Source organism: Polyangium jinanense, assembly GCF_028435265.1.
Lineage (GTDB): Bacteria > Myxococcota_A > Polyangia > Polyangiales > Polyangiaceae > Polyangium > Polyangium jinanense.
The window spans coordinates 1-57,671 of the sequence record NZ_JAGTJK010000025.1 but is presented as its reverse complement, the minus strand read 5'-3'; the positions used below and the strand labels follow the sequence as shown (position 1 = coordinate 57,671).

The 57,671-nt window shown below is 68.0% G+C and carries 48 protein-coding genes (1 of these 48 running past the window's edge); 30 read left to right on the top strand and 18 right to left on the bottom strand.

Annotated features, from left to right (window positions below; all coding sequences use genetic code 11):
• Window positions 1–258 carry the beginning of a hypothetical protein gene (locus KEG38_RS33805; RefSeq protein WP_272424292.1) on the bottom strand. It extends 744 nt beyond the left edge of the window, so 258 of the gene's 1,002 nt are visible here — the first part of the coding sequence; the start codon lies at window positions 256–258; its stop codon lies beyond the left edge, outside the window.
• Between KEG38_RS33805 and KEG38_RS33800 the strand changes: the two genes are divergently transcribed.
• Window positions 257–421, top strand: a complete 165-nt coding sequence (locus KEG38_RS33800) for a hypothetical protein (RefSeq protein ID WP_272424290.1) — start codon at window positions 257–259, stop codon at window positions 419–421. The genes KEG38_RS33805 and KEG38_RS33800 overlap by 2 nt on opposite strands.
• 105 nt (window positions 422–526) lie before the next feature.
• On the top strand, window positions 527–1,090 hold the full coding sequence (locus KEG38_RS33795) for a hypothetical protein (RefSeq protein ID WP_272424287.1): 564 nt from the start codon (window positions 527–529) through the stop codon (window positions 1,088–1,090).
• Between the two features lie 60 nt (window positions 1,091–1,150).
• Here KEG38_RS33795 and KEG38_RS33790 read toward each other — a convergent pair whose 3' ends face one another.
• The 4 genes from KEG38_RS33790 to KEG38_RS33775 form a co-directional block, all read right to left on the bottom strand.
• Entirely contained in the window at window positions 1,151–1,936 is a 786-nt protein-coding gene (locus KEG38_RS33790) for an SIMPL domain-containing protein (RefSeq protein ID WP_272424286.1), read from the bottom strand.
• Window positions 1,937–2,029: 93 nt separating this feature from the next.
• On the bottom strand, window positions 2,030–3,334 hold the full coding sequence (locus KEG38_RS33785) for a hypothetical protein (protein ID WP_272424284.1): 1,305 nt from the start codon (window positions 3,332–3,334) through the stop codon (window positions 2,030–2,032).
• A gap of 364 nt (window positions 3,335–3,698) precedes the next feature.
• On the bottom strand, window positions 3,699–4,202 hold the full coding sequence (locus KEG38_RS33780) for an SET domain-containing protein (RefSeq protein ID WP_272424283.1): 504 nt from the start codon (window positions 4,200–4,202) through the stop codon (window positions 3,699–3,701).
• A gap of 56 nt (window positions 4,203–4,258) precedes the next feature.
• Window positions 4,259–5,542 (bottom strand): hypothetical protein, encoded by a 1,284-nt coding sequence (locus KEG38_RS33775; protein ID WP_272424282.1) that lies wholly within the window; start codon window positions 5,540–5,542, stop codon window positions 4,259–4,261.
• Window positions 5,543–5,716: 174 nt separating this feature from the next.
• Between KEG38_RS33775 and KEG38_RS33770 the strand changes: the two genes are divergently transcribed.
• The 4 genes from KEG38_RS33770 to KEG38_RS33755 all read left to right on the top strand — a co-directional run bounded on the left by KEG38_RS33770 (window position 5,717) and on the right by KEG38_RS33755 (window position 9,958).
• Window positions 5,717–6,757 (top strand): ornithine cyclodeaminase family protein, encoded by a 1,041-nt coding sequence (locus tag KEG38_RS33770; RefSeq protein ID WP_272424280.1) that lies wholly within the window; start codon window positions 5,717–5,719, stop codon window positions 6,755–6,757.
• Window positions 6,748–8,154 (top strand): hypothetical protein, encoded by a 1,407-nt coding sequence (locus KEG38_RS33765; protein WP_272424278.1) that lies wholly within the window; start codon window positions 6,748–6,750, stop codon window positions 8,152–8,154. Before KEG38_RS33770 ends, KEG38_RS33765 begins: the two co-directional genes overlap by 10 nt.
• A gap of 293 nt (window positions 8,155–8,447) precedes the next feature.
• Window positions 8,448–9,566, top strand: coding sequence for an anthranilate phosphoribosyltransferase (locus KEG38_RS33760; protein ID WP_272424276.1), 1,119 nt, complete (start codon window positions 8,448–8,450; stop codon window positions 9,564–9,566).
• Between the two features lie 86 nt (window positions 9,567–9,652).
• Window positions 9,653–9,958, top strand: coding sequence for an NHLP leader peptide family RiPP precursor (locus KEG38_RS33755; RefSeq protein WP_272424275.1), 306 nt, complete (start codon window positions 9,653–9,655; stop codon window positions 9,956–9,958).
• 132 nt (window positions 9,959–10,090) lie between these two features.
• On the opposite strand, the gene KEG38_RS33750 is transcribed toward KEG38_RS33755, so the two are convergent.
• Complete coding sequence (locus tag KEG38_RS33750; RefSeq protein ID WP_272424274.1) at window positions 10,091–11,875, bottom strand: S53 family peptidase; 1,785 nt, start codon at window positions 11,873–11,875, stop codon at window positions 10,091–10,093.
• On the bottom strand, window positions 11,872–13,716 hold the full coding sequence (locus KEG38_RS33745; protein WP_272424273.1) for an NAD(P)/FAD-dependent oxidoreductase: 1,845 nt from the start codon (window positions 13,714–13,716) through the stop codon (window positions 11,872–11,874). The genes KEG38_RS33750 and KEG38_RS33745 overlap by 4 nt, the downstream gene beginning before the upstream one ends.
• 96 nt (window positions 13,717–13,812) lie before the next feature.
• Here KEG38_RS33745 and KEG38_RS33740 point away from each other — a divergent pair, with 96 nt between their 5' ends.
• The 16 genes from KEG38_RS33740 (at window position 13,813) to KEG38_RS33665 (ending at window position 30,577) form a co-directional block, all read left to right on the top strand.
• Window positions 13,813–14,646 (top strand): iron-containing redox enzyme family protein, encoded by an 834-nt coding sequence (locus tag KEG38_RS33740; RefSeq protein WP_272424272.1) that lies wholly within the window; start codon window positions 13,813–13,815, stop codon window positions 14,644–14,646.
• 53 nt (window positions 14,647–14,699) lie between these two features.
• Window positions 14,700–15,404 carry an aspartyl/asparaginyl beta-hydroxylase domain-containing protein gene (locus KEG38_RS33735; protein ID WP_272424271.1) on the top strand — a complete coding sequence of 235 codons (705 nt, stop codon included), beginning with the start codon at window positions 14,700–14,702 and terminating at the stop codon, window positions 15,402–15,404.
• Window positions 15,405–15,665: 261 nt separating this feature from the next.
• Window positions 15,666–16,319 (top strand): cytochrome c3 family protein, encoded by a 654-nt coding sequence (locus KEG38_RS33730; protein ID WP_272424269.1) that lies wholly within the window; start codon window positions 15,666–15,668, stop codon window positions 16,317–16,319.
• Window positions 16,316–19,300 carry a TAT-variant-translocated molybdopterin oxidoreductase gene (locus KEG38_RS33725; protein WP_272424267.1) on the top strand — a complete coding sequence of 995 codons (2,985 nt, stop codon included), beginning with the start codon at window positions 16,316–16,318 and terminating at the stop codon, window positions 19,298–19,300. The genes KEG38_RS33730 and KEG38_RS33725 overlap by 4 nt, the downstream gene beginning before the upstream one ends.
• On the top strand, window positions 19,297–20,814 hold the full coding sequence (nrfD, locus tag KEG38_RS33720) for an NrfD/PsrC family molybdoenzyme membrane anchor subunit (protein ID WP_272424265.1): 1,518 nt from the start codon (window positions 19,297–19,299) through the stop codon (window positions 20,812–20,814). The genes KEG38_RS33725 and nrfD overlap by 4 nt, the downstream gene beginning before the upstream one ends.
• Window positions 20,807–21,373, top strand: coding sequence for a DUF3341 domain-containing protein (locus tag KEG38_RS33715; protein WP_272424264.1), 567 nt, complete (start codon window positions 20,807–20,809; stop codon window positions 21,371–21,373). The genes nrfD and KEG38_RS33715 overlap by 8 nt, the downstream gene beginning before the upstream one ends.
• The gene (locus tag KEG38_RS33710; protein ID WP_272424263.1) at window positions 21,370–21,981 is read left to right on the top strand and encodes a c-type cytochrome; all 612 of its coding nucleotides are present in this window, start codon (window positions 21,370–21,372) and stop codon (window positions 21,979–21,981) included. Before KEG38_RS33715 ends, KEG38_RS33710 begins: the two co-directional genes overlap by 4 nt.
• Window positions 21,978–23,213 carry a hypothetical protein gene (locus tag KEG38_RS33705; RefSeq protein WP_272424261.1) on the top strand — a complete coding sequence of 412 codons (1,236 nt, stop codon included), beginning with the start codon at window positions 21,978–21,980 and terminating at the stop codon, window positions 23,211–23,213. Before KEG38_RS33710 ends, KEG38_RS33705 begins: the two co-directional genes overlap by 4 nt.
• Window positions 23,210–23,869: a hypothetical protein gene (locus KEG38_RS33700; RefSeq protein WP_272424259.1), complete on the top strand. Its 660-nt coding sequence runs from the start codon at window positions 23,210–23,212 to the stop codon at window positions 23,867–23,869. Before KEG38_RS33705 ends, KEG38_RS33700 begins: the two co-directional genes overlap by 4 nt.
• Window positions 23,869–24,723 carry an SCO family protein gene (locus KEG38_RS33695; RefSeq protein ID WP_272424397.1) on the top strand — a complete coding sequence of 285 codons (855 nt, stop codon included), beginning with the start codon at window positions 23,869–23,871 and terminating at the stop codon, window positions 24,721–24,723. Before KEG38_RS33700 ends, KEG38_RS33695 begins: the two co-directional genes overlap by 1 nt.
• On the top strand, window positions 24,720–25,676 hold the full coding sequence (coxB, locus tag KEG38_RS33690; protein WP_272424258.1) for a cytochrome c oxidase subunit II: 957 nt from the start codon (window positions 24,720–24,722) through the stop codon (window positions 25,674–25,676). The genes KEG38_RS33695 and coxB overlap by 4 nt, the downstream gene beginning before the upstream one ends.
• A gap of 18 nt (window positions 25,677–25,694) precedes the next feature.
• Window positions 25,695–27,332, top strand: a complete 1,638-nt coding sequence (gene ctaD, locus KEG38_RS33685; RefSeq protein WP_272424257.1) for a cytochrome c oxidase subunit I — start codon at window positions 25,695–25,697, stop codon at window positions 27,330–27,332.
• Window positions 27,332–28,012: a cytochrome c oxidase subunit 3 family protein gene (locus KEG38_RS33680; RefSeq protein WP_272424256.1), complete on the top strand. Its 681-nt coding sequence runs from the start codon at window positions 27,332–27,334 to the stop codon at window positions 28,010–28,012. Before ctaD ends, KEG38_RS33680 begins: the two co-directional genes overlap by 1 nt.
• A 20-nt stretch (window positions 28,013–28,032) precedes the next feature.
• Window positions 28,033–28,542, top strand: coding sequence for a cytochrome C oxidase subunit IV family protein (locus KEG38_RS33675; protein WP_272424254.1), 510 nt, complete (start codon window positions 28,033–28,035; stop codon window positions 28,540–28,542).
• A 125-nt stretch (window positions 28,543–28,667) separates the two neighbouring features.
• Window positions 28,668–30,026, top strand: coding sequence for an ATP-binding protein (locus tag KEG38_RS33670; RefSeq protein ID WP_272424252.1), 1,359 nt, complete (start codon window positions 28,668–28,670; stop codon window positions 30,024–30,026).
• A gap of 2 nt (window positions 30,027–30,028) precedes the next feature.
• Entirely contained in the window at window positions 30,029–30,577 is a 549-nt protein-coding gene (locus KEG38_RS33665) for a response regulator transcription factor (RefSeq protein ID WP_272424250.1), read from the top strand.
• A 343-nt stretch (window positions 30,578–30,920) separates the two neighbouring features.
• Here the strand turns inward: KEG38_RS33665 and uvrA are convergent, their stop codons facing one another.
• The gene (gene uvrA / locus KEG38_RS33660; RefSeq protein ID WP_272424249.1) at window positions 30,921–33,836 is read right to left on the bottom strand and encodes an excinuclease ABC subunit UvrA; all 2,916 of its coding nucleotides are present in this window, start codon (window positions 33,834–33,836) and stop codon (window positions 30,921–30,923) included.
• Between the two features lie 233 nt (window positions 33,837–34,069).
• Between uvrA and KEG38_RS33655 the strand changes: the two genes are divergently transcribed.
• The 3 genes from KEG38_RS33655 (at window position 34,070) to KEG38_RS33645 (ending at window position 40,724) form a co-directional block, all read left to right on the top strand.
• Window positions 34,070–35,599 (top strand): glycosyltransferase family 2 protein, encoded by a 1,530-nt coding sequence (locus KEG38_RS33655; RefSeq protein ID WP_272424247.1) that lies wholly within the window; start codon window positions 34,070–34,072, stop codon window positions 35,597–35,599.
• A gap of 31 nt (window positions 35,600–35,630) precedes the next feature.
• Entirely contained in the window at window positions 35,631–37,574 is a 1,944-nt protein-coding gene (locus KEG38_RS33650) for a HEAT repeat domain-containing protein (RefSeq protein WP_272424245.1), read from the top strand.
• 309 nt (window positions 37,575–37,883) lie between these two features.
• A complete protein-coding gene (locus KEG38_RS33645; protein WP_272424244.1) occupies window positions 37,884–40,724 on the top strand; it encodes a hypothetical protein in 2,841 nt (946 codons plus the stop codon).
• 166 nt (window positions 40,725–40,890) lie between these two features.
• Here the strand turns inward: KEG38_RS33645 and KEG38_RS33640 are convergent, their stop codons facing one another.
• From KEG38_RS33640 to crcB, 9 genes are all read right to left on the bottom strand, one after another.
• A complete protein-coding gene (locus KEG38_RS33640; protein ID WP_272424242.1) occupies window positions 40,891–41,022 on the bottom strand; it encodes an STAS domain-containing protein in 132 nt (43 codons plus the stop codon).
• A 14-nt stretch (window positions 41,023–41,036) separates the two neighbouring features.
• Window positions 41,037–41,501 (bottom strand): hypothetical protein, encoded by a 465-nt coding sequence (locus tag KEG38_RS33635; RefSeq protein ID WP_272424240.1) that lies wholly within the window; start codon window positions 41,499–41,501, stop codon window positions 41,037–41,039.
• A 60-nt stretch (window positions 41,502–41,561) separates the two neighbouring features.
• On the bottom strand, window positions 41,562–42,881 hold the full coding sequence (locus tag KEG38_RS33630; RefSeq protein ID WP_272424239.1) for a tetratricopeptide repeat protein: 1,320 nt from the start codon (window positions 42,879–42,881) through the stop codon (window positions 41,562–41,564).
• Window positions 42,882–43,103: 222 nt separating this feature from the next.
• A complete protein-coding gene (locus KEG38_RS33625) occupies window positions 43,104–44,558 on the bottom strand; it encodes a hypothetical protein (protein WP_272424237.1) in 1,455 nt (484 codons plus the stop codon).
• Between the two features lie 168 nt (window positions 44,559–44,726).
• Complete coding sequence (locus KEG38_RS33620; RefSeq protein WP_272424234.1) at window positions 44,727–45,932, bottom strand: serine/threonine protein kinase; 1,206 nt, start codon at window positions 45,930–45,932, stop codon at window positions 44,727–44,729.
• A 78-nt stretch (window positions 45,933–46,010) separates the two neighbouring features.
• Complete coding sequence (locus tag KEG38_RS33615) at window positions 46,011–48,149, bottom strand: serine/threonine-protein kinase (RefSeq protein WP_272424232.1); 2,139 nt, start codon at window positions 48,147–48,149, stop codon at window positions 46,011–46,013.
• A 52-nt stretch (window positions 48,150–48,201) separates the two neighbouring features.
• A complete protein-coding gene (locus tag KEG38_RS33610; RefSeq protein ID WP_272424231.1) occupies window positions 48,202–49,065 on the bottom strand; it encodes an AAA-like domain-containing protein in 864 nt (287 codons plus the stop codon).
• 130 nt (window positions 49,066–49,195) lie between these two features.
• Window positions 49,196–50,032: an SIR2 family protein gene (locus KEG38_RS33605; RefSeq protein ID WP_272424230.1), complete on the bottom strand. Its 837-nt coding sequence runs from the start codon at window positions 50,030–50,032 to the stop codon at window positions 49,196–49,198.
• A gap of 85 nt (window positions 50,033–50,117) precedes the next feature.
• Window positions 50,118–50,498 carry a fluoride efflux transporter CrcB gene (gene crcB / locus KEG38_RS33600; protein WP_272424228.1) on the bottom strand — a complete coding sequence of 127 codons (381 nt, stop codon included), beginning with the start codon at window positions 50,496–50,498 and terminating at the stop codon, window positions 50,118–50,120.
• A gap of 126 nt (window positions 50,499–50,624) precedes the next feature.
• Between crcB and KEG38_RS33595 the strand changes: the two genes are divergently transcribed.
• Genes KEG38_RS33595 through KEG38_RS33585 form a run of 3 tightly spaced genes read left to right on the top strand, consistent with a single transcriptional unit; the run spans window position 50,625 to window position 54,387 of the window.
• On the top strand, window positions 50,625–52,628 hold the full coding sequence (locus KEG38_RS33595; RefSeq protein ID WP_272424226.1) for a potassium transporter Kup: 2,004 nt from the start codon (window positions 50,625–50,627) through the stop codon (window positions 52,626–52,628).
• Window positions 52,628–53,641, top strand: a complete 1,014-nt coding sequence (locus KEG38_RS33590; protein ID WP_272424224.1) for a 2-hydroxyacid dehydrogenase — start codon at window positions 52,628–52,630, stop codon at window positions 53,639–53,641. The genes KEG38_RS33595 and KEG38_RS33590 overlap by 1 nt, the downstream gene beginning before the upstream one ends.
• A 56-nt stretch (window positions 53,642–53,697) precedes the next feature.
• Window positions 53,698–54,387 carry a dienelactone hydrolase family protein gene (locus KEG38_RS33585; RefSeq protein ID WP_272424223.1) on the top strand — a complete coding sequence of 230 codons (690 nt, stop codon included), beginning with the start codon at window positions 53,698–53,700 and terminating at the stop codon, window positions 54,385–54,387.
• Here the strand turns inward: KEG38_RS33585 and KEG38_RS33580 are convergent.
• Window positions 54,382–55,668, bottom strand: coding sequence for a citrate/2-methylcitrate synthase (locus KEG38_RS33580; protein ID WP_272424221.1), 1,287 nt, complete (start codon window positions 55,666–55,668; stop codon window positions 54,382–54,384). The two genes, KEG38_RS33585 and KEG38_RS33580, sit on opposite strands and share 6 nt — an antisense overlap.
• 34 nt (window positions 55,669–55,702) lie before the next feature.
• On the opposite strand from KEG38_RS33580, the gene KEG38_RS33575 reads away from it, so the two are divergent.
• Together KEG38_RS33575 and KEG38_RS33570 are read left to right on the top strand one after the other, a co-directional pair.
• A complete protein-coding gene (locus tag KEG38_RS33575; RefSeq protein WP_272424220.1) occupies window positions 55,703–56,854 on the top strand; it encodes a citrate synthase in 1,152 nt (383 codons plus the stop codon).
• Between the two features lie 133 nt (window positions 56,855–56,987).
• Window positions 56,988–57,542 carry a hypothetical protein gene (locus KEG38_RS33570; RefSeq protein ID WP_272424218.1) on the top strand — a complete coding sequence of 185 codons (555 nt, stop codon included), beginning with the start codon at window positions 56,988–56,990 and terminating at the stop codon, window positions 57,540–57,542.
• The last annotated feature ends 129 nt before the right edge of the window (window positions 57,543–57,671 follow it).

The window sequence follows — 57,671 nt, the reverse complement described above, 5'->3', positions numbered from 1 at the left end:
CCGCCTCCACGTCCCTGCGCCGGCTCCGAAGAGGCCGATCATCTCGACCTGCGCATTCGCGGAACGAAGAAACGCGACCTGAGCCTCGGGGCCGACCCAAAACGTTTCTTCCTTGATGTGCGAATGGCCGAACTCCGGGTGCAGCTCGACGTCGTGCTTGGCGTAATACCCGGATACACCGAGCAAGAGGCGCCCGAACTTGTACCCGAGCATCACCTCCTCGCGAAGGACGTCGTCGTCGAGGGGGACGACCGACATGTTCGTGCCGAGGACGAACCCCGACGAGGGCGCCTCCGGCACCACCGGCCTCGTCTCGGCGGCGGAGGAAGAGGTCGTGACGCTGAAGGCCCAAAGCGCCGCTCCGATCGACAAGAGCTTTGCGCCGGAAACGAACCGGTGGTGCATCGCGCGGCGAGGGTAACAAGCCTTCGCCCCGAACGCGAGAGGTCGCTCGGTCGGCGGAAACCTGCCCCCAGCTTGCCGGAGCGCGCGCATGCGCGATGACGTGCAAGTCTGGAGGTGTTTCGTGAAGCCTTATCTTTTCCTCAGTCTCTCCTTCGCACTCGCCGCCGGTTGCGGCGGCACCACGCCCGATGCCGCCAGCGACACGCCGGAAGACGTCATCACCGTGGGAAACACGACTCTCACGCCCCGCTCGACGATCTGGGCGCGCAAGGAGTCGATGACGACGCCGTGGATCTCGCCGATGGTCCACATCATGAATTTCGACGATGCCTGCGGCGTCTTTCCCGACGGGTGCACCGGGACGAACGAGCCCAACGTGAACGTCATGCTGTCCTTTTCCCTGCACGCCCAGAATCCCGGTCCCGGGACCTATGACGTCGGCACGTTCGACGAGGCGACGACGCCGGCAAGCGCCAAGGTGGCCTGGGGGGTGTTCCGGCACTACGAGGAGAAAAAGGCCACGTTCACGAGCGAGATCGTCGGTGGAAACGTGGTCGTCGATCAGTTCGACGACACCACGCTCCGCGGCGATTACACGTTCACGTTCGACACCGGCGAGACGCGGCAAGGGACGTTCGAGGCAACCTATTGCGAGGGGCTCGACAAGGCCCTCACCTGCATGTGACGAGTCGGCCGCAGGAAAAGGGACGAACGGGGTGATTCTCGCGATCACCCCGTTCTGCGCCTACTCCGCGAAATCGAAGCTCGCCGTCACCTGCGTCGTCACCCGGATCTCTCCAGGCTCGACCGGGAATTCGACGGACTCCGACCCCCCTCCGGCAGCCATTCCGTAATCTTCGTACACGGCCTGCTGCGCGTACTCGATGCTTCGTGCGACCTCCGTCGATATCGTCCGGAGCCCGCGCAGATCCACCCGCGCCGTGCCGGCCACCACCTTGGCATTCTCCTCCGCGTCGCGCACCGCCGCCGCAAGCGCGAGCCGGTATGCCTCGCGCGGTTTGCTCAGGAAGAAATCGATCCCGCCGACGACATTGGCGCCCGCGCCGAGCGCCGTGTCGAGGATCCGCGGGCCGACGACGCGCAGGATCTCGGTCCCGACGCCCCGCAGGGCGACCGAGAGCCTGCTCTCCGCCTCGTAGCCGATGATCCGCGGCGGCGTCTCATCTTCTTCCCTCTGACGCTCCGTGATGGGTGTCACCGTGATTTCCACCGTCCGAACTTGCATATCCGGGATCCGGAGGCGCTCCAGCGCCTGCATGATCGAGCGTGTCTTGCTCGCGGCCTCCGTCCGCGCCTCGACCAGCGTCGTGGCCCGGGCACGGACCGAAATGCTCGTGCGCAGCGAATCGGGCGCCACCATGACCTCACCGAGCCCCCCGACGGTCACGGTCCGAGCTTCGGCTTCCTCCGTCTCCGCCGCGTTCGCGGCCTCGTCCGCGAACACGGGCATGGAGATGGCCGATGCCATCAAGGCGGCGAGTGCGGCGATGAGCTTCGTCGATTTCTTCATCCTTCCCTCCCTTCCTCGGAGAATCTAAGGCGAACGGAGCGGAGGCGGGAGCGGAGACGAGACGCCCCCGAGCGGCAGGGCTGTTGCACGATATCAGGGCGAGAACCTCGCGACGAACGCCGCGGGGAGATCCCCGGAGGACAGGGGGCCGGCACCGAAATCGAGAGTGCCCGTGAATCGCCCCGCGAGCAGGACCTGATCCGCCTTCGTCACGTGGAGCGCGTTCAAGCGGACCGACCCTCCGAATCGACGCGCCCCGAGCTCCTCGCCCGTGGGGGAGAGCGTCCTCAGGGTGAGCTCTCCCGTATCTGCGGCGTGGCCGGCCAGCAGGATACGGCCCCCGGACTGCACCGCGATACGCGTGGAATCACTCGCGACCGGCCGGCGCCAGATCACGCGCCCGTCCTCCCGATCCAGCCGGGCCAGGAACTCGATTTCGGTATCGGACTCGGGGCGCGGCGCGGAGAGCTCGCCGAACGCGCCGTAAGCGCGGAGCAGGAGGTCCCCGTCGGGCGTGAGCGCCAACCCGTAAAAAGTCTCGTTTTGCGAGCCCGTGCCCCGGAATCGCTTGTGCCAGAGGAGCTGTCCGCGCGGATCGAGCCGCGTCGCGAAGAGGTTCGCGCCCGTCGACTTGTGTCCCGCGACGACCACGTGGCCGGCCGCGTCCACCTCCATGGCGAGCGCCTCGTCGTCGGTGCTCCGTGTCACGACGGTGTTCCACGAGGGCCGCCCCTCGGGATCGAACGCAGCCACGAACGACTGAAGGCCCGAGGTGTGGATCGGCATCCCGGCGAGCTCCGCGTGCCCCTCCAGGCTGCCGAGCACGAAGACCCCGGGCGCGGAACCCGTGGCGAGCATGTCGAGATGGTAAATGTAAATGTCTTCCTGCTCGTACGCGCGATGCATCCAGGCCACTCGGCCCGTCGGATCCATCCGAACAAGGAAGGACCCGCCACCTTCGAGGGCGCCGCTGCCAAAATCGATTCGCCCCTCGAAGTAGCCCACGAAATACCGATTTCCCGCCGTATCCACGGCAACGTCCAGGATCCTCTGATTCAGCGCGTCGCCGTATCCGCGAAAGTCGCGGATCCCCCCGCACGCGTCGATCTCGGCGATGAACGCGTCCGCGTCGCCGGCACTCCGGAGGACCTTGTCTTCGAGCGTGAGCGACCCCTTGAAATGGCCCGCCACGACGATCCCCCCGTCGGGCGTTTCGACCGCGTCCGCGACGACCACCTCGCCTCCCTCCGACGCCGTCAGCTTATGCGCGACCACGCGCAGCTCGCCACCGGGGCACGTCACGCGGCTCGGCGCCGCGCTCGCGTCCCGCGGCGCCTGACAGACCGCGGCGAACATCGTAAAAGCGGCAAAAACGTCCCGCCCTCGAATGGCATCCATCGTGCACCCTCCCCGAGGGATTTGGGACGTGGCGCTGCGCGCGTCAACGCGCCGCGCCGGGGCGCTGCCCCGGGCCCCGCGGGGGCTGTTCGCCCCTCGACCCGAACCAGGGCAAGCCCTGGACTCGAGTTGGAAGAACTGCGCGATGCGCAGTTCTTCCACAGGCCGGTGGCAAGACCAAGGACGGCGTTGCCAGTCACGGCGGTCTTGGTTGGCAGGGCCTTCGCTGGTCTTGCCTCGGCCTGTTCGATGAACTGCGCATCGCGCAGTTCATCGACCAAAGGTCCAGCGCTTGCGCTGGTCCGGGTCCAGGGGCGGATAGCCCCGGTGGGGTCTGGGGCAACGCCCCAGCGAAGCGCCTCGATCATGCCCGGAGCTTGCGGATCCGCTCGTTGAGGAATGGCGAGAAATGGTACCCGTAGCGCTCGAACAGCTCGGGCTTTTGCCAGTCTTCGCTCGTGATGGAGCCACGGCATAGCCTGGAGCCGCACCGGCAGGCCTCTGGCTCCCAGTCTGCGTCGAGGTACATTGCGTAATCGATGGTGACCTCGTCTCCCACGGCGAGGCGGCGGCGCGTCGCGAGCGTTACCTCGTCCAGCATCCACACGGCCGGGTCGCAGGCGTGGTTGATGTAATCGTCGGCTGTGTGTTCTTGCCCGGCCACGTTTCCCAGGAAAAGGTCCTCGCTGATCGCGGTATAGCTGCGCCGGAGAGCGCGCCCTGCGGCGATGTCTTCCCGCGTGAAGACCTGTCCGCCCCAGATGATGATCGTCTTGCCTTTTTCGATGGGAGCCGTCGCGAAAATGCCGTGCCCGTCAATGGGAGACGGGCGTACCTCGAGCCGGGGATCGAGCCATGATGCCGGCAAGTACTCTCGTTTGCGCGCTGCTCCGGTCACTTGTCCTCACCTGCGGAGGGAAGGCCTTATTCGGCTGAACGGATGAAGTGTCCGACGAATGTCGCGTGGTCCAGCATGTCGGGCTCGGGCACGAATGGGATCCGCCAGGTCTCGAATCCTCGAAGGCGCCCGCCGAAGAGGTAAGGGGAGCAGACGAGCGCGGCGCGCCGCTCCACGGGGCCTTCGTCGGTATACTCCAGCAAGGTGTATGCCTGGGGCCGGACGCGCTTCTGTACGAGCCACAGCGAGGGCGGCTGTGCAGGCTCGACCGGCTGCGCGGGCAATGCGCGGAGCAAATGCTCCCATTCGTCCCGGTCGACGTTGCAACCGAAAAAGACGTGCCGACCCATGTGCGAGTCCGCCCGCTTGAGGACGTAATCTCCGCGATTGCGTTTGACGTGGTCGATCTCGGCGCCGCTCATCAGGTCGATGAGCCGGGTCTCTGGGATCAACGTGTCCACGGCGTCCTGCTCCTCCGGCGTCAGGTTTCGTGGCCTCGTGCGTGGATCGCTCAGGCAGGCGAGGAACAGCTTCGATTGCAGCGCGGCGAGGCGGAGGGGCACCGTGCAGCCCGCGACCATCGGCACGAGCGGGCGCAGGGTGTCGGTGAACGCGTCCCGCGCTTTGTTCACGGTATAAAGCGTGCACGCGCGGTGGAGATGGCCCGGGAGCGCGGGTGGATAGGACGGGCTCGGCTCGCCGGCGTAGTGGGCGAAGTGCTGAATGCCGTGGGGGTTCTGGTTGAGGTAGGCGAGAATCGGCTCGCACTCGGGGGCCGCGGCGACGCTCCTCACCCAGTGGATCCGGTGCGGGCGCGCCTCGGCGAGCTCCGTGAAATAGTCCTTCAGGCCGGCGAGGGGGCGCCCGCTTTGCAGCAGCGCGTTCGGGAGCTCGAAGAGCTCGGCGCTCTGGGTCCACAGATCATCGGGCTTCTCGTACCCCGAGACGGCCGTGTCGAAATTGGTCTCCGCCACCTGCGGCCCCTCTTCGCCCATCACGATATCCGGACGCCCGAAAAGGAAGGACACGGGGGCTTCGGGGAGCGCCGTTTCGGACCGCCGCGCCCGCTCGGCTTCTTCGAGGACGGGCCAGCCCCTGTAAAAATGCACGACCGCGCGGAGCGCGCGGGTCATCGGCCCGAGCTCCGGCTCCGAGGGCGGCGGCTCCACGAGCGCCATTGCGAGCACGGCGAGATGCGCGTGATAGAGCGCCTGGATCTTTCGCTCGAAGGCTCGCACCGCGTCGGCCGGCGACTCGACGGGGGCCCACAAGGTGCGCGGCGCGCGGTCCGGCCACGAGGTCCGCCGCATGCGCTCTCGGAAGGAACCGAGGAGGCGCGACGGCTCGGGCGGTGTACACGAAATGGTTCCGATAGGTAACTCGCTCACACCACCTCCCACCGATCCGCATTGCGGATGAATTCGCGCTTGACCCACATACCTGCCCATCGGTATCTTCGCAACTCGATTCGCGGAGCGACGATCATGAAGCAACGCGACGGTGAGGTGCTTTTCTTGTCGCTCGAGGATGTCGTCGCCTGTGGGGGCGGCGATGTGAGGCGGGCGAGCGAGGACGTGCAGCGAGGCTTTGCATTTCTGCTGGAGGGGCGCGTCGTTCAACCGACGAAAGCATCCATGAAGCATCCGCGGCCCGTCCCGGAGCCCGAGGTGGGGTTTCTCAATTTCATGCCTTCGCTCGTGTTGTCGGAGGGCAGGGAGATCCTCGGCTGCAAATCGATGGGCTCGATGCCCGCGAACGTGGCGCTCGGGCTGCCGCGCGCCACGGGGATCATCACTTTGTTCGACGCGCAAACGAAATGTTTGCGATCCATCATGGATGCGCAGGTGATCAGCGCGACGCGCACCGGCGCCGTATCGATGCTGGCCGCCCAGAAGCTCGTGCCGCCCGATACGCAGGAAGTGGCCCTCATCGGGGCGGGCGTGAACATGCGGACGCAGCTCCTCGGGCTCCTCCTCGCCCTCCCGAGCCTGCGGCGCGTGCGCGTGTATGCCGAGGGCGCCTCGAAAGAGCGCTTCGCCGCGGAAATGTCGCGTCGCACGGAAATCGACATTCGCTCCGTGGCGACCGCCGAAGAAGCTGTCCGCGGCTGCTCCTTCGTGGTCACCTGCGTCTCGCGGGATGACCGTCCCGTCGTGCTGGATCGATGGATCCCCGAGCGTGGGGTCACGATCTTTTCGATCGGCGGGTTCGAGGTGGAGGCGTCGCTGCTCGCGCGTATGGACCGGATCGTCGCGGATCGATGGGCGGACGTGAAGAGTCGCAACGTGCAGACGCACGCCTTCGCGGTGGCGCAGGGGGTCATTCCGGAGAGCCGCGTGGAGGATCTCGGGCCCATTCTCGCGGGCCAGCGCAGCGGGCGCACCTCCCGGGACGAGAGCATCTTCTTTTCGCCCGTGGGGCTTGCGTTCGAGGACATCCTCGTCGCGGATCGGGTCTACGGAGAGGCGCTCCAGCGTGGGCTCGGGCAGCGGCTGCGTCTGTGGAGCTCCTCGGAATGGATCTGAGGGAAGACGCGCGCGCTCGGCTCGAACGCCTTCCCCGATCGCAGCGCGCCGACATCGTGCAGGCGTGCCTCCAAATCGGGCGTGCTGCGGAGTACCCCCTCGAAGGCCGGCCATTCCTCGTTCCTCTGGAGCTCGACGCCGCGCATGCAAAAAATGCCTTTCGTCAGGTGGAGTGTCTCGTTCGAGCGCTCGTGCGCCTGGAGCATCACGCCCGCGGCCGGGGAGGGGAGGCCCTTCTCCAGCGCTTGCGGAGCTCGCTGGAAGAGGGCAGCGATCGGCTCGTGCGTCAATGCACGTTCGAATCGGCCGACTCCGTCGAGCATCGGCTGCGCCGCGTCGACACGTTCCTCGATCCCGCGAGTGGCCGCTGCACGGCGATCGAGGTGAACCAGGCCGCGCCCCTCGGATTGCATTACCACGACGTGGATCAGCGGATGGCTGCCTCGTTCCTGGGCGCGCTGGGGATCCCGTACGAACCGCGGCTCCTCGCCCCGCACGTCGTGGAATGGCTCTTCGACGAGTATTGCGCACGTTACCCGGGTCGCATTCCGCGACGGATCGCCCTGGTCTCCGAGCACGGCTACGCCGGCAAGCGCGAAGTCCCGCACGTGGCGAGGGAATACCAGCGCGCCGCGCGCGAGCGATACGGCGAGCACGTCGACATCGTGTTTTGCTACCCGCCGGAGGTGAAGCTCGCCTCCGGTAGGCCCACGGTCGGGGGCGCGGAGGTCGACATGATCTGGCGATACTCCGTGTATCTCGACACCTACCACGAGCGCGGCATCGACGTGACCGATTACGAAGCGGTGTACGCGCATCCGGAGGAGCACCTGATCGTCAATTCGACCGGCGCATTCCTCACCGCGTCGAAGGAGACGTTCGTTTTGCTCGGGGATGCCTCCGTGGTGGCTGCACTCGGTCTCGCGCCGGAGGAAGTGGCGCTGCTTCGCGAGACGGTCCCCGATACGGTGAACCTCACCTTCGATCCAGCGCGGCGCCGGGAGGTGGTGGAGGAGCGGGAGGGGTGGATCTCGAAGCCCACGGATTCCTCCTTTGGAGAGGGTGTCGTCTTTGGCGTGGCGCTGTCGCGCGGGGAATGGGAGCGGCTCGTGGAGGAGCGTACCCAGGCGGGTTTTCTCTTCCAGCGGCGCGTGGAATACCCGGTCGTCCCCGCGCTCGAAATCGCGGAGGATGGCTCGCTGCTCGAGCGGAACATCGAGATCGATTTTTGCCCCTTTCACGTGGGCGGCCGCGTCCCCGGCCCGACCATTCTACGGGCCCACGTGGTGGAGCCTGGTCAGCGCGGGACGAGGATCATGAACACGCGCGCCGGGGCGTTCATGGTGCCGTTTCTGGCGCCTCCCCGAGCTGAAACGCCCCAAGACAGGAGCCGCTAACCTCGTTCACCCCTCCCGTTCCCTCGACCGAGCCTCGGGACAGAACCAGTTCAGCCCCAGCCCTCCCTCCACCGTCCCCATCTGTAAAACATCTTTCAAATCCGCCCGCTCCCCTGAGCCTCGCGACAGAACCAGTTCAGACCCAGCCCTCCCTCCACCGTCCCCATCTGTAAAACATCTTTCAATTCCGCTCACTCCCCCGAGCCCCGGCTGAGAACCCGTTCTCCCGTGGCCTTCCCCTCCCGAGGCCCCCCTTCTCGGTTTGTCGCAATCCGGCTACGCTCCCCCGACCCATGCCCGACGAAGACAAGCTCCGCGCCTTCGGCCGCCTCGTGGTCAAGCTCCAGCAGCGCGAAGACCTCACCCGAGACGAAGTGCGCGAAGCCTACCGCCAGATCTGGCGCAACGAGCAGCCCGAGCTCCACCAGGGCGCCTTCATCGCCGCCCTCCGCGCCAAAGGCGAGTCCCAAGCCGAGCTCACCGGCGTCGTCGAAGCCTTCCAAGACGAGTGGCGTCTCTGGTTCCCCCACACAGTCCGCTCCCCAGAACCCCCCCTCAGCATCGCCGGCGTCGGCATGGACGCCCTCAAAACCATCAACGTCTCCAGCGGTGCCGCCGTCCTCGCCGCCGCCTGTGGTCTCTACGTGCACAAACCCGGCGCCCCCGCCCTCACCGGCGTGAGCGGCGCCGCCGACATGTTCGCCCTCTGGGGCGTCGACCTCGACGCCCCCGGCGAAGCCCAAGTCAAGAGCACCGAAACCTGCCGTCTCGGCTTCACCTCCGTCGTCGGCCGCGCCTTCATGACCAGCGGTTTCGCCCGCGTGATCAGCCAAATCCGCATCGGCTCGTCCTTCCACATCGGAGGCCCCCTCGTCCGTCACGTCGGCGAACGCCACAAGATCGCCGGCGTCCCCGAGCCCCGTCTCGTCCGCATCGTCTGCGAAGTGATGCGAGACCTCGGCTACGAGCGAGCCCTGGTCCCCTGCGCCGAATCCCGCGCCCACCCCGGTCGCTACCTGGACGAGATCGGCAACGTCGGCCCAACCCACGTGGCCGAGCTCTTCCCCGGAGGCGAAATCCGCGAGTACGTGATCCGTCCCGAAGACGCCGGCCTACGCGAAGCCCCCTTCGAAGCCATCGCCTCCCGCGGAACCGCCGAAGAAAACGCCCGCATCCTCGCCCGCGCCCTCGCCGGCAAGCTCGAAGGCCCCATCGTCGACGTGCTACTCCTGAACGCCGCCGCAGGTCTCAAGCTGATGGGCAAAGTCGACTCCCTCGCCGCCGGCGTCGATCGCGCCCGTCTCGCGATCCACGAAGGCCGCGCAATCGCCCAACTCCGCGCCCTGATCGAAACACAAAACCCCGAGCCCACCCGCGGTCGCGCCAAGCTCGAAACTTTGCTCGCAGACTAAAAGTCGTCAGAACCACGTGACGAGCCCCCCCTCGGTGGGTATTCTCGGCGCATTGCGTCGTCCGCCGTGAACGGGGAACAATTCCGATGACGAACAAGACCACCTACACGAAGCACATCGAGATGTCGGCCGATGAGATGGCAAACCTCGCCGTCTGGGATCGCGTCGTCCTCCGCGCCTGGCAGGACCCGGAGTTCCGCCAAAAGCTAACCGACGACCCCAACGCAGTCCTGTCCGAGCTCGGCTTCAAAATCCCCGCCGGCGTGCGTTTCGTCGTCGTCGAAAACACCCCCGACCGTCGTCACATCGTGCTGCCGTCCGCACCGTCCGGCGATGTGTCCGTGTTGCCGCTCGATACGTCGCCGCTGCACGACTACGACCCCGGGTTCTGAAGCGGTAGCGCCGGGGTTTCACCCCGGACCCGACCAGGGGCTCTCCGCCCCTGGACCCGGACCAGGGCAAGCCCTGGACCGCTGGTGCATCGACCGCGGTGCGGTCGATGCAAAGAGGCATCAAGAAGGCAGCTAGGTTTTTTTTCCCTGTCGCGTGACGAGCTCGATGAGCCGCGTCACGTCAGGCACGCCGAGGCCTGTTGCCGGGTCCCAGCCAGGCGCGGCCGAGTAGCCCGAGAGTCTGTGGATCACGGCCTTGCCGTGGGCGTTGAGGACGTTCATGGCAACGTCCGTGCTGCCCTCGGAGATCTCGCGGAAGGGGGGAGGGTTTTCCTTCCGGAGCGCGTAGAGCATCGGGTTGATGAAGCCGACGCGTCCGAGTCCGGCCGCGCGCCGCGCCTGGTTCATGAGCGCCACGATCGCCGCCCAGATCGGCGCCGCCACGCTGGTGCCGCCGGCGTAGTCGACCCACTGTCCACACGCGACGGCCTGGTAGCCCTGCATCGTGAGCGGCTGGTTGGGGGCGCGTTGGACCGCTGAGCCCGAAGCCATGAGCGCGACATCGGGAAAACCGCGGCCGTAGGGGACGACGGCAGGCTCGCCCTCGCCGCGCGCGTACCAGCCCTTCATCGCATCGGACTGCCATTTCGGGATCGGCACCTCGCGGCTGAACCCACCGCTCGACGCAAGCCGCACGAAATGAAGCACGCGGCCGAGTCCGGGAGGCGGCGGCCCGCTCCACGCGATCTCCGTGAGCGGCGCGCGACCCGTGATCATCGTGCCCCCAACCGAGAGCACGCGCTCCTCCACGGCCGGGAAGACGCCGTGCGGCCAGGGGGCGTCCCCGACGTACCTCCCGTCCTTGATCGTGCGTGGCACGCCGTCGAACGCGCCCCAGTCGCCGGCCGCGCTGATCACCGTGACGCCGATGGCCGCGGCCTGATCGAGGAGACCACTCACGACGCGGCGACCGTGGACCCGGTAGTAGCTGCGCTCGGGCGTGATCCAGCTCGTCGACACGATCGTCGGCATGTTCTCGCGGTCGCCGATCACCTTGAGCAGGAACGTCACCCACGGATCGGCGATCACCATCGGATCGACGAAGTACACGAGGATCCGCGCGCCGGGCGCCATCGCGCCCACCCACTCGACGGTCATCGCGACCTCGAGCGTGTAGAGCTTGTTCGCGCTCGTCACCTTCGAGGGTCGTGATCCCACGTGGTACGTCTTGATCTCCGGCGGATGCGGGATCCCGTGGGCGTCCCAGAACGCGTGCAGATCGCTCTCCTCGAGCGCGCCGCCGAGCATCAAGAGCGCGATCGTCTCACCGGACCCGTCGAGCTCGTTCATCGGCGGGAAGCGGTAGATCTGGCGCACGTCGGCGGGGGTCAGGCCGAAGCCAGGCTCGGGGCGGCTCTCGCGCGCGCCTTCGAGCGTGGGGAACTGCATCGGGTGCTCGGATCCCGCGTCGGCGACCATCGTGCTGCGCGCGCGGTTGCCGCTCTGCCGGACCTTCACGGATTGCACGTACCGCGCGATCTGCCGCGGGATCGGCCATTCCATGGGCGTGAGCGCGCGCTCGTCCTTCTCCTTTTCGTCGAGCCAGCGCCGGCACTCGGCGCCGAACGTGCGGCCCACGGCCTCCTTCGTGGTCTTCACGAAGATCGTCTGTCCCGACACGCTGCGCACATCCATGTGCGGCATGCCGTGCTCTTCGAGCCACTCGAGCACGGCGCGGCGCTCGTCCGAGGGGAGCACCACGAACTTGCGCAACTCCTCGCGCTCGAGGTGCCGCGCGCGCTTGTGATTGTCCGGGTGGCTCGCCGCCTCCGCCGCGCGCCGGATCGACTCGCGATCATGCTCGTGCAGGACGAAGACGAGGGTCAACTCGTCGGTCGCGGTTGCGTTTGCGCTCAAGCCGAGGCTCCCGGGGGTTTGGGGGCGGAGCTCGGCTCGTCCGAGCGGAGCCCCCATCGTTCGACAGATGCGAGCCTGACAAAACCCTTTTTCGCGGCGGCGCGCACGACGGAGAGTGTCGCGGCGCGGATGGCCTCGGGCGAAGCGTAGCCCTCGGGCAGGAGTCGCGGGGCCTCGGCGAGCAGCGTCGAGACCTCGTGATGGCGGCCCATCGCCTCGACGACCGGGCCGAGTACGGGCGCGATCTTGCTCGGCGCCGCGTGCGTGCGATGCGTGAAGTCCGCGTCGTCGCTCACGAGATCGTAGAAGACATCGAGCTGGCCCGTCGGTTTGCCCTCGCTCGCCATGGGCTCGGTGCGCAGCGCCAATCGGAAGGGCGCAAGGTGCTCGATCGCGTGCTTCGGAAGCTCTGCGGGCGGCGGCAAGCCGTCTTCGTAGAACACGTTGTACACGTCGCCCTGGAGGCCCGCGATGCCTGCGACGAGCGGGATCACCGTGTCATCCGTGACGGCGCGGAGCGTCGGGAAGAAGCCGGCGCTCGCCATGGTGAAGGCCTGCCGATCGTCGACCGCGAGCTTGCCCGAGGCGTTCACGAGCCGCTGCGCCTCCCACCACCACGACGGCGCGGCGCGGTTGTTCCCGTAGAAATAACGCGCGAGCCGCAGGAACGAGCCTGCCTCGCCGCGGATGTAGTCGGCGTACGCGCGCCAGAGCGCGTCCTCGGGCAGGTCCTTGCGCGCGCGCGCCGTGCGGTACGTGTACGCCGCGCGATGACCGCTCTGCATCGCGAGCGTCACGCCCGACGAGAGGATCGGATCGACGAAGATCGCCGCGTCTCCGGCCGTGGCCCAGCCCGGGCCCGTGGGGCTTTTCGCCCACGACGACCAGTCGCGGGTGACCGCGATGCGCTTGCCTCCGCCGATGAAATCGTCGCGGTTCGTGGCGCGCGAGAGCAGGCCCCGCACCTCGGGACAGCCCTGGATCGTCTCGTGGTAAAACGACTCGGGATCCTGGTTCTGCAGCGCGTCCTTGAAGTGCGCCGTGTTCGTCACGACGCCGACGCTGATGAGGTCTTGCGCGACGGGGATGTACCAGATCCAGCCCTTGTCGACCGAGCAGATGAACACGTTCGTCCGGTCGCGCGTGCCCCGGTAGAGGATCTTCCACTCGGCCCCGGACCAGTAGCCGTAGACCGCGTAGTTGTTCATGTGCGGATCGAAGACGCGGCCGCCCGGCGTGAAGCGCGTGCCTTGCCCGCTCGCGTCGAGCACGAACGAGGTCTCGATCGTGCCCTCGCGGCCCTGATCGTCCTCCCAGTCGACGCCCGTGACGCGGCCGTGCGCGTCCTTGTGGATCGTTCGTCCACGCGTCCCTTCGCGCACGTCGGCGCCGAAGTCCCGCGCGCGGTTCATGATCATGTGGTCGAACTCGGCGCGCCGCACGTTGAAGGCGTTGAACGTCTCGTCGCGCTCTTCGGGGCGGCGCAGGAGCTTCGAAAAATCCTGGCCGAGCACGTTCAGCACCTCGGCGCCCTCGTGGACCCGCACGTCGCCGAGCTTCAGGTAGTCGGCGTCCCAGGGCGTCCGATCGCGGCCCCACACGAACGTGATGCCCATCTTGCGGATGAACCCGGCGCGGCCGAGATCGTCGTAGATCCCGAGATCACGCAGGACCGGATTCAGCGCGGGGATGAGGGATTCGCCGATGTGGTAGCGCGGGAAGCGCGCCTTCTCGAGGACCGTGACCGAGAGGTTCGGCTCGTACTTCTTGAGGATGGCGGCGAAGGTGCTGCCCGCAGGACCTCCACCGAGGACGACCACGTCGCGATGCTCGATGCCCATGATTCGGCCTCGATTATCACGCGGCGCGCGCGCCTGGAAGCTTCGCGCCCGATGGGGTATCCGTGCTCTCCGAGGGCCGGGGAGGAGTCGCCGATCGTGCAGGGTTCCGACATCACGTGGGCGCGTATCGCGGAAGGAAAGATCGTGGTCGCCACGAGCGAGCGGGCCTTCCTCCACGAGGAAGCGCTGGCCTTCGGAGGGCCGTTCTCGGTGCCACCCGAGGGGCCGGTGAGCCTCGTGGCGACGCGGAATTTGCTCGACGGCGCGGTGGGCGTCGCGCAACGCGAAGGGCCCGCGCCGCCGCGGCGAGAGCTCACGCTCACGGGCTGGATCCACCGCCTCGCGGGGTACTTTCATACGACCCACGCGACGCCGCCGCTCATGATCGAGGCTGCGGCGCGCTTCGAAGCCGAAGGGCGCGCAGCGCTCGCGGCGTGGGCGCACGCGAAGTCGCGCGACGAGCACGGGCATGATGCGCTCGCGCTGCGCGATCTCGCGTCCCTCGGCTACGACGCCCGCGCGCTCGTCGCCGCGCACGTGCCGGAAACCGCGGCGGCGCTCGTGGATTTCTTCACGTCGCTCGTGCGTGGTCCGGGAGATCCCGCGCGGTGCGTGGGGTACGCGTTCGCGCTCGAGCGCCTCGCCGCGACGCGCAGCGCGGCCGAGGTGCGCGCGGTGCAAGCCGTGATCCCGCGTGGTGTCGATGCCACGCGATGCCTGCGCGTGCACAGCGCCGCGGGCACCGACGCGGATCACGTCGAGGACATCGTCACGCTCGCGGCCGGCCTCTCGTATGGAGAACGCGAGGCGATCGCCCGGGCCGCTTACGAGACCACCCGGATCGGGAAGATCGCGCGTGGCAGCGCCGCTCGCAGCGATGAGCAGCTCGGCGCGATGTTCGAGCCGTTTCGCGTCGCGCTCGAAACTTGACACGAGGGGCCCGCCTCGGCTGCGATGCGGGGCCTCTCGACAGGGGAGAGCGGATGTACCAGAGGCGTCACGTCCCGAGCTCGCGCGCGCTTCCGAAGACCTATCGTTTCCTGCGGCTTCCGCTCACGATCGACATCGCGCCGATCGTCGCCGAGATCGAGGCCGCGGACATCACGTGGCTGCCGAGCCAGTGGAAGTGGCACCTCGGCACCTCGTTCTGCATCCTGCGCGGCGGGCAAGAGCGAGGCTGGCCCGGCAGTCGTCTCACGAGCGGCGGCGGCATCGACGCACCTCCACTCGTGGCTCTCCCGCGCCTCTGCGAGTTGCTCGACACGGCGTTTCCCGCGCGCCCCGTCTCCGCGTGGCTCGGCTTGAGCCCGCCGGATTCGCGCATCCATCTGCACATCGACAACACGCCGCACTGGGACGAGCACCACCGCTTCCACATCCCGCTGATCACGACGCCGGCCGCGCGCCTCTGCGTCGCGGGCCGCTTCCTGCATCTGCCTGCGGGCACCGTGTGGGCCTTCAACAACAGCGTGCCGCACGGCGCGGAAAACCTCGGTCCGCCGCGCATTCACCTCATGGTCGATCTGCCGCCCGTGCCAGCCGTCGAGGCCCTCGTCGCCGCGGGCACGCCGGAAGAAGGCGCAAAAGATCCCGAGGCGATCGCACGTTTGTCGCGGGATCCGATGGAGTCGCTGCCCGAGGCGATGAAGTCGGACGCGTACCTGCTCTGGCGACTCGCGCAGCAGTAGCCGGAGAAGGGAAGGGGAGGGAAGAACACCCTCCGCTTGACCCATCGTCACCTCGACGAACCTCGAACGTGCCCTTACGGAACGTTCCTCTCTCACCGAATTTGCGTCCCCGTGTGGTCCGACCAACCGTTCGTCGGACCGTAAGGGAGGGGGCGCGGCAAGTTGCCGCAGGCGTGCGGCGCTTTGCCATCTTGCCCTCGTCGGCTGGGGACGGCAAAACCCGCCCGCGTCGTCGGGAATTCCCGATGATCGAGCGTCCACATGGCGAGATACCTATTCCCAAAGTGGTCCAACCGGGTGCTGCCGATGGTGGCCGCCTTCGTACTTGCTCCGCTTGGCACCGCGGCTGCCGGCGGCCTTTGGTACTACGGTACCAACAAGCACGTCGAAGTTGGCTACACGCCCACACAACCCGTGGACTACAGCCACAAGCTGCATGCCGGCGATCTCGGCATCGACTGCCGTTACTGTCACACGGCCGTCGACAAGAGCGCCCAAGCGTCCGTCCCTGCCACCGAGACGTGCATGAACTGCCACTCGAAGGTGAAGACGGATAGTCAAAAGCTTCTTCCCGTGCGGGAGAGCTACGCGACGGGGAACCCCATCCCCTGGGTGCGCGTCCACAACCTGGCCGACTACGCGTACTTCAACCACCAGGCCCACGCGACCGCAGGAGTGGCTTGCCAGAGCTGCCACGGCCGCGTCGACCAGATGATCAAGGTGAGTCAAGCGCAGCCCCTCTCCATGGGCTGGTGCCTCGACTGCCATCGGAACCCCGAGCCGAACCTCCGGGATCCGAAGGACATCACCAAGATGGTCGACGAGACCGTGCCGGCGAGCGTCGCGAACCTCGCGGCTCCGCCCTCCCAGCGCAAGGTCTCGCCTCCCGTTCATTGCTCGGGGTGCCACCGATGAAGCGAGCTCCGTATCCCATCGAGCCGGATACGTCCGGAAAGAACTACTGGCGGAGCCTCGACGAGTTCGAGAAGTCACCGTCGTTCGCAGAGGACTTGAAGCGCGAGTTCCCGGAGGGCGCCGCAGAGCCTCCGCAAGGAACGAGCCGCCGAGAGTTCCTCACCATCATGGGCGCCTCGATGGCCCTCGGCGGCCTCGCGGCCTGCCGCAGGCCCGAAGAGGTCATCGTCCCCTACACGCGCGCGCCGGAAGAGGTCGTCCCCGGTAGGCCGCTCTTCTTCTCGACCGCGATGCCGATCCTCGGCACCGCGCTCGGCCTCGTCGTCGAGACGCACGAGGGTCGGCCGACGAAGATCGAGGGCAACCCGCGGCACCCCGAGAGCCTCGGCGCGACGAACTCGTTCGTGCAGGCGACGGTGCTCGACCTCTACGATCCCGACCGCAGCCAGAGCCCGCAAGAGAAGGGCCAAGCGCGGACGTGGGACGAGGCGAACGCCTTCCTGCGCAAGCTCGGCGACGACGCGAAGAAGAAGAACGGCAAGGGCCTCGCGGTCCTCGTCGAGGATCATCGCTCGCCCACGCTTGCGGCGCAGCTCGACGCACTCCTCAAGCTGATGCCCGACGCGCGCGTCGTGCGGTACGAGGCGTTCGGTCGTGACGTGCAGGAAGAGGGCGCGCGGATCGCCTTCGGCAAGGCGCTCGTGCCCGTCTACGACATCGGCGAGGCCGACGTCGTCGTCTCGCTCGACGCGGACTTCCTGCTGAACGAAGGCAGCGTCGTGAAGAACGTGCGTGCCTTCGCGGCGCGGCGGGATCCGGACCGCAAGGACAAACCGATGAACCGGTTCTACGCGATCGAGAGCATCTTCTCGGTCTCGGGGACGAGCGCGGATCATCGGCTGCGCCTTTCGAGCCACAAGATCCCGGCGATCGCCTACGCGCTCGCGCAGGAGATCGCAGCGGCCGCGAAGGTCGAGCTGCCCGCGGACATCACGTCCGCGCTCGGCGGCGCGTCCGCGCTCGATCCGCAGGCCGCGAAGATGGTCAAGGCCATCGCCGGCGACATCGCAAAGCGCAACGGCGCGGTCGCGATCGTCGTGGGTCGCAAGCAGCCCGCGGCCGTGCACGCGCTCGTTCACGCGGTGCATCGCGCGATCGGCGCCGTCGGCAAGACGGTGAAATTCGTACAACCCCTCGACGAGGTGAAGGGCGGCCCGGCGGAGATCGCGGCGCTCGCGAAGGACCTCCAGGCGGGCACGGTCGACACGCTCCTCGTGCTCGGCGGCAACCCCGTCTTCAACGCGCCCGCGGACGTCCGCGACGCCATCGGCAAGGCGAAGACGCTGGTCCACGTGGGCACGCACGTCGACGAGACGGGCAAGGCCGCGGCGTGGCACCTGAACCGCGCGCACACGCTGGAGAGCTGGAGCGACGTCCGGTCCGAAGACGGCACGGGCGCGATCATCCAGCCGCTCATCGCGCCGATGTACGGCGGCAAGACGGACGCGGAGATCCTCGAGGTTTTCCTCGGCGGCACGCGCAAGGGCTACGACCTCGTCCGCGCGAGCTGGCGTGGGGCGCAGTCGCTCGTCGCCGACTTCGAGCGTGACTTCCGGCGCGCGCTGCACGACGGCCTCTGGAAGGACAGCGCCTTCCCGGCCGAGACGGCGGATCTCGACGCTGCGAAGGTCGGCGCGGCGATCAAGGCGCAGAAGGCCGTGGCGCCGAAGGGCGACCTCGAGGTCGTCTTCGACCCGGATCCGCACACGTGGGACGGCCGGTACGCGAACAACGGCTGGCTCCAGGAGATGCCGGACCCGATGGCCAAGGTCACCTGGGGCAACGTCGCGTCCCTCTCGCCGAAGACGGCGAAGGGGCTCGGCGTGGTCGACGGGGATCTGGTCACGGTGGGCGCGAACGGGGCGACGGTGACGTTGCCCGCGCTCGTGGCGCCGGGGCTGGCGGACGGGACGATCCTCGTCACCGTCGGCCAGGGCCGGACCGTGGTCGGTCGGGTCGGCAAGAACGTCGGCGTCGATACGGGGGCGCTGCGCACGAGCGCGGCCTTCCACGTCGCGGACGGCGTGTCGATCACGAAGGCGGGCGGCTCGACGAAGCTCTCGCGGACGCAGGAGCACTTCCTCACGGAAGGCCGGCCGCTCGTGCTCGAGGCGTCGTTCGCCAAGTACCAGGAGAACCCGCAGGTCGTCCCGCCGCCGAAGAAGTACCTGAGCCTCTTCGAGGAGCGGAAGTACGACAAGGGTCACGCCTGGGGCATGACGATCGACCTCGCGGCTTGCGTCGGCTGCAACGCATGCAGCATCGCCTGCCAGGCGGAGAACAACATCCCGATCGTCGGCGCCGAAGGCGTGCAGCGGTCGCGCGAGATGCACTGGCTCCGCATGGATCGGTACTTCGAGGGTGACCTCGAGAACCCGACCAGCGTCTCGCAGCCGATGATGTGCGTGCACTGCGAAAACGCGCCGTGCGAAGAGGTCTGCCCGGTCGCGGCGACGACGCACAGCCCCGAGGGGCTGAACGAGATGACGTACAACCGGTGCATCGGCACCAAGTACTGCGCGAACAACTGCCCCTTCAAGGTGCGTCGGTTCAACTACCACGACTACACGAAGGACACGATCGAGCAGCACAAGATGCAGATGAACCCCGACGTCACGGTGCGCAGCCGAGGCGTCATGGAGAAGTGCACGTACTGCGTGCAGCGCATCAACCGCGCGAAGATCTCCGCGAAGGCGGAGGGGCGCGACCGTCTCCGCGACGGCGAGGTGGTGACGGCGTGCCAGGCGGCTTGCCCGGCGCAGGCGATCCACTTCGGCGACCTCAACGACAAGCAGAGCGAGGTGGCCAAGCGCGCCGCCGGGCCGCGCGGATACAAGCTCCTCGAAGAGCTCAACATCCGCCCGCGCACGTCGTACCTCGCCAAGATCAAGAACCCCAACCCTGAGCTGGAGGGGGCATGACCACCGCCGCCCTGCAAGAAGACACGCCCGGCAAGCGTGCTCCACTCGTCCTCGGCCACCGCGATTTCAACGCGGTGACCGAGACGGTCGCGGGGATCGTCGAGAAAAAGACGACCCCCTCGTGGCTGGTTCTTTTGGGCCTCGCGGTGAGCGTACTGCTCATCCTGCTCGGCTCGCTCGGTAAGCTCGTCGCGGAAGGCCTCGGTATCTGGGGTCTGAACAACACGGTCTTCTGGGCCTGGGACATCACCGGCTTCGTCTTCTGGATCGGTATCGGCCACGCCGGCACGCTGATCAGCGCCATTCTCTTCCTGTTCCGGCAGAAGTGGCGCACCAGCATCAACCGCGCGGCGGAGGCGATGACGATCTTCGCCGTCATGTCGGCGGCGATTTACCCGGTGTTCCACGTCGGTCGCGTGTGGTTCGCGTATTGGCTCTTCCCGATACCGAACCAGATGAGCATGTGGCCGAACTTCAAGAGCCCGCTGCTCTGGGACGTGTTCGCGATCTCGACGTACGCGACGGTCTCGATCCTCTTCTGGTACGTCGGCCTCGTGCCGGACCTCGCGACCCTGCGTGATCGCGCGACGACGAAGGTCCGCTCGATCGTGCTCGGCATCTTTTCGCTCGGCTGGCGTGGCTCGCACCGGAACTGGCTGAACTACGAGAAGACCTACCTCATCCTGGCCGGTCTCTCGACGCCGCTCGTTCTCTCGGTGCACACGATCGTGTCGTTCGACTTCGCCGTGTCGATCATGCCGGGCTGGCACACGACGATCTTCCCGCCGTACTTCGTCGCCGGCGCCATCTTCAGCGGCTTCGCGATGGTCGTGTCGCTGATGGTGCTCGCGCGCAAGGCGTACGGTCTCGAGGGCCTGATCACCATCAAGCACCTCGAGAACATGAACAAGATCATCCTCCTCACGGGGACGATGGTCGGTTACGCCTACGCGATCGAGTACTTCATCGCCTGGTACGGCGGCAACGAGTACGAGCGCTTCGCGTTCATCAACCGCGCGTTCGGTCCGTACAAGTGGGCGTACTGGACCATGTGGAGCTGCAACGTCTTCTCCCCGCAGCTCTTCTGGTTCAAGCGCATCCGGACCAGCATCCCGGCGATGTTCGTGATCTCGATCTTCGTGAACATCGGCATGTGGTTCGAGCGCTTCGTCATCATCGTGACGAGCCTCCACCGCGACTACATCCCCTCGAGCTGGACGTACTTCCGGCCGAGCCTCTTCGACATCTCGACGTTCCTCGGGTCGTTCGGTCTGTTCTTCACGCTGTTCCTCCTCTTCCTCCGGTTCATGCCGGCGGTGGCCATCAGCGAGGTCAAGGGCGTGATGCCGCAGGCGGATCCGCACGCGGGCCACGACGACCACGGTCACGACGCGCACGACGACCACCATGAGGAGGCGAGCGCGAAGGCCGAGGAGAGCGAGGACGAGGGCGACGAGGGCGAGGAGGCGTCGGAGGGCGACGCGGAGAAGGACGAGGAGGAGTCCCGTGGATAAGGCTCATCGTCACGAAGAGCTCGAGGAAGAGGCGGCGAAGCCGTTCGGCCTCATGGGCTACTTCCTCACGCCTGGCGAGCTGATGCACGCCTGTGAGAAGCTGAAGAACGCGGGGTACAAGGACTTCGACGCGCAGACGCCGTTCCCCGTTCACGGCCTGGAGAAGGCGATGGGGCTGCCCCCGTCGAAGATGCCCTGGATCGTGCTGATCGCCGGCGCGACGGGCCTGGCCAGCGCGATTGCGCTGACGTGGTTCGTCTCGATCGACTACCCGCTCGTCATCAGCGGCAAGCCGTCGTTCTCGTACCAGGCGTACATCCCGATCATGTTCGAGCTCACCGTGCTCTTCTCGGCGTTCGGTGCGTTCTTCGGCTTGTGGGGCATGAACCGCCTGCCGATGTTCTACCACCCGTCGATGAAGCACCCGTCCTTCCCGCGTGCGACGGACGACGCGTTCTTCGTCACCGTCGAGGCGAAGGACCCCAAATACGACGCGTCGAAGACGAGGAGGCTCCTCGAGGAGCTCGGCGCGCGTGAGATCGTGGAGGTCACGGAATGAGGCCCGCCGCATTCCTCTTGTTCGCGCTGGCCCTCGCGGGCTGCCGCGGCAACAAAAGCGAGGAGCCGCCGGTCCACGTCTTCGGAGACATGGACTGGCAGCCCAAGTACCAGTGGGGTGAGGCGAGCCCGTTCTTCGAGGACGGCCGCGCGATGCGGCCGATCGTCGACGGGACGGTGCCCGTTGGCCACCTGGACGAGGACGACGCGTATTACCGCGGCAAGGACGCGAAGGGCGAGTTCATCGGCCGCGCGCCGCTCGAGGTGGACGAGAAGGTCGTTCGTCGTGGCCAGGAGCGCTTCAACATCTACTGCGCGCCCTGCCACGACATGTCGGGCAGCGGCCGCGGGATGGTGGTGCAGCGTGGCTTCCCCCCGCCGGTCGAGCTCTCGTCGGATCGGGTCCGGACCATGCCGGACGGGCAGATCTTCGACACCATCTCGCACGGCGTCCGGAACATGCCGTCGTATCGCAAGCAGATCCCGGTGGCCGACCGGTGGGCCATCGTCACGTGGGTGAGGGTGCTCGGCAAGAGCCAGCATGCCTCGATCGATGACGTGCCTGCCGACAAGCGCAGCGCGATCGAGCCGGAAGGAGACGCGCAATGAGCCAGGCGGCGGCGATGACCGCAGGTCGGGCCACGGGCGGCAAGGCCAAGACCGACGACGCCCGGAAGCTCCCGAAAGAAGTGGGCGACACGATCACGAAGGCGGGCATGGGGCTCGCGGTCGTGGGCGTGGCGGCGGCGGGCGCCGGTTATGCGATGGACGCGAAGCGATTCGCGTTCTCGTATCTGATCGGCTTCCTGTTCGTCGCGACGATCGCGCTCGGCGGCCTGTTCTTCGTGCTGGTGCAGCACCTCGCGCGCGCGGGCTGGTCGGTGGCGGCGCGGCGGCAGATGGAGTGGCTCGCGGGCCTTCTCCCTGCGGTCGCGGTCCTCGCGATCCCGATCTTCCTCTGGGCGCACGACCTGTACCACCACTGGATGGGGCCGCAGGCGGCGACGGATCCGATCCTGCAGAAGAAGGCGGGGTACCTGAACCCCTCGTTCTTCTATGGCCGGTCGGCGCTTTACCTCGTGGTGTGGGTGGCCCTCGGCCTCTACTTCACGCGCAATAGCCGGGCGCAGGACGAGAGCGGTGACATCAAGCTCACCGAGAAGATGCAGACGGCCAGCGCGCCGGCGATGATCCTCTTCGCCCTGACGACGACGTTCGCGGCGTTCGACTGGGTGATGAGCCTCGACCCGCACTGGTACTCGACCATCTTCGGCGTGTACGTGTTCGCCGGGTGCGCGACGAGCTCGTTGTCGGTGCTCGCGCTCATCACGGTGCAGCTCCAGCAGCGCGGCTACTTCCGCAAGATCAGCACGATCGAGCACCGGCACGACATCGGCAAGCTGCTCTTCGGGTTCATCGTCTTCTTTGCGTACATCGGCTTCTCGCAGTTCCTGCTGATCTGGTACGCCGACATCCCCGAGGAGACGGTGTGGTACCACCACCGCTGGGACGACGCGGGCTGGGCGAAGGTGAGCCTCGCGATCTTCTTCGGCCACTTCCTGATCCCCTTCCTGCTCCTGCTCTCGCGGCATGCGAAGCGGCACGGGATGGTGCTCTCGCTCGGCGCGGTGATCATGCTGGTCATGCACTACGTCGACCTCTACTGGCTCGTCATGCCGACGTTCGACCACCACTTCCACTTCAGCGTGGTGGACATCTGCGGCCTGCTCGGACCGCTCGGCATCGCGGCGTTCCTGGTCGCGCGGCAGGCTGCGCAGGGCCCGCTCTACCCGCTCCGTGATCCTCGGCTCGCCGAGACCGTGAAGGTGGACAATCCATGAGCAAGAAGAAGAAGAAGAACCAGGGCCGCGCAGAGGCCGCTGCCGAGGAGACCTCGAAGGTGTCCTCGGACAACGACGAGTCCACCTCCGAGGAGCGCGAGGACAGCGTGGAGTCGAGCGCGCACGACGATCACGGCGACGAGGCGCACGAGGGCGGTCACGGGCACGGCGGGCACGACCCGGTCGAGGACGACAGGCCGCGCAATGGCCTCATCGCGCTCGTCACGGTCATCACCTGCGTGGTCGTGGTGGTCCTCTGCGTCGCGGTGCGCGAGATCTTCAACTACTACGTGGATCGCGAGCTCCACGACAAGGTCCTCTCGCTGCAATCGAGTGACCTTCGGGCCCTTCGCGCCGCCGAGCAGCAGAAGCTCACGCATTACCAGTGGGTGAGCAAGAAGGACGGCGTCGTGCGAATCCCGACGGATCGCGCGGTCGAGTTGACGATCGCGGCGTATCGGCAGCCGCCCGTGGCCCCGCCTCTGAAGGAGGAGCCGGCCCCCGCGCCCCAGCAGGACAAGCCCGAGGAGAACAAGGGCGAGAACAAGGGCGAAGAGAAGAAGGACGGCGCCAAGGTCGAGGAGAAGGGCGACAAGAAGGGCGACTCCAAGGATACTCACAAGCCCGAGGACAAGCCCAAGGAGCCCAAGAAGTGATGGTTCGTCCGGGCCGCTTCCTTATGTTCGTCGCTGCCGCGCTCACGGCGGCCGTGGTCACGCTTGCGCCGGTAACGCCTGCGCTCGCGGGGGATCCGGCGCTGCCGAAGGAGCTCGAGGGCGTGGACATCGAGGAGCGACCCGGCGCCGTCCTTCCGGCGGACGCGAAGCTCCGTGATCAAGCGGGGCACGACGTCACGCTGGGCAGCTACCTCGACGGCGAGCACCCGGTGATCCTGGTGCTCGCGTATTACGAGTGCCCGATGCTCTGCTCCCTGGTCGTGAACGGCCTGTTGCAGGGCATGAAGGACCTCGCCTGGACGGCGGGCAAGGAGTACCGCGTCGTCGTCGTCAGCATCGATCCTCGCGATACCCCCGAGGCGGCCCGCAAGAAGCGCGACTCGTACGTCAGCGTGTATGGCCGGCCCGTGGCACCGCGGGGATGGGATTTCCTGGTGGGGGAGGAGGCCCAGGTGCGTCGGGTGGCCGACGCGGTGGGCTTCCGGTACCGCTGGGAAGAGGCGACGCAGCAGTATGCGCATGCGGCGGGCGTGTTCGTGTTCACGCACGAGGGCAAGCTCTCGCGGACGCTGTACGGGCTCAATTACAGCGCGAAGGATCTCGAGCTGTCGTTGCTCGAGGCGTCGCAGGGCAAGCTCGCGTCCGCGTGGGGTCGCGTGCTCCTGTTCTGCTTTCATTATGATCCCGCAGAAAACAAGTACGTCCTCGCGACGAGGCGTCTGATGAAGGCGGGCGGTGCGTTCACCGTGCTGGGCCTCGGAGGCATGCTCTTCGGGTTCTGGCGGCGTGAGCGTCGTCGCGCGTCGAAGTCGGCGGATGGAGCTTTGGCATGAGGTTGGATCCGATCGAACTCGGCTCGTTCTGGATGCCGAAACAGTCTTCGACGATCGCAGAGGAAATCGATACTGCGTACTACATCGTCTACTGGCTGGATGTCGTGATGTTCGTTCTCCTGATGGGGGCGCTCGCGTACTTCATGTACAAGTACAAGCGACGCGGCCCGAAGGACAAGCTCAGCGACGTCACCCACAGCACGACGCTCGAGATTTCCTGGACGATCATCCCGTCGATCCTCGTGATTGGCCTCTTCTTCGTGGGCCTCAAGGGCTGGATGCAGGCGATGGTCGCGCCGGGCAATGCGCTCGAGATCCGCACGACGGCGGAGATGTACATGTGGACGTTCACGTACCCGAACGGGAACGTGAGCGTGAACGAGCTCGTGGTGCCCAAGGGCCAGCCCGTGAAGCTCATCATGAGCTCGAAGGACGTGCTCCACAGCTTCTTCGTGCCCGAGTTCCGGGTGAAGCAGGACGTCGTGCCGGGCATGTACACGACGATCTGGTTCGAGGCCACGGAGAACCGCGATACCATTCTGTTCTGCACGGAGTATTGCGGCGTCGGCCATTCGGACATGATGGCCAAGGTCCGGGTGATGGAGAAGGCCGACTACGACAACTGGCAGGAGACGGGCCTATTGCCCGGGGAGAAGCCGCTTCCCCCGGCGGAGCTCGGCAAGAAGCTCTACGCGACGCGTAGCTGCAACACCTGCCATTCGCTCGATGGGTCCCGCATCCAGGGCCCGACGTTCAAGGGGGTCTTTGGTCGGTCGGAGCAGATCGCGGACGGTTCGTCGGTCAAGGTCGACGAGAACTACATCCGTGAGAGCTTGCTCGAGCCGAACAAGAAGGTGGTCCAGGGGTATCCGGCGGTCATGCCGACCTACAAGGGCCTGCTCAAGGAAACGGACATCGACGCGATCATCGCGTACCTGAAGACGGTCCAGTAGGGAATCGGAGGCTCGATCATGGCAAATACGGCTACGGTCGACGAACTCGGGCACGCGCCCGAGGTTCGAGGCAAAAACTACCTGAACCAAACTGCCGGCGTCTGGTCCTGGCTGACCACGGTCGACCACAAGCGCATCGGCATCATGTACCTGGTGTCGGTGCTCGTCGGCTTCGGCCTCGGCGGCATCTTCGCCCTTCTGGTCCGTCTCGAGTTGTTGACGGCGAAGAAGACCATCATGGACGCCACGCAGTACAACCAGGCGTTCACGCTGCACGGCGCGGCGATGGTGTTCCTCTTCATCATCCCGTCGATTCCGGCGTCGCTCGGCAACTTCTTCCTGCCGCTGATGATCGGCGCGAAGGACGTGGCCTTCCCGAAGCTCAATCTCTTGAGCCTCTACCTGTTCTGGATCGGCGCGATCTTCATGCTCGCGGCGATCGTGACGGGCGGCGTGGACACGGGCTGGACCTTCTACGTGCCCTACGCCTCCGGCGTGTCGACGACGTCGGTCATCTCGGCGACGTTCGGCGTCTTCGTGATGGGGTTCTCGAGCATCCTGACGGGGCTCAACTTCATCGTGACGCTGCACAAGCTCCGGGCCCCGGGGATGAGCTGGTACCGCATGCCGCTCTTCCTCTGGTCGCTCTACGCGACCAGCATCATCCAGGTGCTCGCGACGCCGGTCCTCGGCATCACGCTGCTCCTGCTCATCTTCGAGCGCGCGTTCCACATCGGCATCTTCGATCCGACGCTCGGCGGTGACCCCGTCCTCTTCCAGCACTTCTTCTGGTTCTACAGCCACCCGGCCGTGTACATCATGATCCTGCCGGGCATGGGCGTGGCGACGGAGATCCTCACGACGCACTCGAAGCGCCGGGTCTTCGGGTACAAGGCGATCGCGTTCTCCAGCGTGGCCATCGCCCTCGTGTCGTTCCTCGTGTGGGGCCACCACATGTTCGTCTCGGGGCAGAGCGAGCTCTCCTCGGCGATCTTCTCCTTCCTGACGTTCTTCGTGGCCATCCCGAGCGGCGTGAAGATGTTCAACTGGCTCGGCACGCTCTGGGGCGGGTCGATCCGGTTCACGGTCCCGATGCTCTACGGCATCGCGTTCCTCTTCCTCTTCGCGATCGGCGGCCTGACGGGCCTCTTCCTCGGCACGCTGAGCGTCGACCTGCACCTGCACGACACGTACTTCGTCGTGGCCCACTTCCACTACGTGATGATGGGCAGCACGGCGATCGCGTTCTTCGGCGGCCTCCACCACTGGTGGCCCAAGATGACGGGCAAGATGTACGACGAGAAGCTGGCGCGCGTGGGCTTCGCCCTCACGTTCATCGGCTTCAACTGGACGTTCTTCACCCAGTTCATCCTCGGCACGCGTGGCATGCCGCGCCGCTACTACAACTACCTCGACCAGTTCCAGCCGCTGCACGCGTTCTCGACGTACGGCTCGTGGGTCCTGGGCACGGGCTTCCTCATCACGTTCATCTGCCTCGCGCGCTCGCTCAAGAGCGGCGCGCCCGCGCCGGCGAACCCGTGGGACAGCGCGACGCTCGAGTGGCAGACGCAGTCACCGCCGATCACGGAGAACTTCGAGAAGGCCCCCATCGTGACGCTGGACGCGTACGAGCGTCCCGCTGAGGAGACTGCTTGATGAGCGCGAAAGCCGAGGCTTTGGGCGGCGCCGGGGAGAGCAAGCTCTCCCCCCAGTTCCACGTCGCCCACCACTTCGACAAGGCAGACACCCAGTTCGACGCAGGTCGAATGGGCGTGTGGCTCTTCTTGGTGACGGAGATCCTGCTGTTCGGCGGCTTGTTCTGCGCCTTCGCCATCTTCCGTAGCAAGTACTTCCCGTCGTTCGTCGAGGCGCACCACCACCTCGACCGCGTGATGGGCGGCATCAACACCATCGTGCTGATCACCTCGAGCTTCACGATGGCGCTCGCGGTCCGCTCCGCGCAGAAGAACGAGACCAAGAAGACGACGCTTCTGCTCGCGATCACCCTCGCGTGCGCGGCGGGCTTCCTCGTGGTCAAGTACTTCGAGTACAGCCACAAGATCCACGACGGGCTCCTGCCCGGCGGGAACTTCACGGCGGCGGATTTCGCCTCGGGTCACCCGGGCATCTTCTTCGCCATCTACTTCATGATGACCGGGATCCACGGCGTGCACGTGGTCATCGGCATGGGCCTCATCCTCTGGATCCTCCTCCGGAACCAGAAGAACGAGTTCTCCAGCCGTTACTACGCGCCCGTCGAGAACGTGGGCCTTTACTGGCACCTCGTCGACCTCGTCTGGATCTTCCTCTTCCCGCTCCTTTACCTGGTCGGCTGATCCCCGGAGCAGAGCGCACCATGAGCACTTCGCACGCAGAGCACGACCACGGTCACGGACACGGAAGCGGAAACGGCGATCACGTTCCGCACGTCCTGCCGTTCAAGGTCTACATCGGCACCTTCGCCACGCTGCTCTTCCTCACGGTCGTCACCGTGGCGGCGAGCTACGTGGATATCGGTCACACGGGCAACCTGATCGTCGCCCTCTTGATCGCCACGATCAAGGCGTCGGTCGTCGCGCTCATCTTCATGCATCTCAAGTGGGACCATAAGTTCCACGGGATCATCTTCGTCTCCGCCCTGATCTTCCTCGCGGTCTTCATCGGCATCACGATGAGCGACACGGAGTTCCGCGGCGAAGCCGAGTCGATCGAGGCGAAGAACCCCGTCGATCTGAAGGACCCGTTCAAGGCCCAGCGCACCGGCGACATCGCCGTCCCCAAGGAGGCGGCTCTGCCCGCCGCCGCCGGCTCGGCCGCTCCGGCCGCCGGTTCGGCCGCCCCGGCCACGGTCCCCGCCAAGCACTGAGTCGTTCCCTCCCGCCCTTCGGGGGCTTGGCTCGGCAAACGAGCTCAGCCCCCAGCCTCCCGCACGCTCCTCCAACTGCGAACCGCTCGACACCGGGTTCGGACTCGCCATAGTCTTCCGACCCGATGTCGGCCCGTGTCTCCGTTCCCCCCATCGCCGTCGTCGAGCCCGGGACGGCGCGCGCGGCGGGTGATGTACCCACAGGGGGACAGTCATCCGTACGGGCCGTCCTTGCGAGCGCGGATCCGATCCCCGAGGGGACCGCGGCGCGGTGGCTGATCCAGCTCCGCTGGCTCGCGATCCTCGGCATGGGCGCGACCACGGCGACCGGAAAATGGTTCGTCCCGGATCTCGCCGTCACGCCGGTGTTCCTGATCCTCGGCTTGCTCGTGATCCTGAACGGGGCATTCGCGCTCGTGCTCGGCCGCATCCGCGGGCACGAGCAGCGCCTCGTCGCCGGGCAGATCACGTTCGACGTGCTCGCCCTCGGCGCCGTGCTCTGGGTCACGGGCGGCACGGGGAATCCGTTCGCCGCGTTCCTCGTGTTTCAGATCGCCCTCGCGGGTTTGCTCAGCGGCGGCCGCGCCATCCTCGCGATCGCGGGCCTGACCGTGGGCGTTGGCGCGCTCGTCTCGTTCGCCGACCCGCTGCCGCTGGCCTCGGCGCCGCTCGGCAAGGAGCGCGTCCACCACCTCGGCGCGTTCGTCTCGCTCGCGACCGTGGCCGGTTTCCTCGGTGTGTTCCTGTCCGTGTACGCGCGGCGGCTCGACGAGCTCCGGCAACGTTCGCTGCGCAATGACAAGCTCGCGATGCTCGGCCGCGTGGTCGGCGGCATGTCGCACGAGCTCTCGACGCCGCTCGCCACGATCCTGCTCGCCGGGCGCGAGCTTTCGGAGCTCACGAAGGACGTTTCGCCCGACGCCTCCGAGCTCGCGCGCACGATCGCGGGCGAGGCGCAGCGTGCGAGCGACATCATCGGCCTCGTGCGTGGGTACATCCGGCCCGATCAGCGGCGCGAGGAGGTCGAGCTCGGCAAGCTGGTCACGGAGATGGCGGGGCGCGAGCTCGGGCGGCTCGCGTACCGGGGCGAGATCACGATCGACGCGCCCGAGCCGGTGTACGTGACGGTCATGCCTGCGGGCCTCTTGCAGGTGCTGGTGAACGTCCTGACGAACGCGACCGAGGCGATGGTGCGGACGGCGAGGCCGCGGATCACGATTGTGGTGCGAGACGGCAGTGATCACGCCGAGATCGTGGTCGACGACAGTGGGCCGGGGTTTGCGCCGGAGATCCTCGCGCGGCTCGGCGAGCCGTTCCAGACGACGAAGGAGCGCGAGGGAGGGATGGGGCTCGGGCTCTACGTGAGCTCGGTGCTGCTCGATCGGATGAACGGCACGTTGAGTGTGGACAATGGGGCCGAAGGCGGGGCAAGAGTGACGATCCGGCTCGCGCGCCGTGTGGCGTCGCGTGACTCGGAGGTATGAGGATGCCTCGCAAGATCGAGACGGCGCTGCTCATCGACGACGACGACGCATTTCGCACGACGCTCCAGGGCGCGATGCGGCGGCGCGGGGTGCAGGCGCGGACGGCGGCGACGGTGGAGGAGGGGGTCGTCGCGCTGGAGGACGCGCCGGTGGATCTCGTGGTCGTCGATTACCGCATGCCGCGCGTCGACGGGCTTTCGGCCCTGCCGCGATTGCGACGGCTTTGCCCGGAGGCGGCGATCGTGATGCTCACGGGATTCGGGGACATCCCGCTCGCGGTGGCGGCAGTGCGCGAGGGCGCGGACACGCTGCTGACGAAGCCGATCGACGCGGATCGATTGCTGCGCGAGGCGACAGTGTTGTTCGAGCGTCCGCGCGCGCCGTTTTCGGGGGCGCCGCCGTCGAGCCGCACGACGTACAAGCTCGACGAGCTCGAGCGCGACGCGATCAACGCCGCGCTCAAGGATTCGGGTGGGGTGATTGCGGTGGCGGCGAAGTTGCTCGGGATCGATCGCCGGACGCTGCAGCGGAAATTGAAGAAATCGTCCTGACGTACAGCGGAGCGCCGGGGTTTCACCCCGGACCCCGACCAGGGGTTGTCCACCCCTGGACCCGGACCAGCGCAAGCGCTGGACTCGGGGTCGATGAACTGCGCGATGCGCAGTTCATCGAACAGGCCGAGGCAAGACCGGCGAAGGCCCTGCCAACCAAAGCAGCGGCGTGACATTTCAACCGGCAACGTTCTGCCTGGTCTTGCCACCGGCGGTTGGAAGAACTGCGCGAAGCGCAGTTCTTCCACAAAAGGTCCAGGGCTTGCCCTGGTTCGGGTCGAGGGGCGAACAGCCCCCGCGGGGCCCGGGGCAGCGCCCCGGCGCAACGCCGTGGAGCACCCACTCAGACGTGCGCCCGGACGGACTTGCCGTTCCTGGCTTTCGCCTTGACCTGCTCGCGCTCGAGGAGCTCCGCCAAAAACCGCCCCGTATGGGACTCCGGCACGCGCGCCACCGCTTCCGGCGCGCCTTCCGCGATCACGCGCCCGCCGCGTGCGCCGCCTTCGGGGCCGAGATCGAGCACCCAATCTGCGAATTTGATCACGTCGAGGTTGTGCTCGATCACCACGACCGTGTTCCCCGCGTCGACGAGCCGTGAAAGCACGACGAGCAGACGCCGGATGTCCTCGAAATGCAGGCCCGTCGTGGGCTCGTCGAGCACGTAGAGCGTGCGGCCGGTCTGGGTTTTTCCGAGCTCGCGGCTCAGCTTCACGCGTTGCGCTTCGCCGCCGGAGAGCGTCGTCGCGCGCTGACCGATCTTCATGTAGCCGAGGCCCACGTCCACGAGCGTCGTCAGGATCCGCTTCAGCGCCACGTGGTGCTCGAACATCCCGAGGCATTCCTCCACGCTCGATTCGAGCACCTCGTTGATGTTTTTCCCCTTGAAACGCACGGAGAGCGTCTGCGCATTGTAGCGTTTTCCGCCGCAGACCTCGCAGGGAACGTACACGTCGGCGAGGAAGTGCATCTCGACCTTCACGACGCCGTCGCCGTGGCAGCTCTCGCAGCGCCCGCCTTTCACGTTGAAGCTGAATCGCCCTGAATCCCAGCCGCGCGCCCGCGCCTCGGGCAGGAGCGCGAAGACCTCGCGGATGTGATCGAACGCCTTCGTATAGGTGCCCGGGTTCGAACGTGGCGTGCGGCCGATCGGCTGCTGATCGATTGCGATCACCTTGTCGAGCACGTCGAGCCCTTCGATCGAATCGTGCGCGCCTACCGGGCCCGTCGCGTCGTGCAGCGCGCGGCTCAGCGCCGGGAGCAGGATGCCATTGACGAGCGAGCTCTTGCCCGCGCCCGATACGCCCGTCACGGCCGAAAGGACGCCGAGCGGGATGCGGGCGTCGACGTTCTTCAGGTTGTGCTCTCGTGCGCCCTTGATCTTGATCCAGCCATTCGGCTTCCGGCGCTCGCCGGGGATCTCGATGCGACGGCGGCCGGAGAGGTAATCGCCGGTCACGTTGCCTTTCGCCTCCGCGAGCGCCTCGGGCGTGCCGGCGAAGAGCACGCGTCCGCCCTCGTGGCCGGCGCCGGGGCCGAAGTCCACGACGTGATCGGCGGCGCGGATCGTCTCCTCGTCGTGCTCGACGACGACCACCGTATTGCCGAGGTCGCGCAGGCGTCGCAGCGTCGCGATCAGCCTTTCGTTATCGCGCTGGTGCAGGCCGATGCTCGGCTCGTCGAGCACGTACATCACGCCGGAAAGCTCGCTGCCGAGCTGGCTCGCGAGCCTGATGCGTTGCGCTTCGCCGCCGGAGAGCGTGGTCGCCGATCGATCGAGGGTCAGGTAATCGAGCCCCACGTTCATCAAGAAACCGAGCCGCGCCTCGATTTCGCGCTTCACGCCCTCCGTGATCCGGGCCTTCCCGCCGGGCAGCGTGAGTTTTTCCACGAAATCGATCGCGCCGCCCACCGTCATCGACGTCACGTCGGCGATGTTCTTCTCGGTAACGAAGACGGCGAGCGTCTCCGGGCGGAGGCGCTTGCCTTCGCAGGCGTCGCAGGGCATTTCCCGGAAAAACTTCCGGTAGAGATCACGCGCCATGTCGCTCGTCGTATCGCGGAAGCGTCGCTCCAGGTTCGGGATCACGCCTTCGAACTTCATGCCGAAGGTCCCGTGGCTCTCCGAGCCCTCCTTGCCCCATTGCACGGCGATCTTCTTGCCTTCGAGCCCGTACAGAATCAGCTCGCGTTTTTTCGCCGGGAGCTTTCCGAACGGCATGTCGAGGTCCACGCCCGTCGCCTTTGCCACGGCGTCCGCGATGCGGAACGTCCAGCCCTCGCCGCGCGACATCGCCGAGGCCCAGGGCGCGATCGCGCCTTCCCGGAGCGAGAGCGCCGGGTTTGGCACGATGAGGTCCGGATCTGCTTCGAGCCGCGTGCCGAGGCCGCTGCATTTCGGGCACATGCCGAGCGGGCTATTGAACGAGAAGCTCTGCGGGCTGAGCTCGGGATAACTCTTGCCGCAGCACATACGCGCCTGGCTGAAGGGGCGGGGTTTTTCGCCCTCGACGTCGACGATCATCTCGCCTTTGCCCTCGCGCAGCGCGAGCTCGATGCTCTCGGCGATGCGCGGCCGATCCTCGCCGCGCACCGTGATGCGATCGGCGACGAGCGAGATGTCGTGCCATAGCTTCTTGTCGAGCTTCGGCAGCGGGTCGAGTTTTTCCATTTTGCCGTCGACGATCACGCGGGAGAAGCCGCGCGTCGCGAGGTCCTCGAAGATTTCCTTGTGCTCGCCTTTCCGGTGCACGACGAGCGGCGCGAGCAGGGTGGCGCGGCTGCCCTCGGGCAGCTCGAGCAGCGTCTCGACGATCTCGTCGACGCTTTGCGAGGCCACGGCCTTGCCGCACGTCGTGCAGCGCTGCTCGCCGGCGCGGGCGTAGAGCACGCGCAGGTAATCGTAAATTTCGGTGATCGTTCCGACGGTGGAGCGCGGATTCGAGGAGGCGCTCTTTTGCTCGATGGCAATCGTGGGCGAGAGGCCAGAAACGTGCTCGACCGACGGGCGATCGAGCTGGCCGAGGAATTGCCGGGCGTAGGCCGAGAGTGTCTCGACGTAGCGGCGCTGACCCTCGGCATACAGCGTGTCGAACGCGAGGCTCGACTTGCCCGAGCCGCTCGGCCCGGTGAACACCACGAGTTTGCGTTTGGGGACCTCGAGCTGCTCGATACGGAGGTTGTGCTCGCGGGCGCCCTTCACGACGATGAAATCAGGCTCGCGGGCGGCGGGGATCTCGTTCTTCGTCCTGGTCTTGGGCATGGGCGGTGGTTTGTCCTCGGTGGATCGCGCGCGCGTTGCCCATAGCACGTTCGTCCGTCCGTGTCTTCCCGAAACGCCATGTCCGTTCCCATTCGAATGTGCGTTCGTGTATACCGCGTTACGAGAAACACGGTAGAATGGTGTTTTCGTGACCACCCCGGAGACTTTGGGGACCAGGAAGCGCGGTGCTTCCTGGCCGAGGGGCTCTGGAGCGCCAAACGGAGGGTGTTGCATTGGGCGCGCTCGTCTGGCTCCTGCGTATCCTCGATCTGGTGATCGTCGGGTACGTAACCGTGTTTTTCCTGCTCAACCTGCGGTTCGTTCTGGTCAGTTATCGAAGGATTCAACGGGAGCTCACGGCCGAGCTCGTCCGGCCCGCGGCGCTCTCCGAGCGCGACGCTTTCTTGCCCGTCGTATCGCTTCTCGTGCCCGCCTACAACGAGGAGGTCACGATTGTCGAGAGCCTCAAGTCGCAGCTCCGCCTGCGCTATCCGGCCTACGAGATCGTGATCTGCAACGACGGATCGAAGGACCGGACGGTCGAGGTTTTGCTCTCCGCGTTCCCGTTCGTTCCGGCCGTGCTCGAGCGGGCGAGCGGGCTCGATACGGCCGAGGTGCGTGGGATGTGGGAGTGCCGGACGGGCCTGCCCGAGAACGTCAAGCGTATGGTCCTCATCGACAAGGAGAACGGCGGCAAGGCGGACGCCCTGAATGCGAGCACGAGCGTTGCCGCGGGCGAATTCGTGACCAGCATGGACGCCGATAGCCTGCTCGTCCCGGACGCGCTCCTGCTCGCCGTGCGCAAGGTGATGGAGTCGCCGGACGATACCGTCGCCGTCGGCGTGCAGGTCGGGCTCTCGAATGGATCGATCATCCGCGATGGCGAGGTGAAGGAGCTCGCGCTGCCCACGAGCCTCATTGGAAAGTTGCAAATCGTGGAATACATGCGGTCCTTCGCGAAGGGGCGGACGGCGCTGTCCGAGGACAACGCGGTGCTCATCCTTTCCGGGGTTTTCGCGCTGATCCGGCGCGACGTGCTCTTCGAGGTCGGTGGCTTTCTCACGCGCCACGTTCGCTCCAGGATCTGCATCGAATACTGCACGGAAGGGGCGCACACGGTTTGCGAGGACATGGAAATCGTGGTGCGGCTCCACCGGTATCTGCTCGACAAGGGCAGGCCGGGGAGAATTGTCTGTTTGCCCTTCGCGGTCACGTGGACGGAGGCGCCCGAGAATTATCGGGACCTCGGAAAGCAACGAGCAAGGTGGTACCGAGGGCTCTGGGAGGTCATGAGTTATCACCGGGCGATGCTGTTCCGCCCGCAGTTCCGGCAGATCGGCCTCTTCGCAATGCCGTATCAGCTCGTGTTCGAGGCCCTCGCGCCGCCAACCGAGTGCGTCGGATACCTGCTGCTCATCTTGACGACGATCTTCGGCGCGCTCTCCGGAACGGCATTGCTCGCATTCCTGGGGCTCGCGATGGCCATGAATTTTTGCCTGTCGACGCTGTCGGTCATGCTGTGCACGTTTTCCGCACGGCCCGGGCGGGGGCTTTCCGGCGCGGCGTCGCTCGTGCCGTATCCGCGGGCCTGGGACGCGGTGGTGCTGGTGCTCGTGGGGTTCTTGTCGAACCTCGGATATCGCCAGTATCTCGTGTTCTGGCAGCTCCGGGGGCTCTACGATTTCTTGAAGGGGAAGAAGGGCTGGGACAAGTTCGGGCGCAAAGGGTTTGCCCCCGCTGCCCCCGCCGCGCAGCGGGCCTGACGCCGGCCATCGAAAGGGATCGAGGGAGACGGTGAGTGTCCTTGTCTTGGTCCTGTACGTGGGGCTCGGGATCGCGGTCCTCGCGCTCGTGCCAGGGATCTCGGTGATCGGGCGCGAGGCGCTGCGGAGGCGGCGCGAGCGGCGCGCGGTCGAGCGGCTCGCGGCCGCGCGGAAGGTGCTCTCGAGGCTACGCGCGGAGCCGGCCGAGCGCGTGGCGAGATCCCTCGCGCAAGGTTTCGATCGAAGCACGATCCAGGCTGCGCTTTCGCAGGCGCTCGACGAGGAGGCGCGGTGCGCGGTGGTATGTGAGGAGCTCGGGCTGCGCGCGGCCTGGGAGCGCACGCTGCGCGATTCGAAATCGTGGAACGAGCGGGCCCACGCGGCGCGGATGCTCGGCAAGCTCGGCGCCGCGTCGGCAAGCCCCGCGCTCGCGTCGGCGCTCGCGAATCCACACGAGGATACGACGGTGCGGCTCGCGGCGGCCGAGGCCATTGGATCCATTCCGGACATCGCGGTGCTCCCGCACCTCTGCGAGGCGCTCGCGTCGCAGGGCGAGGGGGGCGCGAAGGTCGTGGCCGAGGCGCTCATTTCTTTTGGATCGGACGCGGTGCGGCCGCTCGTGAGGATGCTCGACGACGAGCGCGCGCAGGCGCGGACCTGGGCCGCGCGGGTGCTCGGGAAAATCGGGGATCCGGGGGCGACCTTGCCGCTCGTGGCGCAGCTCGGCGACGGCAATGCGGCGGCGCGGGCGGCCGCGGCGGAGGCGCTCGGGCATATCGGAGATCCGCGAGCGACGCGGCCGCTCGTGAGCGCGGTCCTCGGCGATCCGTCGAGCGCCGTGCGCGCACGGGCCGCGGCGGCGCTCGCGCGCGTGGGCGATGAGGAGGTCGTGGGGACGCTCGTGGCCACGCTCGGCGACCCGGATCCGGAGGTGCGATCGCGGGCCGTGGACGCACTCGCGGCATTGTCGCCGAAGGATCGATCGGCCATCGAGCGGGCGCTCTTCGATCCGTGCGACGACGTGCGGCGGAGCGCGGCGCTCGCGATGGATCGGCTCGGTATGGTGTCGGCCTGGGCCGCGGCGCTCGGCGACGGGACGGCCGAGGGGCGCGCGGCGGCGCGCGCGGCGCTCGTGGCCGTGGGACGCGCGGGTTTGTCGGAGGCGATCGTGGCGGCGGCGCGGCACGAGGCGGGCGCGGTGCGCGCGGGCGTGTTCCGGATCCTCGGGGAAATCGGCTCGGCGCGGCACGTAGCGGCGCTCGGGCGAGCGCTCGACGACGCGGCCGTGGAGGCGCGCGAGAGCGCGGCGCTCGCGCTCGGGAGGATCGGCGGCGAGCAGGCGATCACAATGCTTGGGAGGGACAAACCCGAGGGCATCCCCGAGGCGACGTGGATCGTTTCGCGCGCGCTCGTCGGCGTGGAGACGTGGGTCGCCGAGGCGCGGGCATTCATGGCGGATCCGGCCTCCGCGGCGGCGGCGCGGGCCGTCTGCGAGGCGGAGGGGGAGACGCTCGTGCGGGCGTTCGAGGCGAAGCTCTGCGCGGCGGGTCCGGCCGAGCGTGGACGGAGGACGGTGACGCTGTCGCGCTTCGCCATTGCGGCGCGGCGCGCGGCGCGGCTCGAGGATCGGATACGGGCCATTCTGGAGCTCGCCGAGCGGCGCGGGCCCGAGGCGACGGCGGCGCTCGCGGAGGTCGTGGTGAGTGACCCTTCCGCGGAGGCGCGCGGGCTCGCGGCGCGGAGCCTCGCGCAGGCGGAGGAGCGGTGGCTCGTGGTGCCGGCGCTCGTGCGGGCGCTGTCGGATCCGTCGCCGGAAGTGGCCTTCGAGGCGTCCCAGGCGCTCGGGCTCGGCGCCGCGAGCGAGGACAAGACGGGGCGGCGATCCTCGGAGGCGGCGCCGTCCGAGCGGAATGGTGCGTCCCGACGAACAACTGGAAAACTGTTCCTGAAAGAGACCGGCGAGACCGCTGCTTGACCGCGCCGCCCTGGCGCCGTCGGGAAGCTCCACCGCTGCTCGAAAGCTCTGGCGTGGCCGATCGCGCGCGACGGAGAGCGTCCTTGCATTGCGCGTCGTCCGGCCGCGGCGGGCGCGGGCGAACGGCGGACGAACCCCGATCGGACCTCGTCCATGCCATCCGAAACATCCCGACGAAGGCATTTCCCGCCGTAATCGGGATCATCCTACCTTTACAGAACGCATTCTGCGGGCAATCCTCTCGCTGCGCTTTTTCTTCGTGTCGATGGCGGCGTGTGGTTGGGCCGTCGCCACTGCCCTGGAGGTTTCATGCGATCCGTGCTCCGTGCGGCCATGCCGCTCATGCGATTGAAAGGCTTGGTTTTCTTGGGCGCCGCGCTCGGCGCGACGTTCTCGCAGAACGCGCAGGCGTCCGTCGCGTCGCCGTCCGCCGCGTCGTCCGCCGCGTCATCCTATACCTTGTTCGAAAGCGGCCAGGTCCGTCCGGTCGCGATGTCCCCGAGCGGGAACCTGCTATTCGTCGTCAATACACCCGACAATCGCCTCGAGATCTTCCGCCTCACGTACAGCGGCATCCTCGAGCATACCGGCTCCGTGCCCGTCGGACTCGAGCCCGTCGCGGTCGCGGCGCGAAGCAACAGCGAGGTCTGGGTGGTCAACCACCTGTCCGACAGCGTGAGCATCATCAACGTGACCGGCATCGGCAGGGGCTCCGTGGTGCGCACGCTACACGTCGGCGACGAGCCGCGCGACATCGTCTTCGCCGGGCCGAGCAAGAACCGTGCATTCATCACCACGGCCCATCGCGGCCAGAATGCGCCGTTCGATCCCCAGCTCACGACGCCCGGCGTGGGCCGCGCGGACGTGTGGGTCTTCGACGCCCTGAATCTAGGCACGACGATGGGCGGCACGCCGCTCAAGATCCTGAACCTTTTCGGCGACACGCCCCGCGCCCTCGCGGCCACGCCCGACGGCTCGCGCGTCTATGCGGCCGTCTTCCATTCGGGCAATCGCACCACCATCGTCGACGAATCCCTGGTGCCCAACGGCGGCGAGGACGCAGGCGGCGTGCCCGGGCCGAATACCAATTTCGAGGGGATCCCCGCGCCCGAGGTCGGCGTCCTCGTGAAGCACGACGGCACATCCTGGCGGGACGTGCTCGGCCGCCCCTGGGACGACGCGGTGAATTTCTCGCTGCCCGACAAGGACGTCTTCGTCATCGACGCCAACGCGAGCCCGCCCAAGCAGCTCACGGGCTCCGCGGGGTTTTACGCGGGCGTGGGGACGGTCCTCTTCAACATGGCCGTCAATCCCGTCAATGGAAGGGTTTACGTCAGCAACACCGAGGCCCGCAACGATCTGCGCTTCGAGGGGGACGGCCTTTTCGCCGGCGAGACGCTGCAAGGCCACCTGCACGAGAGCCGGATCACGGTGCTCGGCCCCGGAGGCGTCGTCCCGCGGCACCTCAACAAGCACATCGATTACGACGTCCGGCCGGCGCCGCTGTCGGTGAACCAGAGAAGCCTCGCGCAGCCGCTCGGCATGGCCGTGTCGAGCTCTGGCACGACCCTGTACGTGGCCGCGTTCGCGTCCTCGAAGATCGGTGTGTTCAATACGGCCGCGCTCGAGAACAATTCCTTCGTCCCGAGCGCGACGAGCCACATCACGCTGAGCGGCGGCGGACCGACGGGCATCGTCCTCGACGAGGGCCGGGCGCGCATGTACGTCCTCACGCGCTTCGACAATGGGCTCTCCGTCGTGAGTTTGTCGACGCAAAAGGAGATCGCCCACATCAAGATGTACAGCCCCGAGCCGGACAGCATCGTCGAGGGGCGGGCTCTCCTTTACGACGCGCGGCTCTCCTCCAGCAATGGCGAGGCGGCCTGCGGGAGCTGTCACGTCTTCGGCGACATGGACGATCTCTCCTGGGATCTCGGCAATCCCGACGGATCGGTGCTGAACAACCCCGGCCCGTTCAAGGGGCCTCTGTTCGTCGACCCCGATTTCCACCCGATGAAGGGGCCGATGGCGACCCAGAGCCTGCGCGGAATGGCAAACCACGGCACGATGCACTGGCGCGCCGACCGCACGGGCGGCAATGATGAGCCGAGCGCGCAGCCGGACCAGGGAGCGTTCGACGAGGTGGCCGCATTCAAGAAATTCAACCCCGCGTTCGTGGGCTTGCTCGGACGGACGGCGGAGCTCAGTGCCGAGGACATGCAGAGGTTCACGGACTTCATCCTCCAGGTCGCCTATCCGCCGAACCCGATCCGCAACCTCGACAATTCGCTGACGCCCTCGCAGCAGGCGGGTCGCGATTTCTTCTTCAATACGCCGGTCATCGGCCCGGCCACCTGCGCGACGTGCCATCCAGTCAATCCCAATGCCAACCCGAACGATCGCTTCCCGGGGTTCTTCGGTGCGGATGGATTCTCGGGTTTCGGCGGCGCACCGCAGATCCTCAAGAACGTGCACCTGCGTGGCCAGTACCAGAAGGTCGGCATGTTCGGCTCCGCCGTCGCCTTCGGCTCCGAGCTGCCCGATCCCTTCATGGGCGATCAGATCCGTGGCTTCGGCTTCACCCACGACGGGAGCACCCCGACGTTGTTCCACCGGAGCGGCGTGTTCGACAAGGGCACCCCGATCCTCCCCGAGATCCTTCCCGAGCCGATCACGGTCCAGCCTGGGATCCCCCTCGGCCCCGAGGGGGACCAGATCAAGCGCAACATGGAAGCGTATCAGCTCGCCTTCGATACGAACTTCGCGCCCATCGTCGGGCAACAGGTGACGCTCACCGTGGCGAACCAGGCGTCGGCCGCGGCGCGTATCGAGCTCCTCTTGCAACGCGCGAACGCCTTCGAATGTGATCTCGTGGCGAAGGGCGTCTCGGGCTCCTCTTCGGAGGTGGAGGTCGGGTACCTCTACATCCCGGAGATCAATCGCTTCGTCGTCGATCAGCAGGCGATCGGGCCGATCCCGGACGCGGTCTTGCGCTCGGTCTTCCTCGGGAGCGGCAAATCGCTCACGTATACCTGCGTGCCGCCCGGCTCCGGGGTGCGCATCGGTATCGATCGGGATCTCGACGGATACCTCGACGGCGACGAGATCGCCGCGGGCAGCAATCCTGCAAATCCCCTGAGCACGCCCTGAAGCGGTGTTCTAGAACATCGATCGGTTTGCAACCGCTCGATGTTCTAGCTCTTTTGTCCCGAGGGGGACGCCTCGCGTCCCCCTCTCGTCCGGGCAAAGCCCGGCCGATTCACCCCCCGAGGGAAGCTCGCTTCGCGATCTTCCGAGCATCGAACCGGTCGATGCTCTAGATCCGAGCGTGCGCGCGCGGTTTGTCGCTCGGCCGGATCCCGGTGATGATCCCCTCGGCGCCGAGCAGCCGCACGGCGCCGAGGATGTTCCGCATGTGGCTCGCCGTCCCGGTGTTGGCGATGTCCACGCCCGTCAAATTCGTCAGGGATCCGTAGGCAGGAGCGTCTGGCAGACATGGGAGACACAAGCGACCTGAATCATCGACGTGTCCTCCGTGGTTTTCCCGTCCTCGACGCGCGTGGGCTGGGCAATGCAATCGCAGAGGGCGTGCGTTCCGCATTCCTGCTCGGCCATCGAGACGGCCGGCAGATCCTTTGCGGCGAGGCCGATGGCCGAGAGGCTGCCGCAGCAATCGACCACGTGCAGGATCTGGCCGCAATCCTGATCCGTGACGCAGGCCTTGCTCGCCGCGGGGAACTGCACGCCGTCGTTGAAACACGTGAGCGTGAACGTTTCGCCGCCGGAGCCACCGGAGCCGCCCGAACCGCCGGAGCCACCGGAGCCGCCCGAACCGCCTGCGCCGCCCTCGACGCTGTTGCCGCAGGCGACGAAGAGGGGGAGCGCGGCGAGGGCCAGGATCGAAACAAGAAAAGGTCGAAGCTTCATGACGCGATGATGCCGCCGCGCTCGACCGACGTAAAGCACGTCCCGTCGCGGCGCCCGCATTCACCAGCGCACGAGCGCGCCGATCTCGAAGGTGTGCAGCGCGGCGCGCTCGGCGCCGGGAGGGCCACGGAATGTGAGGTTGTAGAGCGGCATCACGCGCAAAAAATCGTATGGCCGGAGATCCGCGCCGACGTAAACGGCATCCGTGAGGAGGCCCTGGATCTGGAACGCAGCCGGGAATCGCTCGGCCTCGGCGCCATGTGCATACCCGGCCCGGAGCGCGAGCCACGGCAGGAGCGTGCGGCCCGCCGAGAATGAGAACGCGTGCACGAGCCGACTCTCGCTCGCGCCCCGGGGATCCTCGACGCGCACGTGCGTGAGCCAGTACGTCGCGTCGAGCCGGAGCAGGTCACCAATCGTGACGCCGAGCGTGGGGCTCGCCCCGTGCGTGGCGATGCCGTCCGCGTACCGACGGTACGTGTACGAAAGACCGCTCGTGAGCCAGGGGCGGATGGGAGCCGTGCCGTGCGCGCGGAGGCGGAGCATCGGGACACTCTCGGCCGGCGCGCCGAACGCCGCTTCGCCACCCAGGGAAAACCCATGCCCGAAGAGCCACATGGCCCGGCCGCCCCAGGTCGCGCCGTAGGCCCACCCGCCCGATGCCGCCTTGGGGCGGCCACCATGTTCGGTCTCGACGCCGAGGATGAGCTTGCGCCACGCCTGCGAGACCTCGACCTCGACCTGCCCGAGCGTCGGCATGGGCGCCGGGAAAACGAGGACCCGCGTGGTGACCCGCGCATACCCCGTGGACAGACGTCGCGCGAGTGCGCGGAGCTCGGTGTTGCCCCCGGACGCGACATACGCCCGCTCCGCGAGCGCGTGCGCCGTCGTGAGGTCGCCCCGCGCGAATTCGAGCCGCGCGCGGCAAGCGAGCAGGGGAGGGGAGTCCTTGCGCTCCGCCGCGTCGAGGACCGCCTCGGCCTCGTCCCAGAGGCCTTGCCAGGTGAGCACGTCGAAGAGGCCGGCGCGGACGTCGTCGTCGGCGGGGTGGCGCGAGAGGACGTCCCGATAAGCGGCCGCGGCCCGCGCGTGGTGCCCTTCCCAGGCGTCGAGCCGCGCGAGCCCGGTCCGCGCCTCGTCGTCCCGCGGATCCCGCGCGAGGAGCACCTCGTAGCGTCGGCGCGCCGCGGGTCTGTCCCCGCCGTATGCCGCGCGCCGCGCCTCGTCGAGCAGCGCGTCGCGATTGTCGCCGAGCACCTCGCCGCCGTGGCGCGGAGGCGCCGCCGTGCAGGACGCAAGCACGAGCAGGACAGTCGCCCAGACAGGGCCCGCGAGCGCGCGGCGGCCCAGGCAAAAAGCCCGTGCACGGTGGCTGCGCACGGGCCGAGCCTCGCACATCCACATGCGACGCGCACGCCGCGGGCACGCGCCTGCCGCGCAAGATCACACACGTGTCCAGAACGCGATGCCGCGTGAGCATCGACCGCATCGCGGTCGATGCTCCAAAGGTCCAGGGCTGCGCCCTGGTTCGGGTCCAGGGGCGAAGAGCCCCTGGTCGGGCCCGGGGTGAAACCCCGGCGAGACGCTGTGGAATCCCGTAACTCAGTGGAAGCGATATCCAACGCCGATGGGCAGGGCGATGGCATACCCATCCCACGTCTTGAGGAACGTGGGCCATGCGCTCGCGACGAGCGAGCCTGTGGTGATGCTCTTGCCCTTGCCGAACTCGGCGAGCGTGTACGAGACCTCGACTGCGGCGCCGAACGAGAAGCCGAAGCCGGTCTCGTTTTCCGTGGGGATTGTGCGGCTGAGCAGCAGCTCGACCTCGTCCCCTCCGTTGAGATCGGCCCACTCGCTCGGGACCTCGCCGCGCGCGCCGTTGATGGTCGCCTTTTGTGCGCCGAACCCGACGGCGAGCGTGCCGCCGATCCAGAGGCGATCGTTCACGCGCACGGAGAGCGCTGGACCCACGAGGAGCGAGTAGCCGCCCGTGACGAGGTAACTGCCGAAGAAGCGACCGCCGACGTGCAGCTTCTCGCTGACCGCGTACCCGACGAACACCTGGCCGCCGACGGGGACGCCGATGGCCGGATCGACCGTGGCGTAACAAGCGCTCGCGTCGCAGGCCTTGTACTCGGCCGCTTCGCCGCCGAGCGGGTAGGTGATGCGATACTCGTACGTGAGGGCCGAGAGCGCGTCCACGCTCCCGCCGCCGAGGAAGAGCTGCCCGCCGCCAAATGCGCCGACGTCGATGACGAGACGTTTGGCCCGGTGGATCGGCCCCTTGCCGTCGTCGGGCTCTTCGGGTTTTTCCTTCGGTTTCGTATCAACCGCGGCGCCGCCGCCTGTGGTCGTGTCTGTCTTGGTCGTCCCGCCCGCTTGCGCCGCCGCCCCGCTCTCCCCGCCCGCGGGTTTGTCCGAGGTGGACGCCGCATTCGCGTCCTCGGCGAGGGCCGGGACGACGACGGTCTTGCGCTCGGCCTGCTTGAGGCTGAGCGTGGTTTCCCAGGTTTTGCGGCCGGGCGCGGTGGCCACGATCTTGTGCTCGCCGGGATCCACGGGACGACCCTTGCCGAGCGCGCCGAGATCGATCTTCTGTCCGTCGATCGCGATCTCGATGCCGGGCGTGTTTGCCGCGACGGAAACGGTCACGCGCGGCAGCTTCGGCTCGAGCGCCTTGCTGTTTGCGCGTGCGCGCGCCTCGATGTCGGCGCGCGCGGCCTTACGGGCGTCCGTCTCGGCGTCGAGCATCTCGCCCCACGCGGTCGCGAGCTTGCCTTGCTTCTCGTGGCAGAGCGCGAGCTCGAGCAAAGTCGCGGGGCTCGGGGAGAGCTTGTACGCCTCGGCGATCTTGGGGCACGCCTCGTCGTACTTCTTGTCCGTGACGAGCTGCTTGCCCTCTTTGAGCAGCGCCTCGGCGTCGGCCGCGTGGGCGCTCGCGAGAGGCGCGAGGCTCGCCGTGGCCAGGGCCGAAAGGAAGAGGCAAAGGCGCGTGCGCCGCGAAGCGCGGCGGCCGTCGTGGGGAGGCACGTGGTTCGGCTTGTCTGTCTGGATCATCGCGTCGTCCAAGGCGGGAGCCCGGAATAAGGAAAGCTACGAGCGTGGCAGGCTGGAAATCAATTTTTTCCTTCGTCCGTGACGCAGTCGTCACGACCCCGGGCGCGAAGGTGCCGCCGAACGCCGGCCTCGGCGTCCGTCAGCTTCCTCATGTTCGCGGGAGATGGCTCAGCGAGAAATGAGGCCTCGCCACCAGGCGGTCGGCGCGCGGCCCTTGTCCTGCGGGGTATTCGTCGGATCGGGGCCCTCGAGCTCGTCGCTGAGGCCGGAGAAGGTCTCGTCGAGATCCCCCGAGTCGACCGAGGCAGGCGCGGCGGGGTTCGCTCCCGTGAGCTTGAAAAGATCGGGCTGCAGGCTATTCGGTCCGCCCGCATTGTCTTGCTGCGTGAGTGATTTGAACTCGAGCAGCATCAGGTCGAGCATCTCGCCGATCATGGCGAGGCCGTCGACCTTCTTTGCCGGCGCGCCCGCGGCGCCGAGTACGAGATCGGCGACCTCGTACTCGCTGACGGGCCGTCCGAAGCGATAGAGGAACCGCGTGAGATCGCGCCCGAAATCACGTGCCGTCTGGTAGCGGACGTCGCGATCACGCGCGAGCGCGGTGCGGATGATCTCCTCGAGCTCCGGGGGTACGTCGGGGCTAAAGGGCTTGAGCGAGGGGATGTTCGCCTCGCGCACGAGCTTGACGGTGCCGAGGTCGGTCTCGCCGAGGAAGAGGCGACGGCCGGCGAGCATCTCCCAGAGGATGATGCCGGCGGCGAAGACGTCGACGCGTTTGTCCACGCTGAGCTCCATGACCGTCTCGGGCGCGAGGTAGCCGAATTTGCCCTTGATCATGCCGGCGTCGCTGTTCGCGAGCTGGCTCGACGCCTTGGCGAGGCCGAAGTCCACGATTTTGCACTCGCCGTGGCGCGTGATGAGCACGTTCGCCGGCGTGACGTCGCGGTGGACGATGTTGAGGTGTTCGCCGTCGGGCGTGTGGAGATCATGCGCGTAGGCGAGGCCCTGGCAGATCTTCGCGGCGATGAAGCACGCGCTCTCGACCGGCATCGGTTTGCCGACCTTCTTCTGGTACTCGATCACCTGCTTCAAGTCGGCGCCGTCGACGTACTCCATGACGATGAAGTACGTGTTGTCACCGACGCCGATGTCGAAGACGCTCACGACATTGGAATGCGCGAGGCGGCCGGAGAGGCGGGCCTCGTCGAGGAACATGTCGATAAACTGCTCGTTCTTGCTGAGGTGCGGGAGGACGCGCTTGATTGCGACTTGCTTGCGGAAGCCCTCGATTCCTGCGCTCTCCGCAACGAACACCTCGGCCATACCGCCCGAGGCGAGCCGCTTGATGACCCGGTAACGCTGGTTCTCCGACATCGCTGGTTCCTCGTACCCCCGCGCCTCCCAGAGTGTACCTGCTCGTCACGAGGATGTGAGGTTTTTGTCCCTCGAAGCTCAGGGCACGACGTCGACCGCGAGGACGTAGGCCTCGAGCCCACCAGGCTGCACCCGCGGCGCCTCGGTGATCCAAGGGTCTCGTACGAGCCTTAGGCGCACGCAGCGCGGCGTGCCCTCCTCGTAGGCGATCGCGGGACCCGTCCAGGGAGAGCGCGTATCTTCTTGCGAGAGCGTACTCTTGTCCGCGGTGTGCACGCGGACCCTCCGCTCGACCTCGCGGCCTCGCAACGTCGTGACCTCCAGCACCGACCCCGCGTCTCGCACGACATCACGCGCCGTCCAGCGGATCGCCTTGCCGTTCGCGGAGGCGCCCACGCAGTACGTGTCATGATCCTCGACCCAGCCAAGCGCGCCCGTCCGCGTCTCGCCGGGCTCGATCGGCGTGGCCGAGGGGAGCTCGTCGTTCGGCTCGATCTCGTGCGTGGAGCCCTCCTCGGCGAGCGCGACCGTGATGGCGTAGGTGTCGGAAACGTTCTCGTGCACGAAGGGGATCCTTCGATCGCCACGCGGATCCAGGTCCTGCAGCACGGAGGCGTAGTACCGGCCGGGCTCGATGCTGAGCCGCGGGATCGAGAGATCCCGGCCGGATCGACCCACGCAGTACTGCGCGATCGGCGCCTGGAAGCCTTGCCGGTAGAGGAGTGTGCAGGTCTCCATGTTCGGGAGCGCCGTCACCACGAAGCGCGCGATCCGCGGCGTATCCCCCGCGCCCTTCGGGACCTCGAACGAATAAAAATCACGATCGCTGTGCTGCGCGTCGATGCGCTTGCCGAGGAGCCCGGACACCGACGTGCCGAGCGGCAAGGGCGTCGCGTTCGCCGCCGTGTCGTTTGGCTCGAGCTCCGCGCCCGCGAAGCTCGGGGTCCAGCGTCGCCACATCACGAAGAGCCCCGCGCCCGCGCCGAGGATGAGCACGAGGCTCGACGCGAACCAGGCGAGGTGCCGGCGGCTGCGCAGCTTGCGCTCGTAGGCCTCGACCTCGTCACGGCTCGCAATCTCGCCGGGGCTCTGGGCCGCCCCCATCAGCGCCGCGCGCGTGAGGTTTCGGAGGACGCTCGCATCGAGCAGCGCCTCGACGTCCTCCGTCCCGAGCTTGCGTAGCTCCGCCGCAATGGCCGCCTGCAACTCGCCCGCGCTCTGCCATCGCGCCGCGGGATCCTTTTCGAGCGCGCGCAGCACGACGGCGTCGACCCCGGGCGGGATGCCGCGCGACGGGGCGCGGATCGACGGCGCGATCGGCTGCTCCGTGACGTGTTTGACCAGGATGCTCGCCGAGGTCTTCGCGTGGAACGGGTAATGGCCGGTGAGCGCGTGGTAGAGGAGCACGCCGACGGCGTAGAGATCGGCGCGGTGATCGACGGGGTCGCCGCGGATGAGCTCGGGCGCGAGGAAGTACGGCGTGCCGATGAGCTGATCGCGGCGCGTCACCTCGCCGCCCGTGCTCGCGTCGGCCTCTTCCCGCAGCTTCGCGATGCCGAAGTCGAGCACCTTGGCGATGTCGGTGCCGCCTTCCGTCGTCGTGATCATCACGTTCTGCGGCTTGACGTCGCGGTGCACGATGCCCTTGCCGTGCGCCTCGCCGAGCGAGCTCAGGATCTGGAGGACGATCTTGCCGAGCCGCGCGAACGGCATCGGGCCGGCGTCGGCCAGCATCGCGGCGAGATCACGGCCCGTCACGAGCTCCATCACGATGTACGTGAGGCCCGCGTCCACGCCGTAATCGAAGACGTGCACGGTGCTCGGGCTCGACAAACGCGAGACGGTGAGCGCCTCGCGCTTGAAGCGGCGCACGACCTCGGGGCTCATGCTGAGCTCGCCCGCGAGCAGCTTCATCGCGAGGAGTTTTCCCAGGTGGACGTGCTCGACCTTGTAGACGACGCCCATGCCGCCGCGGCCGATCGGCGTGAGGATGCGATAACGGCCGGCGACGACGAGGCCGATGAGCGGATCGGCGCGGTGCACGAGCGCCTCGTCGTCCAGGTTGAGCGAGAGCGCGAGGGCCGCGATGCGCGACGTCGGCTGCGGGGTCTCCGCCGGCGCGGACGTGTCGACCTCCGGAGAGGGCTCCACGGCCAGCGCCGTCGTTTCGGCATCGCTCGGAGCCGTGTCGCCTGGAACGTCCTCGCCGATCGACATGAAAATCGCGCCGATTGTGCCCGAGCTGAACTCCCGCGGGAAGCAGACACGCTCAGATCCATGCGCCTCGGAGCCGCTCGGCGGCCGCCATCACGTGCGCGGCGGTGATCGGCTGCCGGAGCGGAGGACGTAGCTTCTCCACGATCTCGCGCGCGAGGACGTTCACGACCCACGGGTGCCCGCCCGAGATCGCGGCGATCTGCGCCACGGCCTCGTCCCGGAACGGCTGCCCCGTCTCCTCCGTGTGCTCCGCGCAGAGCGCGGCCACCTGCGTGGCCGTGAAATCGGGCAGGCGGAGCGACGTCGCCGCGGGGCCGAGCAGCTCCACGGCCGAGGCCTGCACCTCGTCCGAGCCCGAGAGCACGACCGACCACGGCGCCGCGCGGGGCCGGGCCTCGTAGGTCGCCCGGAGCTGCGCGAGCAGGCTCGCGCGGATCTCGCGTGGCAGGAGCTCCACGTCGTCGAGCAAGAGGATGAGCGGCCGCGGGCACGCCCGCGCCCACGCCGAGAGCACGACGCCCGCGAACCGCACGTCGTACGAAGGGGGCCACGGCGGTGGCCGCAGCGGTGCCGGGAGCTGCTCCGCGGCCGCCTGCGCGATCGCTTCGAGCAACGCGCGCTCGCCCGACGCCTCCGCGCCGCGCCTCGGCCGGCACGACGCCCGCACCACGGCCCACGCGCCGCTCTCCGCGAGCCCCACCGAGAGCCCCCGCAGCCACGTCGTCCGCCCATGCATCCGCGGCGCGTGCACCACCACGTACGACCCGCGCGCCACGAGGTCCGGCACCTCCGCGAGCCGCGTGCTCGCGGCCAGCATGTAATGCAGTTCGTCATGGCAGGGCCCGACCACGTTGAACCGGCGGCGATGCCGGTGCGTCCCGAGGAACCGTGCGCCTCGGGCCTTGTCGCGCCCCACGCGTTCGCTGGAATCTCGGTCATGTCCGATGGCTGGCTCACCGAGCCAACCTTGCCCGTGTTGTCTCGTCGTCGTGCTCACGACGAGGGATGTCCCCAGGCCCCGCGGATTCGAAGTTTTTCTCGACCGGTCAGGCGACGCCGAGGGATCGGGCGATCGGGAAGAGTACCTCGTCGGTGAACTGCCGCGTCGAGAGCGGGACCCAGGCCACGCCGATGCGCTCGAGGAGGCATTGGCGCGCGCGTTCGATCTGAGGCGTGACCAGGAGGGAGCGCGGTCTTGGCCGCTGCGGCTCCTCGCCGCCCGTGCGCTCGACGCGCTCGAGCTCTTGCCAGAGGGGAGATTCGTCGAGCCGGGTCCCCACGAAGACGAACGGCAGGTCGCAGAAGTCGCGAACGAGGGCCGCGTAATGCGGATCCTTGTCGGATGCGAGGCGCGCGCCGTACTGCGTCGTCGAGAACGTCACGCCGCGCGGGCCGTTCGTCACGTGCCCGTTCAGGTGGACGACCTCGAGCCGCGATCCGTCGGGGGTCTCGTCCGGCGGCGGATCGTCGGCGAGCGCCGCGCGGATCACGACGGGCCGGGGCAGGTCGAACCGGGCCTCGGCGGCCGTCGCGAGATCGTCCACGTTCAGCGTGTAGATCCGGCGCCAGGGGAGGGCAAACCAGACCCGGTAAAACGCCGGGAGCCGCGCCGGGTCGACCGTGAGCCGACGCCGGAGCAGCGCTTCGAGTTTGTCCGGGGTCTCGGACAGGGCGTGCTGGAAGAGGTCCTGGAGCGCGCTCCCGTCCCGGGATTCGCCGGGGAAGCAGAGGTCCCAGAGCTCTTCGGAGAGCTCCGGCCCGCTCGGGATCGCGCTCCCATCCTCGGCGCGCGCGTCGACGGAGAACCCCGCGCCCGTGAACAAGACCGCCCGCCCGGCGGCGAGCTCGCGGCCGAGATCGCTCGTGATGTCCGCGTCTGCCATGCGTCGATCCCTCGGGCCGCGCCGCGGGGCGTCGAGCCCGCCGCTTGTTCGCGTGGACTTTCAGGCGAGCTCGGCTGCGGGGTCGTCAGCGCGAACCGGGGAGCCGACCGAGGTACATCCCGACGAACCCGGCGCAGAGGCAACCCACGAGCGTCGCCGTGCCGTACAGCGCGGCGAGGCGGGGCTGTCCGTTCTGTACGTACTGGACGAGCTCCAGGTTGAACGTGGAGTACGTCGTGAACCCGCCGAGGAAACCCGCGCCGAGCGCGACCTGGAGCGTCGGGCCGAGCCACGTGACACTCCGGGAGAGCTGGAAGAGGAGCGCGAGCAGGAAGGAGCCGGCGACGTTGACGGCGAGGGTTCCGTAGGGAAATGCGGTGCCGTATCGCGAAAGGGACCAGGTCGTCACGAGAAACCGTGCACCCGAGCCGATCGCCCCGCCGACGCAGACCCACAGGAGCTTCATCCCCATCCGCGTGCGCTCCGTGCCGGCATCCCCCTACAGAAGTCCACACCGTCCTCGTGGTCAAGCCTCCCGGGGCGGCGGGCCGCGCCTCGCGTCTCTGCCGGGATGGGGTACCATCCGCGCTCCATGACGGAAGACCAAGCGGGCACGCTTGCCTCCACCGACGCATCCGCGACGGACGGGAGTAGCGTGGTCCCAGACGCAAGGGCGGCCGGAGACGCGCCACAAACGAGCGCGCCGTCGCATGCCGCCGCGACCCACGGCGAGGCGACGCACGGCGCGCGCTGGGCCTTGCTCCTCGGCGCCCTCGGCGTCGTCTTCGGCGACATCGGCACGAGCCCGCTCTACGCGATCAAGGAGTGCTTCAGCCCGGAGAGCCCGCATCACGTCGCGCCCACGCCGGCGAACATCCTCGGCATCCTCTCGCTCGTCTTCTGGTCGCTCTTGATGGTCGTGACGGTCAAGTACCTCACGTTCGTCCTCAGGGCCGACAATCAAGGCTCCGGCGGCATCATGGCCCTGCTCGCGCTCGTGCCCACGCGCAAGGGCCCGGGCACGGGTCCGCTCGTCTTGCTCGTCCTTCTCGGCGCGTCGCTCCTTTATGGCGAGGGCGTCATCACGCCCGCGATTTCGGTGCTCTCGGCCATGGAGGGCCTCGAGGTCGCGTACGAGCCGCTCAAGCACGTCGTCGTGCCGCTCACGGTGGCCATTCTGGTCGCGCTCTTCCTCGTGCAGAAGCGCGGCACCGGGGGCATTGGCAATGTCTTCGGGACCGTCACGCTCCTTTGGTTCGTCACCATCGCCACCCTCGGGGCCCGGTGGATCCTGGCCAATCCGAGCGTGCTCGCGGCCGTCGATCCCCGGCACGGCGTGCGGTTTTTCCTGGAACACCGCGGCCACGGCTTCCTGCTTCTCGGCGCTGTGGTCCTCTGCATCACGGGCTGCGAGGCGCTTTATGCGGACATGGGCCATTTCGGGCGCGGCCCCATCCGCCGGGTGTGGTTCGCCATCGTCTGGCCCGCGCTCCTGCTCAATTATTTCGGCCAGGGCGCGTATCTGCTCCAGCACCCCGGCGGCGCGACGAATCCTTTTTATGGCCTCGTCCCCTCCTGGGCCCTCTACCCGACGGTCGCCATCGCCACGGGGGCCACGATCGTCGCCTCGCAGGCGCTCATCTCCGGGGCCTTCTCGCTGACGCAGCAGGCCGTGCAGCTCGGCTACTTCCCGCGCGTCACGATCGTCCACACCTCGAAGGACACCGAGGGGCAGATCTACATCCCCGAGATCAACCGCGCGCTGCTCGTCGCCTGCATCCTGCTCGTCTTCACGTTCCGCACCTCGACCTCGCTCGCGGCGGCCTACGGCATCGCAGTCACGGCCACGATGACCATCACCACGACGGTGTATTTCGTGGTCGTCACGAAGCGCTGGGGCTGGCCGCTCTGGAAGGCGCTGCCGCCCGTCGCGGTGTTCCTCGCCATCGACCTCTCGTTTTTTTCGGCAAACGCCGCCAAGTTTTTCCAGGGCGGCTGGTTCCCCGTGGCCATGGCGTTCGTGATCTTCACGGTCATGACGACCTGGAAATCGGGCCGCCGGATCCTCGCCGAGTCCTTCAAGGATGGCATCCTGCCGCTCGAAATGTTCCTCGAGGACGTCGAGCGCACGAAGCCCCACCGCGTCCGCGGCACGGCCGTCTTCATGGCCTCGAACCCGAACGGCACGCCGCCCGTCCTGCTCCACCATTTCAAGCACAACCAGGTCCTGCACGAGCAGGTCGTCCTGCTCTCCATCACGAACGAGCGCGTCCCCGAGATCCCGCCCGATCAGCGCTTGACCGTCGAGCACAAGGGCCACGGGTTTTTCCGGGTCAATGCTCGCTACGGCTTCATGCAGACGCCGAACGTGCCGAACGCGCTCGCCGCCTGCAAGGAGTTCGGCCTCTCGATCGAGCTCCAGCGCACGAGTTATTACCTCGGCCGCGAGACACTCCTGCCGACCGGCCGCTCGAAGATGTGGAAATGGCGCAAGGACCTCTTCGCCTTCATTTCCCGCAACGCGCGCCCCGCCACGGCGTATTTCGGCCTGCCCCCGGGTCGCGTCGTGGAGCTCGGGATGCAGATCGATCTGTGATGAAAGTTTCCGTCTTCGATACCCACCGCTACGAGCGGGACATCCTCGCCGCGTCCGCCGCGCGGCGCGGGCACGAGCTCGTTTTCCTCGAACCCCGGCTCACCGAGGAGACGGCCGTGCTCGCGCAGGGGACCCGCGTGGCCTGCTCCTTCGTCAACGACCACGTCACCGCGCGCGCGCTCGAGACGCTCGCCGCCGTGGGCGTCGGGCTCATCGCGCTTCGATCGGCCGGCTACAACCACGTCGATTTGCAGGCGGCGGCGCGGCTCGGGCTGCCCGTCGTGCGTGTGCCCGAGTATTCGCCCCACGCCGTCGCCGAGCACGCGGCCGCGCTGATCCTCGCCTTGAACCGCAAGATCCACAAAGCCTACGCCCGCGTGCGCGAGGGCAATTTCTCGCTCGAGGGCCTCGTCGGCTTCGACATGGTCGGCAAGACCGCCGGCGTCATCGGCACGGGCCGCATCGGGGCCGCGCTCGCGCGAATCCTCCACGGGTTCGGCTGTCACGTGCTCGCCTACGACCTCCGCCCGGACGCCACGCTCGTCGACGGCGGGATCGTCCGGTACACCACGCTCGCCGAGCTGTACGCGAAAGCGGACATCCTGTCGCTGCATGTCCCGCTCACGCCGGAGACCCATCACCTCGTGGACGCCGCGGCAATCGCCGCGATGAAGCGCGGGGTGATGCTGATCAACACCGGGCGCGGCGCGCTCGTCGATACGCCCGCGCTGCTCGAAGCGCTGAAGACGGGGCAGGTGGGGCACGCGGGGCTCGACGTGTACGAGGAGGAGGAGGGCATCTTCTTCCAAGATCTCTCGGACCGCGTGATCCAGGACGACGTCCTCGCGCGGCTGCTCACGCTCCCGAACGTGCTCGTCACCTCGCATCAGGGGTTCTTGACGCACGAGGCACTCACGAACATCGCGGAGACCACGTTCGAGAGCGTCTCGGCATTCGAGCGGGGAGAGCCGCTCTTGCATGCGCTTCGCGTCGAGACCGTGATCCGGTCGTAGTTGCGGCGGCGGGCTCTCTGCCCGATGCCGGATCCTCGATAGGGAGGGAGCGGATCATGGTGAACGAGCGAGCGGAGACCTCGCCGGTCTGCATGCCGGCGGACGGCGTGATGCTGAACGGCGATCTCGGGATGCCGGCAGGGGCGCGGGGCGTCGTGCTGTTCGCCCATGGCAGCGGTTCGAGCCGGTTCAGTCAGCGCAATCGTCACGTCGCGGCGAGCTTGCGGGCGCGCGGGTTCGCGACGTTGCTCGTGGACCTCTTGACGGCCGAGGAGGAGGCCGTGGATCTGCGGACGGCCGAGATCCGATTCGACATCAACCTGCTCGCGCGGCGGGTCACGGGCGTCGTCGATTGGCTCGGCCGGGCGTCGTCGACGGCGGGCCTCGGGATCGGGCTCTTCGGGGCGAGCACGGGGGCGGCGGCGGCGCTCGTGGCCGCGGCGGAGCGGCCCGACGCAGTGCTGGCGGTCGTCTCGCGCGGCGGGCGGCCCGATCTCGCGGGGCCGGCGCTGCCGAAGGTTCAGGCGCCGACGCTGCTCATCGTGGGCGGGGCGGATACGCTGGTGATCGATCTGAACCAGCAGGCGTTCGAGGATCTCCGGTGCGAGCGGGAGATCGTCATCATCCCGCGGGCGACGCACCTGTTCGAAGAGCCGGGGGCGCTCGATCAGGTCGCGGATCTCGCGGGGCACTGGTTCGAGGCGCACATCGCGCCGCAGGGACGGCGAATGGCCCGCGCTTCATGATGCGATCGAGCGCGGGCGCAGGAGCGTAGGATCCTTGCGCTGTTCGAGGGCGTGGGCGATCCAGCCGGCGAGGCGACCGATTGCGAAGAGGGTCGTGGCCGCGCCCGGCGGCAGGCCGAGCGCAAGGCAAAGGGCGACGAGGCCGACATCCACGGACGGGGGCGGATGGCCGGCCTCTTTCGTCGCGTCGAGCAGGGCGAAGAGGGCGGCGACGCTGGTTTTTCGAGGCGCCTCCACGCGCGCGGCCGCGAGCAGGGGTGGGGTGCGCGGGTCGCCGTCGGGGTAAAACGGGTGCCCGAGCTCGAGGACCCTGTCGCCGCGGCGGGCGCGGGCGGCGACGACGGCGCGGGCTTTTTCGGGGCGGCCGACCTCGGCGACCACGGCCTCGATGCGGTCGCAGGCGCCGCCGTGCTTCGGGCCGGAGACCGCGGCGAGCCCGGCGCTCACGCAGGCGTAGAGATCGGCTCCGGTCGAGGCGGTGACGCGGACGGCGAACGTCGAGGTGGCGAGCTCGTGATCCGCGAGCAGCACGAGCGCCTGTTCGAGGGCGGCCTCGGCGCGCTCAGACCTGCGGCCGCCGAGGGCGACGAGCAGGGCGCGGGTCATCGTGGGCTCGGCGAGCGCGGCCTTGGCGCGGCGCGCGCCTGCGGGCAGGGCGGAGAGCGCGGCGAGGCGGCGGATCAAGGCGCGGGCGCGGGGCAGCTCGGCCTCCTCGGTGGCGGCGAAGCGCAGCGGATCCCGCGCGGCCAGGGCCGGGACGGCGAGGGCGAGCGTGGCGAGGGGCGGGGCGCCCTCGGGGACGAGGTCGGCGAGGCGGGCCACGGGGAAGGCGGGATCCTGGGGCAAGGTCCAGGTGGGGCGTTCTTCGGGGAGCGCGCCGGTCCAGAGCAGCTCGGCGACGGATTCGAAGGGCACGCCGGCGGCGGCGAGGGCGGTCGCGGCCTGACCGCGGTAGCGCGGGCCTTCTTCGGCGCTGATCGTGGTGATCGTCGAGGTGAGGACGGGCTCGCCCCAGCGCAAGGCGGAAGCGGCGACCGGGCCGTGCCCGCGGCGCGCGTCGCTCCGGGCCTTCAGCCGTTCGAGGTCCTCGCGCATGTAGAGGCGGCTCCGCCCGCCCTCGCTGGGCACGCTGCGGACGAGGCCGCGGCTCGCGTACGCGTAGAGCGTCTCGCGCTTGACCCCGAGCAGCGCGGCGGCCTCGGGTCCGGACACGAGGTTCGATGGTTGATTGTCGAATCCAGTAGATTGATTGATCAATCCACGTTGATCAACGTTGCTCACGACATCAAGGATACCATCAACGAAGGAGGAAACGATGGACCTTGCGAAGCAGAATGGGGCGAAACACGCAGCGACGAAAGCGAGCGGGCTCGATGGGGTCGTCGTGGCGGATACGGCATTGAGCGAGGTCGACGGCGAGCGGGGGCGGCTCGTCGTGGGCGGGTACGACGTCGAGGCGCTCGCGGGCCGGGTCGGCTTCGAGGATCTGTGCGCGCTGCTCTGGACGGGCGCGCTGCCGGACGCGGCGACCCGCGGCGCGATCGCGGAGGCGCTCGCCGAGGGGCGGACGCTGGCCTTCGAGCAAATTCCGTCGCTCGGGGAAGCGCTCGTCGCGGAGGACGGAAGCGCGGCGCTCATGGCATGCGTGGCGCACTTCGGCGCGCGCGCGGCGTGGCGGTCAGAGAATCGGCCCGCGTGGGTCGAGCTCGCGCGGGTCACGGGCGCGGTCGCGACGTTCGCGGCGGCCTGGGCGCGGCGTCGCGCAGGAGGCGCGCCGATCGCCCCGGACGCGAAGCTCGGGCACGCGGCGGACTTCCTGCGGATGGTGCGCAGCGCGGTCGCGCCCGAGGCAGCGGCGCGGGGGCTCGACGCCTACCTCGTGACCGTGGCCGATCACGGCATGAACGCCTCGACGTTCACCGCGCGGGTCGTGGCCTCGACGGGCTCGGATCTGGTCTCGGCGATCGTGGCGGCCATCGGCGCGCTGAAGGGCCCGCTGCACGGCGGCGCGCCAGGGCCCGTGCTCGACATGCTCGACGGCATCGGCGAGCCGTCGCGGGCCGCGGCGTGGATCGAAGCCGAGCTCGCAGCAGGGAGGCGCATCATGGGCATGGGGCACCGGATCTACCGGGTGCGGGATCCGCGGGCGGCGGTGCTCGAGCGGGCCATCGGCGAGCTCGAGCGCGACGGGAGCGTGGGGGCAGGGGCGCGTCTCGCGCTCGCGCGGGCAACCGAGCGCGCGGCCGAGACCCAGCTCGCCGAGCGGCACCCGGATCGGCCGCTCAAGGCCAACGTCGAGTTCTACACGGCCGTCCTGCTCGACGCCGTGGGCCTGCCGCGCGAGCTGTTCACGCCCACGTTCGCGGTGGGACGGGCCGCCGGCTGGTGCGCGCACGTCGAGGAGCAGCGGCGGGCGGGGCGGCTCATCCGGCCGGCGTCGCGGTACGTCGGGCCCGTCCCGGCTTGAACGACCCCCGTTGCCATCGATCTGCCACTGTACATCTAGACAGCGGCCACGACCTGGGGTAGCGACCCGCCCGAGCGGATCGCGCAGGGTCCGGGCGCGCGCCCCGGCCCCGCAACGGCAAACGGAGACGACCATGGACGTGGCAGATCCCATTCCTCCCTCGGTCCAGGCCCTGATGGACCTGTTCGCGAGCGAGCTCTCGCATGTGAGCTTTCCCGGCGTCGATCGGGCGACCCTCGAGCAGGTGGTGACCGAGGTCCGGACCCACACCGAGGCCGTGGCGAAAGCAGAGGCAGCCCTCGAAGCGGCGCGCGCGGCGCTGCGGGACAGCGAGGAGACGCTGTCGAGCAAGACCACGAAGGCGCTCGCCTACGCGCGCGTCTACGCCGAGGATCACCCCGACATCCGGTCGAAGGTCGAGTCGGTCGCGCGGATCGCAGGCACGGCATCCTCGCCGCCCGGCCCCTCCCGCGAGGCCAGCGGCGACACGCCGAAGCGCCGCGGCCGCCCCGCGAAGGCGAAGGCCGCAAGCGCCGAGCCGGCCGCCGAACCGGCTGCCGAGGCGGCTGCCGAGCCGACGGACGGGACGCCGGCCGCGCCGCCGGTGATGGAGCTCGGGCCCTCGACGATCAGCGGCGAGGAGGCCCCCGAGCCGTCCGAGCTCAACGGCGCGGCGCACCCGGCCTGAGCCGCAGGCGTTTCACAGCGTAGCGCCGGGGTTTCACCCCGGACCCGAGCAGGGGCTATCCGCCCCTGCACCCGGACCAGGGCAAGCCCTGGACGCGGGGCGACAGCGCGCGATGCGCGCTGTCGACAG

Coding starts and splice junctions, on each gene's coding strand:
- KEG38_RS33745 (WP_272424273.1), bottom strand. CDS start 13,716: ATGGGCATCGAGCATCGCGACGTGGTCGTCCTCGGTGGAGGTCCTGCG.
- nrfD (WP_272424265.1), top strand. CDS start 19,297: ATGACCACCGCCGCCCTGCAAGAAGACACGCCCGGCAAGCGTGCTCCA.
- uvrA (WP_272424249.1), bottom strand. CDS start 33,836: ATGCCCAAGACCAGGACGAAGAACGAGATCCCCGCCGCCCGCGAGCCT.
- KEG38_RS33595 (WP_272424226.1), top strand. CDS start 50,625: ATGACGGAAGACCAAGCGGGCACGCTTGCCTCCACCGACGCATCCGCG.
- KEG38_RS33730 (WP_272424269.1), top strand. CDS start 15,666: ATGGCGAGATACCTATTCCCAAAGTGGTCCAACCGGGTGCTGCCGATG.
- KEG38_RS33615 (WP_272424232.1), bottom strand. CDS start 48,149: ATGTCGATCGGCGAGGACGTTCCAGGCGACACGGCTCCGAGCGATGCC.
- KEG38_RS33625 (WP_272424237.1), bottom strand. CDS start 44,558: ATGATCCAGACAGACAAGCCGAACCACGTGCCTCCCCACGACGGCCGC.
- KEG38_RS33705 (WP_272424261.1), top strand. CDS start 21,978: ATGAGCCAGGCGGCGGCGATGACCGCAGGTCGGGCCACGGGCGGCAAG.
- KEG38_RS33770 (WP_272424280.1), top strand. CDS start 5,717: ATGAAGCAACGCGACGGTGAGGTGCTTTTCTTGTCGCTCGAGGATGTC.
- KEG38_RS33765 (WP_272424278.1), top strand. CDS start 6,748: ATGGATCTGAGGGAAGACGCGCGCGCTCGGCTCGAACGCCTTCCCCGA.
- KEG38_RS33670 (WP_272424252.1), top strand. CDS start 28,668: ATGTCGGCCCGTGTCTCCGTTCCCCCCATCGCCGTCGTCGAGCCCGGG.
- KEG38_RS33620 (WP_272424234.1), bottom strand. CDS start 45,932: ATGTCGGAGAACCAGCGTTACCGGGTCATCAAGCGGCTCGCCTCGGGC.
- KEG38_RS33680 (WP_272424256.1), top strand. CDS start 27,332: ATGAGCGCGAAAGCCGAGGCTTTGGGCGGCGCCGGGGAGAGCAAGCTC.
- crcB (WP_272424228.1), bottom strand. CDS start 50,498: ATGAAGCTCCTGTGGGTCTGCGTCGGCGGGGCGATCGGCTCGGGTGCA.
- KEG38_RS33635 (WP_272424240.1), bottom strand. CDS start 41,501: ATGAAGCTTCGACCTTTTCTTGTTTCGATCCTGGCCCTCGCCGCGCTC.
- KEG38_RS33605 (WP_272424230.1), bottom strand. CDS start 50,032: ATGGCAGACGCGGACATCACGAGCGATCTCGGCCGCGAGCTCGCCGCC.
- KEG38_RS33695 (WP_272424397.1), top strand. CDS start 23,869: ATGGTTCGTCCGGGCCGCTTCCTTATGTTCGTCGCTGCCGCGCTCACG.
- coxB (WP_272424258.1), top strand. CDS start 24,720: ATGAGGTTGGATCCGATCGAACTCGGCTCGTTCTGGATGCCGAAACAG.
- KEG38_RS33710 (WP_272424263.1), top strand. CDS start 21,370: ATGAGGCCCGCCGCATTCCTCTTGTTCGCGCTGGCCCTCGCGGGCTGC.
- KEG38_RS33590 (WP_272424224.1), top strand. CDS start 52,628: ATGAAAGTTTCCGTCTTCGATACCCACCGCTACGAGCGGGACATCCTC.
- KEG38_RS33645 (WP_272424244.1), top strand. CDS start 37,884: ATGCGATCCGTGCTCCGTGCGGCCATGCCGCTCATGCGATTGAAAGGC.
- KEG38_RS33800 (WP_272424290.1), top strand. CDS start 257: ATGTTCGTGCCGAGGACGAACCCCGACGAGGGCGCCTCCGGCACCACC.
- KEG38_RS33775 (WP_272424282.1), bottom strand. CDS start 5,542: ATGCGGCGGACCTCGTGGCCGGACCGCGCGCCGCGCACCTTGTGGGCC.
- KEG38_RS33665 (WP_272424250.1), top strand. CDS start 30,029: ATGCCTCGCAAGATCGAGACGGCGCTGCTCATCGACGACGACGACGCA.
- KEG38_RS33675 (WP_272424254.1), top strand. CDS start 28,033: ATGAGCACTTCGCACGCAGAGCACGACCACGGTCACGGACACGGAAGC.
- ctaD (WP_272424257.1), top strand. CDS start 25,695: ATGGCAAATACGGCTACGGTCGACGAACTCGGGCACGCGCCCGAGGTT.
- KEG38_RS33725 (WP_272424267.1), top strand. CDS start 16,316: ATGAAGCGAGCTCCGTATCCCATCGAGCCGGATACGTCCGGAAAGAAC.
- KEG38_RS33790 (WP_272424286.1), bottom strand. CDS start 1,936: ATGAAGAAATCGACGAAGCTCATCGCCGCACTCGCCGCCTTGATGGCA.
- KEG38_RS33755 (WP_272424275.1), top strand. CDS start 9,653: ATGACGAACAAGACCACCTACACGAAGCACATCGAGATGTCGGCCGAT.
- KEG38_RS33785 (WP_272424284.1), bottom strand. CDS start 3,334: ATGGATGCCATTCGAGGGCGGGACGTTTTTGCCGCTTTTACGATGTTC.
- KEG38_RS33700 (WP_272424259.1), top strand. CDS start 23,210: ATGAGCAAGAAGAAGAAGAAGAACCAGGGCCGCGCAGAGGCCGCTGCC.
- KEG38_RS33585 (WP_272424223.1), top strand. CDS start 53,698: ATGGTGAACGAGCGAGCGGAGACCTCGCCGGTCTGCATGCCGGCGGAC.
- KEG38_RS33735 (WP_272424271.1), top strand. CDS start 14,700: ATGTACCAGAGGCGTCACGTCCCGAGCTCGCGCGCGCTTCCGAAGACC.
- KEG38_RS33575 (WP_272424220.1), top strand. CDS start 55,703: ATGGACCTTGCGAAGCAGAATGGGGCGAAACACGCAGCGACGAAAGCG.
- KEG38_RS33760 (WP_272424276.1), top strand. CDS start 8,448: ATGCCCGACGAAGACAAGCTCCGCGCCTTCGGCCGCCTCGTGGTCAAG.
- KEG38_RS33570 (WP_272424218.1), top strand. CDS start 56,988: ATGGACGTGGCAGATCCCATTCCTCCCTCGGTCCAGGCCCTGATGGAC.